Genomic DNA, 41,211 nt, shown 5'->3' with positions numbered 1-41,211 from the left:
ACCGACGTCAGTCGGTAGTGGTTCACTTTCTTCAAATATACCCCGCCGGAGGCACCGCCGCGCCGCAAGGCGCGGCGCCCGGCCCAAAGGGAGCGGCCCGGAGGGTCAGCGACGTGCGGGAGCGTCTCCTTAGAGGTGCGATCCGCCCCTTTGGCGCGCGAGTTCGATTTGTTTCTGCCGCTGGGCAAAGCGTTTCCGGTCTGCATCCGTATGTTCATGGATACAGGTGGCGCAGGAGATCCCTTCGACATAATCGGGATGCTCAAGATCGGCAGGGGCCAGGGGGCGGCGGCAGGCGCGGCATAGGCTGTGCGGGCCTTCGCGGAGCCCATGTTCCACGCTCACCCGTTCGTCAAACACGAAACATGATCCGCGCCAGAGGCTCTGCTCCTCCGGTACGTCTTCGAGATATTTCAGGATCCCGCCCTTGAGGTGGTAGACATCCTCCACCCCTTGTGCGCGCAGCCAGCTGGTGGATTTCTCACACCGGATGCCGCCGGTGCAGAACATGGCGATCTTCTTGTTATGGAACCGGTCCGCGTTCTCGGCCCACCATGCGGGGAAATCGCGAAAGCTGGTGGTTTCGGGGTTCACCGCGCCCTCGAAGGTTCCGATGGCCACCTCGTAATCGTTGCGCGTGTCGATCACCGCGACATCGGGGGAGGCGATCAGGGCGTTCCAATCCTCGGGCGCTACATAGCGCCCGACCGCCGCGCGCGGATCGACCGGGCCCGCGCCCATGGTCACGATTTCGCGCTTCAGCTTCACCTTCATATGGCGAAACGGCATCTCTTGTGCGGTGCTTTCCTTCCACTCCAGATCGGCGCATCCAGGCAGGGCGCGGATCGTGGCGAGTGCCGCATCAATGCCCGCGCGCGTGCCCGCGATCGTCCCGTTGATCCCTTCTTCCGCGACCAGGAGCGAACCTTTCACGCCCGCATCCGCGCAGGCATTTTGCAGCCGTTCCCGCAACGCGGGAAGCGCCTCAAAGGGTGTGAAATGGTAAAGAGCGGCAACGATCATGGTCATGGGCAGGAAATAGGCCCGATCGCCCCGACAGTGCAAGAGGGGCCACCGGCACTAAGCATTGCTTTTTGCCGCGTTTTCTGTATTCCTGACAGGGTTAACGCAGCTACGGGGGTACCTGCGCTAGCCAGTTTGATCTGTGGACCTTGGGGGGTGCTCAAAATGTCGATTGCAAAGATACGAAGCCGATTGCGTCAGTTCCGGCGCGAGACGGAGGCGGTTGTGGCCATCCAAGTGGTCATTTTTGCAGTGCTTTTGTTCACCGCTTCAGGAATGGTCATTGATTTTGGCCGCGCCTATTCCGCTCATTCCCAGATGCAGGGTTATGTCGATAAAGCGGCCCTCGCGGCTGCGGAAGAGCTGGACGGTGGGGCTGATTCCATGACCCGCGCCGCGGCTGCCGCGCGGTCCGTCGCCGCTACTTCCGATTATACCGAGCAGGGCAGCTTCACGTTGAGCGATGTGGTGTTCCTCAGCTCCATTCCGCGCCTGTCTGACGGAATGATTGATCTGGAGGCCGCTTTGTCGCCCGGCGCGCAGGCGCTGGATGGGGCGGCGGCAGAGTATGTGCTGATCGTCGCAGCACCCAGTTCCGTGCGCCTGACGCTTCTGAGCCTCAATGTCGGTGACAATGGCGAGGCCGATGGGCCGACGGCAATCCCGCTGCGGGCCTATGCAGTGGCAAAACTTGAAGAGTCGATCTGCGGGGGGCTCTCCACCTTGGTGATGTGCAACCCGTTTGAGGGCGAAGCGGAAACCTTCGCGGAAAAGATGGCGGAGAAGGCGGGCGCGCAATTCCTGCTGACCGTCGATCTTGATGACCTGAACGAGCCGCGGCTCACCGCGAATGACAGCCGCATCCGTCTGGGCCTGTTGAAGAACCCGCATGATTATGTCGGTGCGGACCCGAACGAAGTGTGCACCGGGGAAGGTCTGGCGCTGTTCCAGCAGGCAGGCTGGGGTGGCCCCACCAGCGGCAATGTCGGGAACGATAAAGATACCGGCAACGCAGGCGAAGATCCGAACGGAACGGGCGATTGGGGCGGAGGCAGCCGTGGGCGCAGTGATGCGGACGGCACGGTGATTGAGTACGTCACTTCCGACTGGACCTTCCCGACCACCGATGCCGAATATGAGCGCCTGCGGGACATGTGCCTTCTGGCGATGATTGACCCCGGTTTGCAGTGCATCAGCGATCAGGTGATGGTCAAAGCGGCCCTGCCGGGCACGATCACGACCGGTGTGAACACCATTTTCGATCTGTGGGACGCGCCGCTTGATCGTGTGCTGCATACCCCCGGTGACGCGAACAGCGCCTTTGCCGCCGATTATGTCGCGGTGCACGGCCTGCTGAACCGCCAGCAGTTCAAAGACTATATCGAGACCGTGCAATTGGTGGATGAGGAGATCATCCTACAGGACATTGAGTTCCTGATCGAGGACATCGCCTTTTTTCAGCAACAGGCCGATGAGGCCACGGATGACGCATCGCGCAACATCTACCTTGAGTGGGTTGCGGCCCTCCAGGAGGAGCTGGAATTCACCCGTGGGCATATCGAGTATATGCGCGGTGTGCTTGCCGCCTATCCCGACAATATCGCCAACCCGGCATCGCGCGTGAACCATTACATGATGGGCGCAGGCAGTGGCTGGGGCCCGATGTATCGCGGGTTCTGCCTTGTCGATCCGGAGAATTGCGATTTCGCACCCTATATCGATGCGCCGGGCGGCGGTGCTGATCCGACGGACGAGTCGCTCGTGCTCTATAACGATCCGATCGCATGGGCGAATGGACGGATGAACCTCACCTCGCTCGGGGCATCGGCAAGCGGGCTGTCCTCGGGCTGGCGTCTTTCGAACCCGTCGAAAAATCAAGTGACGGTGGATACCTATTTCTATGATGCGCCCGAGACGGTGTGGACATGGACCATCCCCGCGCGCAGCCGCCTGAACATTCAGGTGCCGGGGCAAGGCACGATGAAGGCAGAGTTCGTTGGCCAGAACGTGACCAAAACAAAGGCAACCTGCCCGTTCACCCAGTGTAACTACACCGGGATCGCGTCGCCTGTGTTCCAGTTGAACGCACCGACGACATTGGCGAGCTTCCTTGAGTATTTCGCCAGCTACTACACGCCCTACAAAAGCGCGAACCGGATGGACCTCACCAGCGGCACCTCCGCGATTGAGCAGGCCGTGGCAGACGCGCCGACCATGTATGAGGGCTACCGCACGGTGGAGCGGGTGTTCAGCGATCTGTGGGATCCGTCCGCGTCGAACGATCTGCGTCGCGACACGACCTATATCGGGACGGAGCCGGAGCATTACCAGTTCTCCGCAGCGCCGGACACGATCCAGACCACCGAGCGCCGCCGCCAGACCGTCACGCTGGTCAATTGCGGCAGTGCACAGGACATGGTGAGCCTGACGGGTCTGGATGACCCCGCGATGGCGCATACCTATCTGGCGGATGTGGTGGATGTGGTCGATATCTTCCTCACCGAGTCGGTGGTCGTCGATGACTGTATCGAAGGCACCCACGGCGCGGACCCGGAAGGCATCAACCCCTGCTGGAACGAAGATATCAGCCGCGCGCATATCTATGCCGAGTTTATCGGCAGCGCGGGGCAAGCCGATCTGCCAAACACCAAGACGCGAAGTTACGCGGTGCTGGTGAACTGACCGACGCGCCTTACTGAGATAAAAGCCCCCGCCCCGAGCGGGGGTTTTTTGTTTGGGCTGTGGGTATCGCGTGTTACCGTCCTGTCTGACGTGAAGGTCAAAGCGCCATTTCAAAACGACGCTTTCGCCCTCCCGGCCCATTTTCCGCGTAATGATCAGAGTAGGAGTTGGCATGGCCAATCAGAACTATTTGCCCCTTATCGAAATCGAATGGCAGGGCACCAGCGCCGCTGAATATCCCACCTTAGAAGCAGACGTCACACTTGCCGCGAATGTTGCGTTCCGCGCTGTTCGGGCCGCGGGGCAGTCCGCACTCAAGATGATACAGCATCACGGTCCGGACTGGGCCAAGAACATCCCGAAAGCAGAGGCGGATCTGTACCAGCAGTTTTTCGGCCCGGATGATCCGGACAGCTACAATATTGATGTTCAGACAGTCTTTCGTGCCATGGACGCCGCGTTTCATTCGAAATTGATCTTTGTCGCGAACAAGGAACACATGACATCCCACGGGGTCACGATCAAAGGCTTGAGTGGTGACACAACCGGGAAGATCGAGATTTGGGGCGACTTCATGGAAGCCCCTTTAGACGGTGCAGATGAATGCCGCTTTGGCATCATCATCCGGGAGCTTTCGATGAACGTAGCGCCCGAGATTGTCAAGAAACTAGGGGATGGCCGTAAACTTTCTGACGTTTTGAAAGTGTCCGCCAGCAATCCGAGGGCCGCGCGTGCGCTTGGCGTGACCTACCAATATTATTGTGAGAAGGGCGTTCATGATGACGTCTTCCCGTTCATGGTGCGCACTCAATCGAGCAGCGGATATACCTCAGGAGACCCAGACCAACTGTCAAAGACGGGTCAGGGATCCTCGAATTTCGCCTGTGCGCCGAACACGTCAAAGGTGAGTGGCGCGCCAAAACGATCAGATGCGCGACATTGGGTACATTCGAACGCCATCGACCCCAAATCGGGCTGGTTGCCTGAAAACGGGCGCTCGCGGTGGATATCTATCCCACCAAGCCCGTCCAAAGATGACGCGGCGAAGGATGCGAGCGGAGACCGGAATGATCAGCGCCTTGTCGTTTCGCATATCGGTGTCAGTAAATGGCACGATAATACCCTCCTGCCCGTGAAGATGCGGATCGCAACGACGGACGGGGCTGAACTGTGTTTCCTGACCGATGAGACGGAGCCAAATGGTCGCCCCATCTACAAGACAATCGCAACAATCGACCATGGCACGCCGGGTAAGTGGCAGGAGATTGATCTGACGGATGCCACAGGGGTGCAAGCTGGATCGAACACTTTGCACATCTTCTTTGATCACGGCACGTCTGACGCGGCACTGCGGCTTGAGGTGGAATACACGGACTGACGATACTTGCGCCACCCTGACCGGGGTGGTGCAGGCTTGACTCTGGGGAGGGTTTTCCGTAACGCCTCCCATAACTCTCCGGAAGTACCTATATACTTCCGGTCCCGCCCGATCATGGGGGGATCGCCACCGGCCAGCGCGTTGCGCCCGTCGGTGCCGATTTGCATTGTTTTAGGCTCGTCCCGGGAGGGCGCGAAATGTTTGAGAACCTGTCAGACCGCTTAGGCGGCGTCTTCGATAAGCTCACCAAACAGGGTGCGCTGAATGAGGCGGATGTCGCCACCGCGATGCGCGAAGTGCGCACGGCCCTTCTGGAAGCGGATGTTTCGCTCACCGTCGCGCGCGATTTCGTGGATGCGGTGAAGGAAAAAGCGACTGGTCAGGCCGTCACCAAATCCGTCACCCCCGGTCAACAGGTCGTCAAGATCGTCCATGACGAGTTGATCAAGGTGCTGGCGGGCGATGACGCCCATGCCGGCGCGTTGAAGATCGACAGCCCGCCCGCGCCGATCCTGATGGTCGGCCTGCAAGGCTCGGGTAAAACGACGACGACCGCGAAGCTTGCCAAACGCCTGAAGGAGCGTGAGGGCAAGCGTGTGCTCATGGCCTCCCTCGATACCCAGCGCCCGGCAGCGATGGAGCAATTGGGCATTCTGGGGATGCAGATCGGCGTTGACACGCTGCCGATCATCCCGGGCCAGACGGCGGTGCAGATCGCCAAGCGCGCGAAACAACAAGCAACGCTCGCGGGCTATGACGTCTACATGCTCGACACCGCCGGGCGTCTCTCGATTGATGAGACGCTGATGGCGGAGGTTGAGGCGGTTCGCAATGAAACGAAACCGCATGAAACCATCCTCGTGGTCGATGGCCTGACAGGTCAGGATGCGGTCAACACGGCGGAGAATTTCAACGCCCGCGTCGGCATCTCTGGCGTGGTGCTGACCCGGATGGATGGCGACGGGCGCGGGGGGGCGGCTCTGTCGATGCGGGCTGTGACCGGCAAGCCGATCAAATTCGTGGGCCTTGGCGAAAAGATGGACGCGCTAGAGGAATTCCACCCGGAGCGTGTCGCGGGCCGGATCCTCGGCATGGGGGACATCGTGTCCCTCGTCGAGAAAGCGCAGGAAGAGATCGAGGCGAAAGAAGCCGAGCGCATGATGAAGCGCTTCAAGGCGGGCCGCTTCGACATGAACGATCTGCGCAACCAACTTGAACAGATGATGAAGATGGGCGGTATGCAGGGCATCATGGGGATGCTGCCGGGCATGGGCAAAATGCAAAAGCAGATGGACGCGGCGGGCCTTGATGACAAGGTGTTGAAGCGGCAGGTGGCGCTCATCCAATCCATGACGAAAGAGGAACGGCGCAAGCCCGAGCTTCTGCAAGCGTCCCGCAAAAAGCGGATCGCGAAAGGCGCGGGCATGGACGTGTCCGACCTCAACAAACTTCTGAAAATGCACCGCCAGATGGCCGACGCGATGAAGAAGATGGGAAAGATGGGCAAAAAGGGCCTGATGCGCGGCGGTTTGGGCGCGCTGATGGGCAAGGGCGGCGGCATGACCCCACCGGGTGGGATGCCGGGCGGTGCCATGCCGGGCGCAGGGGCCGCAAACCCCAACCTGACCGATTTCGCACGGACCCAACTGCCCTCGAACCTGTCGGGTATGGGTAAGAAGAAGTGATGATCCCGACGCTCCATACCGATCGGCTGATCCTGCGCGCGCCTGAGGCGCGGGATTTTGAGGTGTTTGCGGCTTTCTATGGCTCTGACCGGTCGTCCTTTGTCGGTGGCCCGCTTACCCGGTCTGCTGCGTGGCGGATGTTGGCGATGGAAGCTGGGCACTGGCAGATCGCGGGATTTGGCCGCTGGATTTTGGAAGCGCAAGACAGCGGTGAAACCGTGGGCCTGGTCGGTATGTTCGCGCCCGAAGGCTGGCCGGAGCGGGAGATCGGCTGGGACCTCTTTGGCCATCACACCGGCAAGGGCTATGCGACCGAAGCGGCACTTGCCGCGCGCGGCTATGCCTATGACACGATGGGCTGGGACACCGCGATCAGTCTGATCGCGCCTGCGAACACCGCATCCATGGCCGTCGCCAGCCGACTTGGCGCGGTCTATGAGCGTGACTATCAGCACGAAACCCATGGCCTGCTACAGCTTTGGCGGCACCCGGCGCCAGCGCAGCTTGCAACTGATACAAACCACCGGAGGACCGCATGACCGATACCGCCGCCCGCGCGCAGGCCATCCTGCTTGAGCAGCGCGACAGCATCGACAATCTGGACGCGATCCTCGTCTATACGCTCGCCGAACGGTTCAAGCGCACGCAGGCCGTGGGCAAGCTCAAGGCCGAGCATGATCTTCCGCCCTCTGATCCGGACCGCGAAGCGCGCCAGATCGAGCGGCTCAATACCCTTTGCGCGGATGCGGGGCTGGACCCCGAATTTGCCAAGAAATTCCTGAATTTCATCATTCAGGAAGTCATACGTCACCACGAACAATTCCAGAAATAACGCAGACACCTAAGGAGAATACAAATGGCAGTCAGCATTCGTCTCGCCCGTGGCGGGTCCAAAAAGCGCCCCTTCTACCGCATCGTTGCAGCGGACACCCGCATGCCGCGCGATGGCCGCTTCATCGAGAAGCTCGGCACCTACAACCCGCTGCTGGCGAAAGATAACGAGCAGCGCGTGGTGATGAATGTCGAGCGCATTCAGCACTGGCTGTCCGAGGGCGCCCAGCCGACCGACCGCGTGTCCCGCTTCCTTGAGGCCGCTGGTGTGGTCGAAAAGAAAGAGCGCGCGAACCTGAAAAAGGCCGTGCCGGGCGACAAGGCCAAAGCACGCGCCGAAGAGAAAGCCGCGAAAGCCGCCGCTGCCGCAGAGGCCGCAGCAGCACCGGCAGAAGACGCGTCCGAGGAATAATCGGGCGACCGGTCCCGCGCAGGCGTGCGGGGCCGCAATTTTGAGCCGCGGAGAAGTGACATGGGCGAAAAACAGGTTTGTGTCGGCGCAATCGCAGGCTCATTCGGTGTGCGCGGGGAGGTGCGGCTGAAAAGCTTTTGCACCGACCCGCAGGCCATCGCCGATTATGGCCCACTGACCACGGAGGACGGCAAGACCGCTTTCGAGGTGAAGATCACCCGGCCGATCAAGGGCGGCTATGCCGCGCGGTTGACCGGGATCACCACCAAGGAAGAGGCCGATGGCTGGCGCGGAACCAGCCTGTTCGCCCCCCGCGCGCGGCTGCCGCATCTCAGCGATGAGGAATACTACCACGCCGATCTGATCGGGCTTGAAGTGTTCGATCCGGGTGGCGTCAGCCTTGGCCGGGTGCGCGCGGTGCACGATCACGGCGCGGGTGATTTTCTGGAGGTGACGGGCAAGGGCGCGGAGCTGTTGATCCCGTTTACCATGGCCGCGGTGCCGATGGTCGATATTGCCGCGGGCCGGATCGTTGCCGATCCGCCTGAGGCAAGTGATGAGTGATAAGCCGTTCAAATCCCATGGTCGCCTGTCCATCGCCGCGCGGGCCACGCCATCAAGCCTGATGGACGAAGCGCCCCACGTGAAAGGCGCTTTTTCGGCGCGAGTGGTCACGCTTTATCCTGAGATGTTCCCCGGCACGCTGGACTATTCCCTGATCGGAAAGGCCCGGCAGGAGGGGCTTTGGCATCTGGATGTCACCGATATGCGGAGCTTCGGGCAGGGCAAACATCGCACCGTCGATGACACACCCACGGGCGGCGGGGCCGGAATGGTGCTGAAACCCGATGTGGTGGCCGCCGCGATTTCGGCTGCACAGGCCGGGGCAGGGCCGGATCATCCGATCATCTACCTTTCGCCGCGCGGCGTGCCGTTTTCACAAAAACTCGCCTCCCGATTGGCACAGGCCGATGGCATGACGCTGTTATGCGGGCGGTTTGAGGGCGTGGATCAGCGGGTGATCGACCGGTTCGGCATGATCGAAGTCTCCCTTGGGGATTTTGTGATGACCGGGGGAGAGATCGCGGCACAGGCCTTGATTGATGCCACCGTGCGGCTTATACCGCGCGTGCTTGGGAATGCCGCATCTGCGGAGGACGAGTCGTTCTCCAACGGATTGCTGGAATACCCGCAATATACACGGCCCAATGACTGGGACGGGCGCGCGGTGCCGGAGGTTCTCCTCTCTGGTCATCACGGGCGGATCGCCGCATGGCGAGCGGACCAGTCAGAACGGCTCACTAAGGAACGTCGTCCCGATCTGTGGCGGGCGTATGCGGCTCAGGCCGATACGGACCCGACCGGAGACCAGCAGCTCTCGGACGCGCAAACATTCGCCGCAAAAGGCGATCAGAAGGACGACTGACATGAACATGATCGAACAGCTTGAAGCTGAACAGATTGCCGAACTAGGCAAGGACATCCCCGATTTTGCAGCAGGCGACACCGTGCGCGTTGGCTACAAAGTGACGGAAGGCACGCGGACCCGTGTGCAGAACTATGAAGGCGTGTGCATCGCGCGCAACAACGGCAAGGGCATCGCAGGCTCTTTCACCGTTCGTAAGATTTCCTTCGGTGAAGGCGTGGAGCGTGTGTTCCCGCTGCATTCCCCGAACATCGACAGCATCACCGTTGTGCGCCGTGGTAAGGTGCGCCGCGCGAAGCTCTACTACCTGCGTTCGCGTCGCGGTAAGTCCGCGCGTATCGCGGAAAAGACAAACTACCGCCCGAAGAAAGATTGATCCACTTCGGCAATTCGCGTTTTATCAGCGGGCATCCTCAATGGAGGGTGCCCGTTTTTAGTTAGCCACAAGAGGGCGCTGTGGGGGCGGCGCGCGTTGGGGGCCAAGGCACCAATGATCGCATTCCTGTCCAGAACGCTCATGATCTTTCCCGTCGTGTTTCTGCGCGCATTGCCGATTTATGCGCTGGCGGGCGTGTATTTCTGGCTCGGCTTTTCGGTCAATGACGATCTGTTCCTGCGCTGGCTCTTGGGTTTTTTGTGCCTGTTTCCCGGCCTTCCCCTCATGACGCTAATGGTCAGTCGCGGTGCGTTGATGCAATTGCGTGTGACCGAGCCGACCGCACTGGATCGGATTATCCGGGGGGCGCTGCGGCTTGGCGCGTTTCAGGGGCTGATTTGGCTCCTGCTGTCCCTTGTCCTGATGGCGCCGATGGGATTGGCCATCCATTACACAATCGGGTTTCCGAAGGTCACCGATGTTGCCTTCACGTTAGAGGCGATTACGGAGGTGCTGGTGCTGGGCCAGACGGAGCGGTTGGATCCGCGCTATGGCCTTCTCTTTGTCCTGTTTGCGGTGCCCACCTCGATTGCGGGCAGTTTCGTTGCGATCGCGATGGCCGGGACCGCCGCGACCGTGGTGCGCCGCCCGCCATTGATTGATGCCATTTGGGGCGTTGGGCGGCGTGTTGGGTCGCTGTTGCTGCTGCTGTTGCCGGGGGCAGTGATCTTCTTCGGGCTGGGGGCATTACTGGTGTTGGGCGGCATCATCCCATTGGTGGCCGACCTGACGCGCTCTCAGGTCATCGGCGTGCTGTCGCCTGCGCTGATCGCGATGGCATTGTGGCTGCCCCTCCTCGCGTCAGCGGGGGCCGTGGGCTATGATATTTGCCGCAAATACGATGATGCGGAAAAGGCCGCCCGGCTGAGCGCCGGGTTGCGCGCCATGCCTGAGCCGGAGGATATTCGCAGCCTGCGGGCCGCCCGGCAGAAATCCAATGGCAAGCAGCCATAATTGGTCAAAACGGCTTGCTCCGCCGGGCAATCCGGGCTATTTGCCCCCATCCACAACCCTGCGGGGCGACGGGGCGCGGGCCGATGAGCCTCCCTCCGCTTCAGTCTCGCGATAAAGGACCAGACACATGCGTGAGAACATTCATCCCGATTATCACTTCATCGAAGTGAAACTGACCGACGGCTCCACCTATATCACTCGTTCCACCTATGGTGCTGACGGGCAGACGCTGAGCCTCGATATCGACCCGTCCGCACACCCGGCATGGAATGGCGGCTCCGCGCGCCTGATGGATACCGGTGGCCGCGTGTCCAAGTTCAAGAAGAAGTACGAAGGCCTCGGCTTCTGATCTTTCGCCCCTCAAAAGGGCATTGTATGACAGACGGCGCGCCCCATCCGGGTGCGCCGTTTTGCTTTGCAGCCGAAGGGGGCGCGTGTGGCGCATATCATCGTTTTGGGGAATGAAAAGGGCGGGTCGGGTAAATCCACCAGCTCGATGCACATCTTTGCCGCCCTCGCGCGATCGGGTCACAAGGTCGGCGTCATCGACCTTGATCTGCGCCAGCAGAGTTTCTTTCGGTATCTGGAGAACCGGGAGCGGTTCGTGGCGCGCAAAGGGATCAGCCTGCCGATGCCAGTGCGCGCACATCTGGCCTATTCCACCCAAGACAGCGTCGCCGCCGCGAAAGCGGAAGAAGAGGAGCGCTTTACCCAGGCACTCGATACGCTGGAGCGGGAGTGTTCCTTCATCCTGATCGACTGTCCGGGGGCGCATACGCGCTATGCCCAGATGGCCCATTCGGCAGCGGACACGCTGATCACGCCGATGAATGACAGCCTGATTGATTTCGATCTGCTCGCGCGATTGGACCCGGACACGGGCAAGGTGCTTGGCCCCTCGATCTATTCGGAGATGGTTTGGAACGCGCGTCAGTTGCGGGCAAGTGCCGGGTTAAAGGCAGTGGATTGGGTGGTGCTGCGCAACCGGATTTCCACCCTCAACGCGCGCAACAAACGGCGCGTGGGCAGCGCGCTCACGGAATTGAGCAAGCGGATCGGGTTCCGCGTCATCCCCGGTTTCGGGGAGCGGGTGATCTTTCGGGAGATGTTCCTGTCGGGGCTGACGCTGCTGGACCTCAAGGATACCGGGGAGGCGAGCCTCAACCTGTCCAATATCGCGGCCCGGCAGGAAGTGCGCGATGTGATCAAGGCGCTGAACCTGCCGGACGTGACGATTAAGTTCTAGTTTTCAGGGGCGACGAGGCGGCAGATGCGATCCTGCGATTGCAGGGCCGCGCAGGCGGTGACGGCCTGCATCTCCGACAGCCCGACATAGCGGGCCTCATAAAGGGACATGCCGCGCAGCTCTGCCGGAGTGACCTCCTGCAAACCATCGCTCAGCGGTGGGAGCATCGTCATGGCGACCTCCCGCAGCACCCGTTCTGCAGTGCGCTGTTCGCGGTAGGCCCCGAGTTGCACCGCCCAGCCCCCATTGATCCGGCGCGGTGCCGGGCGGGAGGACGCGATCGGAGCGACCGAGCTGCCGGTGCTGACCGGCTCTTGCGATGCATTCGCTGTGGAGACAAAAGCTGATCCGACAAGGTTCGCGGCGGAGGCAATCTGCGTCACCGGCTCCACCCCGCCGCGTGGCATCGGGCGGAAGGACGCGGCGATGGCACCGGTTTCCTGCATCTGCGGGCGGACAAGGGCAACGCGGCTCGGCGCGCGCTCAAACCCAAGATCAAGCAATTCCACCATCCGGCGATAGCGCGCATCCGAAGACCGCCCACCAAAAATCACCGCGATCACCCGCTCATTTCCCCGCTCGGCGGAGGCGGCAAGGTTATAGCCCGCGGCATTGGTAAAGCCCGTCTTGATGCCATCCGCACCCCGGTAGGAATTCAGCAGCCGACGATTGGTGTTGCGCACCGTGCGCACGCCGGCGTAGCGGCTGGTCGCGCCGAACAGGTTATAATACTGCGGAAAATCATAGATCAGGTGCCGCGACAGGGTCGCCATGTCCCGTGCAGTGGACATATGCCCCCGCTGGGTCAGGCCATGCGCATTGCGGAACGTGGTCGAGGTCATGCCCATGGCGCGGGCTGTTTCGGTCATCCGGCGGGCAAAAGCGGCCTCTGACCCGGAAATCGCCTCTCCGATGGCGGTGGCGGCGTCATTCCCGGATTTGAGCGCAGCGGCGCGCAGCAGATAGCGCAGCGATATCCGCTGGCCCGAGCGCAGGCCAAGCCGCGAGGGTGGTTCACTGGCCGCATTGCGGGAAACGCGCACCGTGTCATCCAGCCCAATCTCCCCTTTGGTGATTGCGTCGAACGCGACATAGAGCGTCATCATCTTGGTCAGGGATGCCGGGTGAAGCACGCGATCCGCGCTGCGAGAGCGCAAGACTTCTCCATTTCGAGCGTCGATCACGATCTCTGCATAGGGGGCGGACAGGGCCGGGCTGGCCAGCCCGCCAAGGGTTAATGCGGCGGCGACCACAAATGCCAATACTCTTTTCATCGGAAGCTCCGATCTGCTGCTCAACTGCCTCTCGTCGCCATCTGTTATCGACAGCTTACGATTAATCTTCAGTTAATAGCATATCATATTGAAAAACAAGTGAGAACAGGGAATGCACTTGATTCAGCGGGTCGTCCACATGTAGTGGTTTCCACCAATCACACCACAAGGCCGCGACATTTTGTGCGCCGCACAAAAAAATCTTGACGCGCTGCACCATTTTTCCTATATCTACTCCATCGAAGCCGGATCGGGCTTCCCTATCGACCTATGGAGTTATTGATATGGCTACGAAAACTGCAAAAGACGCAGCTGCACAAATCGAAACGATGACCGCAGACGCACAGAAGACCATGAACGAAACCATGACCAAAGTGACGAAGTCCTTTGAAGAGATGACCGCATTCGGTCAGGACAACATGGACGCGATGGTCAAGTCCTCTGAAATCGCTGCGAAAGCAGCCGAAGGCTTCACCTCCGAGCTGTCCTCCTTCTCCAAGAAGTCCTTTGAGGAAAGCGTTGCCGCAGCCAAAGACATGGCAGCAGCCAAGAACGTGACCGAGCTTTTCGAAAAGCAGTCCGCTTTCTTCACCGCCTCCATGGACGGCTTCATGAAGCAGGCAGCGAAGTTCAACGAAATGTCCGTGTCCGCGTCCAAGGACGTTTTCGAGCCGATCACCGCGCGCGCAACCGCCGCGACCGATCTGGTCAAGGGCATCTCCGCTTAATCTGCGGATAAAACCCGGAATTTTGGAAAGGGGGCCTCGGCCCCCTTTTCTGCGCTGGGTGGTGCGATATATACTCTTGGACGTGGAATAACAGGCGCACCCCAATCCCCATGATGAAGACGTTTCAAGAATTCAAGATGTCCGATGAGGATGACGGAATCGGGCCGGGTGGCCCGGATGTCGATCTCGCGACCAAGGTGAAGCCCAAAACGGCCAAACCGCCGCTCTATAAAGTGTTGCTGCTCAACGACGATTACACGCCGATGGAGTTCGTTGTGCATGTGTTGCAGCGATTCTTTGGCATTGATCATTCGGGTGCCGTAGAGGTCATGCTGACCGTGCACCGCAAGGGTGTTGCGGTTGTGGGCGTGTTCAGCCATGAGATCGCGGAAACGAAAGTGACGCAGGTGATGGATTACGCGCAGCGCAACCAGCACCCGTTGCAATGCACCATGGAAAAGGAGTGAGGCGCGCCCCGCGCCCACCGTATTTATGACAGATAGCATCCGCCTTGCCCGCGCCGTCGCAGATGGTGCGCTCCCTGCCGTTGACGGTCCCATTCTGGTTCTGCGCCCAACGGAGCCTGCGATCCTGCGCAGCGTGGACGCGGATCTGGTGTGCTGGCAGCCCTTTCGCCCCGCCTATGATCAGCTTGGCCAGTTCGGCGCGACGCTGGTGGAGGAGATCACAGGCCATTATCCCGCCGCGATCATTTGCGCGACCCGCAGCCGGGCCGAAACGCTCGGCCTGATCGCGCAGGCGTGGGACGTGGTGGCGGAGGACGGCTGGATTGCCCTCACCGGACAAAAGACCGACGGAATCGACGCCACGATCAAGCGATTGCGCGGCGTTCTGGCCGTGGGCGAAGTGATCGCGAAAGGGCACGGAAAACTCGCGCTGATCCTGCGGGAGGGCGCGCGCCCGGACCCGCTTGATACATGGCGTGCTGATGCCTCGGCGCGGGAAGTGGCGCCGGGCTACCAGACGGCGGCAGGTGTGTTCAGTGCGGATGGCATTGACGCAGGCTCCCGCGTTCTGGCGGCGGGGGTGACACCGCTACTCAAGGGGCGGGTGGCTGATCTGGGGGCTGGCTGGGGCTGGCTGTCTGGCGAGGCGTTAAAGGCGCAGGAGGCGATCACCCAGATCGACCTCTATGAGGCGGATCGCATCGCGCTGGATTTGGCGCGGGGCAATGTCACCGATCCGCGCGCTGGGTTTCATTGGGCCGATGTGACCACCTTGCCAAAGCCGAGCCTGCGCTATGACGCGGTGATCGCGAACCCGCCGTTCCACACCTCGCGCGAGGGGGATCCGGGGCTGGGGCAGGCATTCGTCGCGGCCTCCGCCCGATTGTTGGCCCCCGGCGGCACGGCCTATATCGTAGCGAACCGGCATCTTCCCTATGAGCAGGCGTTCAACGCCAATTTCAGTTGGTGGGAAGAGATGGAGGGCAGCCCACAATTCAAGCTGTTCCGCGCCCGCCGCCCCAAATCCGACCGCAAGCGCGGCTAATCCCGCTATTCCCAAGCCTTCGATTTCCGGCCTATGATCCGGCTCAGGCTGGGGAGGATGCGATGCGAAACACGGGCGAAGAGACACGGCGGCGCGTGTTGGGTGACGCGCATGTGGACCGCGCGATTGCCGGATCAGACCCGTTTGACGCCCCGTTTCAGGATCTCATCACCGATGCTGCATGGGGCCATGTCTGGTCGCGGGAGACTTGGCCGCTGCGTGACCGGTCCATCGTGACGCTGGCCATTCTGTGTGCGCAGGGTCATTGGGACGAGGTCGCGATGCATCTGCGCGCAACCGCCCGCACGGGTGCCACGCGAGAGGATGTGCGCGAGGTGATCCTGCATGTCGCGATCTATGCCGGGGTGCCCGCCGCGAACAAGGCGATCAAGGTCGCGCGCGACGTGTTCGCCGAGATGGACGCGCAATGACCATCCGCCCCCGCGATCATACGCATCAGCCCCCAGCGCTGACCCCTGCCTATCGCTCCAGCCAATTGCGCGCGCCAAGTCATAAGCCGCTGCGATACGCGCCCAGCCGGACGGAAGCGACCGGGCCGACCTTCGGTCATGACCTGATCGGGCCGACAGATCATGACCTGATTATCAATTACGCACGCCCCGGCGAAACCGCGATGGGAGAGCGGATCATCGTGCACGGGGTGTTGCGCGATGAGGACGCGCGACCCGTCCCCAACGCCCTGATCGAGGTTTGGCAGGCGAATGCGGGCGGACGCTATCGCCATAAGAAGGACGGCTACCTTGCCCCGCTGGACCCGAATTTCGGTGGCTGCGGGCGGATGCTGACCGATGGGGAGGGGCGCTTTTCGTTTCGCACGATCCGGCCCGGACCCTACCCATGGCCCAATGGCGGCAATGATTGGCGGCCCGCGCATATCCATTTCTCGATCTTCGGGGCGGCCTTTGCTCAGCGGTTGATCACGCAGATGTATTTCGAGGGTGATCCGCATATCGCGCTGTGTCCCATCGTGCAGACCATCCCTGATCCGGGTGCGATTGACCGGCTCACCGCGCGGCTGGATATGGCGCATAGCGTGCCAATGGATATCCGCGCCTATCGGTTTGATCTGGTGCTGCGCGGGCGCGATCAGACTCTGTTTGAAAACCGGATGGAGGGCGCGTGATGAAGGAAACCGCGTCGCAAACCGCCGGGCCATATGTCCATATCGGCTGTGTGCCAAGCGTCGCCGGGTTGGAGATGTATCGCGGGCAGGATCTGGGGGCCAAGATGCTCTCCCCCGACGTGACCGGGGAGCGGATCACGCTGCATGGCGTGATACATGACGGGAGCGGCGCGCCCGTGACCGACGCGATGATCGAGATTTGGCAGGCCGATGCGGAAGGGCGGTTCGACAATCCGGCCTTTCTTGGCTGGGGGCGGCAGGCCACGGATGCGCAGACCGGGGCATTCAGGTTTGACACGATCCTGCCCGGTCCCGTGACGCAGGACGATGGCACCCGGCACGCCCCCCATATCCTCATGTGGATCGTGGCGCGGGGCATCAATCTGGGGCTGATGACCCGCGTGTATTTCGATGATGGGCCAGACCCGGTGCTCGATCAGGTGCCAGCCGCGCGGCGACAAACCCTCATCGCCCAGCGGGACGGGCCCAAACTGCGCTTTGACGTGCATCTTCAGGGCGCGCAAGAGACGGTGTTTTTCGATGTCTGAGAGCGTCGCGGGACAGCCCTGCATCCTATGCTGTGCCATTACCGGCTCGGTTCCGATGAAATCCGACAACCCCGCCGTGCCGATCACTATCACGGAACAGGTGGAAAGCAGCCATGCGGCAGTGGAGGCAGGCGCGTCGATCATCCATGCCCATGTGCGCAACGAGGATGGAAGCCCATCAAGCGACCCGGACAGGTTTGCAGCCCTCAAGGAAGGGTTGGAGCGGCATTGCCCCGGCGTCATCATCCAATTCTCCACCGGGGGGCGGTCAGGTGCGGGGCGCGCGCGGGGCGGGATGCTGCCCTTGCGGCCCGATATGGCGTCGCTCTCGGTCGGGTCGAACAACTTTCCCTCCCGCGTCTATGAAAATCCGCCGGATCTGGTGGACTGGCTCGCGGCGGAGATGCAGCGCTATGCCATCGTGCCAGAGATCGAAGCGTTTGATCTGTCGCATATCTTGCAGGCCATCGCGCGGCATGAGCGGGGCGGTCTTTATGGTCCGCTTTATGTCCAGTTCGTGATGGGGGTGAAGAACGCGATGCCAGCGGATCGCGCGGTGTTCGATTTCTATGTTCAGCAGATGCGCGTGCGGGCGCCGGATGCGCTCTGGTGTGCTGCCGGGATCGGGGCCGCACAGGTGGTTGTGAATGAATGGGCGATTGCGGCGGGCGGGCATACGCGGGCGGGGCTGGAGGATAATATCCGGCTTGACCGCAGCACGCTGGCCCCGTCGAACGCAGCATTGATCGCGCGCGCCGCCGCGCTTTGCGCGAAATATGACCGGCCCGTGGCCACACCCGCCGAGGCGCGGCAAATGTTGGGATTACGCCCCTAGACGCCCGCGATTTCAGCAAGGATTGCAGCGGCGGCCTTTGCGGGGTCGGCAGCTTGCCAGACGGGGCGGCCCACCACGATATGATCCGCGCCGGATGCCAGCGCACCGGCTGGTGTCGCCACCCGTTTCTGATCGCCAAGGGCCGCACCCGCCGGTCGCACGCCCGGTGTGACGATGAGCTTTCCGGCGGCTTCGGGCAGGGCGCGGATCATTGCGGCCTCTTGCGGGGAGGCGATGACACCATCCGCCCCCGCCTCAAACGCGCGGCCCGCCCGCTCTGCCACCAGATCAGGCAGATCGCCCGGCTTGATCAGGCCCGCATCAAGGTCGGCCCGGTCAAGGCTGGTGAGGATCGTCACGGCGAGGATGTTAAGGTCGGTGCCGCTTTTCCCTTGGGCTGCGGCGCGCACCACATGCGGATCGCCATGCACGGTCAGGAAATCAAGGTCGAACTGCGCCAGCCCCTTCACCGCTGCCTCAACGGTCGCGCCGATATCAAACAGCTTCATATCGAGGAAAACGCGCTTGCCCTGCTCTTTCAACTCGATGGCCAGCGCCAGCCCGCCACCCGTCAACATGCCAAGCCCGATCTTGTAAAAGCCCACATCCGGCCCGATGGCCTGAACAAGATCCTGCGCGGCCAGCGCGTTGGGCACATCAAGGGCGACGATCAGGCGATTATCGGGCATGGGGCATCCTTTCACAGCAGGTTTGCCCCCGCATGCCAGCCCGGATGCGCCCGGTCAATCCATTCCGGGACGGCATGTCGCAGTCGGCCTTGACCCAGATCATGCCTGTCTTGTGCTGCCCTTTGTAAATCAATCTCCAGTTGATTTGACGCAATGGAGATGACGATGAAAGTCGGGGTGATGTGCGGGGCGATGGTCGTGATGGCCACGATCGCGCAGGCGGATGTGTTCGAAGATTTGCTGGAGCCGGAAATTCCCAAGGAGCTGTGGATCGAAGAGCCGCTGACCGAGGAATTCGGCTCCGGCTGGCGGGGCGTGAACCTTTATATGGATGAAATGACGGCCAATTGCGTGGGGTGCCATGAAAATCCCGATCTGGCGGCGACCGGTCTGTCGGGGGATGTGGGGCCAAAGGTGCGGATGCTTGGCTCTGACTTTCAGCGGGCCGAATTGCGGGCGATTCTGGTCGATGCGCCCAAAGTGTTTGGCGAGGACACGGCCATGCCAGCCTTTTATCAGGGGGCTGATCCGCTTCTCACGGCACAGCAGATCGAGGATCTGATTGCCTATCTGATGGAATTGCGTCGCCGCTGACCCGGCGCGCGACGTGCGGAGGGGAGGGCGCTGTATCCGGGGGGGATGGGGCGCCCTTACGCTGTTTGCTGTCGCATTTTGCAAAGGGTGCTCTTGAGCGGTGATCCCCCGCTCCCCATTTAAGGGTCAAGGGGATGCTCCATCGGGGAGGTTCCCATCTCAAGGCCCCTGTCCTGACGTGCTTCGGGCGTCGCAATCGGGGGTGCTGCAAAGGAGAGCGATATGAACGCTGAGAAGTTCACCGAGCGCGCGCGTGGCTTTGTGCAGGCTGCCCAAACCATCGCATTGCGCGAAAATCACCAGAAATTCCTGCCCGAGCATCTGCTCAAGGCGCTGTTGGACGATGATCAGGGCATGGCTGCCGGCCTGATCGCCCGCGCGGGCGGCGATGCGAAGGCCGCCGCTGGTCTGACCGCCGCCGCCCTTGGCAAAGTGCCCAAAGTGCAGGGCGGTGGCGACACCCTTTACATGGATGGCGCAACGGCAAAGGTATTTGCCGAAGCCGAAGCCATGGCAAAAAAGGCCGGTGACAGTTTCGTCACCGTAGAGCGGATGCTGACCGCGCTCTGCATCGTCAAATCGGGCGCGGCGGAGGCGCTGAAATCCGCCGGCGTCACCGCGCAGGCACTCAACAACGCGATCAATGATCTGCGCAAGGGGCGCACGGCAGATTCTGCGTCCGCCGAGGAAGGCTATGACGCGCTCAAGAAATACGCCCATGACCTGACAGAAGCCGCACGGGAAGGCCGGATCGACCCGATCATCGGGCGCGAGGAGGAAATCCGCCGCGTGGTCCAGGTGCTGTCCCGCCGGACCAAAAACAATCCCGTCCTGATCGGGGAGCCGGGCGTGGGGAAAACCGCAATTGCCGAAGGGCTGGCGCTGCGGATCGTCAATCGCGACGTGCCAGATTCGCTGCTTGATAAGCAGCTTTTGGCGCTTGATATGGGCGCGCTCATCGCGGGTGCGAAATACCGCGGGGAATTTGAGGAGCGATTGAAGGCCGTGCTGTCGGAAGTGACCGCAGCCGCCGGCGGCATCGTTCTGTTCATCGACGAGATGCACACGCTTGTCGGGGCCGGAAAGGCCGATGGCGCGATGGACGCATCAAACCTTCTCAAGCCCGCGTTGGCGCGGGGCGAGTTGCATTGCGTCGGGGCCACCACGCTGGACGAGTACCGCAAGCATGTGGAAAAGGACGCGGCCCTTGCCCGCCGGTTCCAGCCCGTTGTGGTGACGGAGCCGACGGTGGAGGACACGATCTCCATCCTGCGCGGGATCAAGGACAAGTATGAGGTCCATCACGGTATCCGGATCACGGACCGGGCGATTGTCGCGGCGGCAAACCTGTCGAACCGCTACATCACCGATCGGTTCCTGCCCGATAAGGCGATCGATCTGATGGATGAGGCCGCGAGCCGCCTGCGGATGGAGGCGGATAGCAAGCCAGAGGCGCTCGATACGCTTGACCGCGACATCCTGCAAAAACAGATCGAGGCAGAGGCGCTGAAACGCGAAACCGATGATGCGTCGAAGGAGCGGCTGGCCAAACTGGAGGCGGAGCTTGCCGATCTTCAGGAGCGGTCAAACGAGATGACCACGCGCTGGCAATCGGAGCGCGATAAGCTGCAATCAGGTCGGGAGATCAAGGAGGCGCTCGACCGCGCCCGCAATGATCTGGAAAACGCGAAACGGCGCGGTGATCTGGGTAAAGCGGGGGAGCTGTCCTATGGCGTGATCCCCGATCTGGAAAAGCAACTGGCGGAGGCTGAAACCGCAGGTCGCGACCTGATGGTCGAGGAGGCCGTGACGGATGAGCATATCGCGGGCGTCGTGGGCCGCTGGACGGGTATTCCGGTCGATAAGATGCTCGAAGGCGAGCGTGATAAGCTCTTGCGCATGGAAGAGCAGATCGGCAAGCGGGTGATCGGACAGGCCGACGCGGTTGCGGCTGTGGCCAATGCCGTGCGCCGGTCGCGCGCTGGGCTGTCTGACCCCAACCGCCCCATGGGCAGCTTCCTGTTTCTGGGGCCAACGGGTGTGGGTAAGACCGAATTGACCAAGGCGCTCGCGGAATTCCTGTTTGATGACGACACCGCGATGGTGCGGGTCGATATGTCGGAATTCATGGAAAAGCACGCGGTCGCCCGCCTGATCGGCGCGCCGCCGGGCTATGTCGGCTATGATGAGGGGGGTGTGCTGACCGAAGCCGTGCGCCGCCGCCCCTATCAGGTGATCCTGTTCGATGAGGTCGAAAAGGCGCACCCGGATGTGTTCAACGTGCTGTTGCAGGTGCTCGACGATGGGCGGCTGACGGATGGGCAGGGGCGTGTCGTGGATTTCAAGAACACACTGATTATCCTGACGTCGAACCTTGGCGCGCAGGCCCTGACGGAGCTTGCCCCCGGCGCGGATGTCTCTGGTGCCAAGGCGCAGGTGATGCAGGCGGTGCAGGCGCATTTCCGGCCTGAATTCCTCAACCGTCTGGATGAGATCGTGCTGTTCGAGCGACTGAGCCGGGATCACATGGACGGGATCGTGGATGTGCAGCTTGCCATTCTTGATGCACGGCTCGCCCCGCGTAAGATCACGCTTGATCTGGATGAGGGCGCGCGGCTGTGGCTGGCGGATCGGGGCTATGACCCGGTCTATGGTGCACGGCCTTTGAAGCGGGTGATCCAGAAATCGGTGCAGGATCCGCTGGCGGAATTGCTTTTGTCAGGGGAGGTGCGCGATGGCGACACGGTGGCTATTCGCGCCGATGAGGCGGGCCTGATCGTCGGCAGCCGCGCGCCAAAACCAGCGGAACCTGTGACGGTTCACTAACCGAAAAAAGGGCGGCCCTAGGGCCGCCCTTAATCGTTTTAGAGTGGGTGGGTTAGGATTCGCCCACTTCTTCATTGGTCAACCGAGACATCAGTTCGGCGGCGTTGGTCGGCGTCAACACGCGGTCGATCACATGGATACGCCCGTTGCTGGCCACGATATCCGGCTGGATCACGGTGGCGTTGTCCACCGTCACGCCGTCATAGCCATTGATGTCGAGCATCCGGCCCATCGCCGTTTCCACGTCCAGGGTCCGATTGGTCAGCGTGCCTGCGGTAATGTCGCCCGGCACAACGTGGAAAGCGAGCACTTCGGCCAGCGCCTCCCGGTTCTCAGGTGCCATCAGCGCGGCGAGCACGGGATCGGGGAATTGATCAAAAGCCTCATCCGTCGGCGCGAATACGGTAAACGGACCCTCGCCCATCAGCACCTCCTCAAGGCCTGCTGCGGTCACGAGCATGGTGAGCGTTTCGAAATTCTCATTCCCTGCGGCCACGTCAAGAATGGACGGTGCCATCGTGGCGTCTGCGGTGGTGTCGCTTGCCGCCATTGTGGGTGTCGCGGCAGCGGTCAACAGAGCTGCGGCGGAGGTCATTGCGATAAGTGACTTGCGGAACATGATGTATCTCCTTGGGTCATTCTCGTTTCAAGATGAACACGTCATCGCGTTCGGTGGGTTATCGAAATGCCCCCCGCGATCGTTCCGAAATTTTTCGAAAATTTCCAGGTGACGTGGCGTAAGATGCTGAATACGCTCCCGTTTTTTCCAAAAAGAAGGGCCGCACATGGCGGCCCTTCCCCTGTCGGCGATGTGATCTGGCCGAATTATTGCGGCAGGATCACAGCGTCGATCACATGGATCACGCCATTGGATGCTTCCACATCCGCCTGAATGACATTTGCACCGTCGATCATCACGCCATCGGTGGCGTTGATGGACGCTGCCGCCCCATTGACGGTTTCCACGGCCAGCGTTTGGCCAGCGATATCAGCCGCCATCACTTTGCCCGGAATGACGTGATAGGTCAGGATCGCGACGAGCTGATCCTTGTTTTCCGGCAGCAGCAGGGATTCGACCGTGCCAGCGGGCAGTGCGGCGAATGCCTCATCGGTCGGTGCGAACACGGTGAACGGCCCTTCGCCCTTCAGCGTTTCAACGAGGCCAGCAGCCTGAACGGCAGCAACAAGCGTGCCAAACGAGCCAGCTTCCACGGCGGTGTCAACGATGTCTTTCGAATGACCCATCGCGAATGCAGAAGACGCGGTCAGACCCAGAACGGCAGTAGCGGTCAAGAAAGTACGACGAAACATGATAGCTCCCTTTCGGTTAAAGAAACGCGATGTGTGGTCGCGTTGTCAGGGATACGGGGCGGACCGGGGGCTGGATTTGTGCGATTTTGTGCGCTGCCCCCCTTGTTGAAATGGGGCCGCGCGCTAAGCCGCGACCATTTCAAAAGTCGAGTCACAAAGACGTCAATTGTCGTGATTGCCAGTGATCGAAAAGCGCTTGGTCCGGCTGAATGTCCGGCACATTGGACAGAAAAATGCGGGTTTTTGGAGCGGGTGATCCGGCGTTTCGGGATGCGCCGACCTGTTGGACAGGGCTTTCGGGCGCGATCCGGCCTGCCGACGGGGGAGCCATCCCCCGCCAGCGATTTGCTGCTCAGTCAGCCGGGTTCAAAAAGGCGTTGGTATACCATGTCGTGACATCGGGCATAGTGTCCAGCACGCGCCCGTCTGGCCCGCGCAAGATACCAGCATCAAACAGAAACTGTGTGATGTTGGCGATCTTCGTGTCATCAATCAGGCCAACCGGCTCACCCGGATCTTGCAAGTAGCCACCCGCGACAAGCGCCTCCATGGAGGCACGGACAAGATCAGGGTTTGTCAGCATCCCGGCGGTTTCCGCGATCAGGATCTCGGCGGCGTCTTGGGGATTATGCGCAGCAAACCGATACCCGCGTTGTGCGGCCTGAATGAACGCAGCTGCCCTGTCTGGGTTCTCCTCCAGCCATGTGCCATTGGCGCCAAGGAAGGTCGTGTGCTGATCCGGGACGCCATAATCAGCATATCGGAACGCCCGTTGTGGCCGATTGAGCAGGACCGAATTCACGCCCTCCCATGTGCTGACCTCTAGCGTGAAATCAACGCTGCCATTGGCAAGCGCCTCATAGGCGGAGGTGCCAAGGGTGACGGTATCAAATGTGCCGGTCCCGCCGTCATTGCGGATAATGGTGGAGATCAGTGCTTCTTCCCATGCGCTGCCGAAGCCGGCATAGGTCATGCCGTCCAAATCGGCCGGGCGTTGAATGTCCTCCCGCTCCCCATTGAACACCAGACGCCCCGTTTCGTGCTGCACAACCGCCATCACGGCGGTCATGTCCGCGTCCATCGCGCGTTGCGAATGAAACCCGACAGCACTGAGGATGCCGAACTCAGCGATCCCGGCGCTTACGAGCGTACCGGACGATGTGTCCGTATAGGGTAGAATATCGACATCAAGGCCAGCCTCGTCGAACCAGCCTTTGGCTTGGGCCACATAAAGGCCGACATGATTGGTATTCGGGGTCCAATCAAGCGCAACACTCAGTTTTTCCTGTGCAGCGGCAGGCAGGGCAAATGCGACAAATGCCGCCGCGATGAGTTGTTTCATGGTCAATTTCCCGTCTGTTGAAGGAGGGTTTCAAGAAGCTGCGCTTCAATGGCATGGGCCGCGGCGCAGGGTGGTCTGCCAAGGCGGGGCCGGGGCAGTGGAACAGACATTTCTGCGATCACGCGCGCCGGTCGCGGAGACAGAACGTAGATCCGATCCGACAGGGCAACGGCCTCGCGCACGTCATGGGTGACAAGCAGTGTCGTCCAGCGGGACGTTCGCCAGCGATCCTCAAACCACGCTTGCATTTGCAGGCGGGTCAGGGCGTCAAGCGCGCCAAAAGGCTCGTCCAAAAGCTGCACGGCGCGCCCTTGCACAACCGTGCGCAAAAGCGCTGCGCGCTGGCGCATGCCGCCGGATAATTGCGCCGGATAGTGGGTCGAAAACGCCTCAAGCCCGAAATCAGCCAGCAAAGGGGTGACCCGCGCGCGCGCGTCTTTGCGCGGTATCCCTTGCACCTCTAGTCCCAGCGTCAGATTGTCGATAATGCGTCGCCACGGCAGCAGGGCATCCCGTTGCGGCATGAAGGCAAAACTGGCCTCTTGCCCGTGCAACGGCTGACCCGCGCAGGTGATCGTGCCGCCTTGCAGCGGTACAGCGCCAGTCAACAGTCGGAAAATCGTTGATTTCCCCGCGCCCGATGGCCCAAGGATCGACACGAATTCTCCCTTGTCCACATGGAGGGAAATGGCATCGAGTATCCGCGTCCCACCAAGCGAAAGGTCGACATCGTGAAGGCTGAGAAAGCTCATCGCCCGTCCTCCACGTCGCGCCAGCGCAGGACATAGCGTTGTAGCAGCGCCGTCCCGGCAAACAGGGCCAGCGTAAGCAGCGAACTGATCACCACCGCCGCCAGCACCAGATCGGAGCGGAAGCTGTTCTTGGCGTTCAGGATCACAATCCCCAGCCCAGCCCGTGCGCCGACATATTCCGCAAAGATCGCAGCGACGACCGCATAGGTGATCGAAATGCGCAGCCCGGCAAAGAAATACGGCATGGCCGAGGGAAACCGCGCAACCCGAAACACCTGCATCCTGCTCGCACCCATCGCGCGCATCAGATTTTCAATCTCCGGGTCGGTCGCGTCATATCCATCGACCAGCGCGACCAACATGGGAAAGAAGGTAACAAGCGCGACCAGCAGGATTTTGGGTGTCATGTCAAACCCGAACCACAGCACCACAAGGGGCGCTATGGCGACCAGCGGCAAGGTCTGGCTGACCACGAAAATCGGAAACAGCGTCCGGCGCAGCCGCGGCATGAAATCGAGCGCGACAGACAGCGAAAAGGCAACCGTCAGCGAAAGGGCAAACCCGGCAAAGGTCGCGCGCAACGTGGGCACAGTATTATCCCACAAGAGCGCGCGGTTCTCCACGATCTGCCCCAGCACGCGCGAGGGTGCTGGCAAGACCAGTGGTGAAATGCCCGAGGCCCGGACATAAATTTCCCAAAGGACAAAGGCACTCGCCACACTCAGAACGGCAGGAACGCCGTGGGCAAGTCCTCGGCCGGGGGGGCGAGGAACGGGGCGCTGCATTGGATCAGCGCAGCGACGGGCTGTTGGCCGAAACCGTCAGATCAATGGTGACATGGCCATTGGGTGCCCCGAACTGGCAAAACGCTTGTTGGAGCGTCGCAAAAACCGGTCCGGCATCACCGGTAAGCCGGGTGCAGAAATTCTTGGACCGGTCAAAGGTGCCGCTCTGCTTGAGAAAATCGATGCAGCCCATGATCTCTAGCATGTGATCGCCCGCGCCCATGAGATAGAGCGAGAATTGGGCGTCCGCCCGCTCGCCCGTTTCCACCGGATCGGCAATCGCCATCAGGGCCTTTTGTTGGCGCGCGGCGATCGGCTCATCGGGATTGGCGAGCGAACTGGTCTGGCAGATGGGGTCATCAGGCTCGCCGGGGCAGCCACGCGACAAGGTACAGCGCAGGACCACATGCTCTCCGGTTCCAGCGGCTTGCACGAACAAGTCACGCAAGGCGGGGAACAGCACTTCTGGCGGGCCGACCATCAGGGTTGAGATATCGTCGGTTTCGATCCGCAGTTGGTCCCGCCACGGGTCGAGGGCCTTGAGCGACGACAGGATCACGGAAACGAACCCGTCGGTCATCGGATAAAGGGATACTTGTGCGCCTGCAAACACGATATAGCCTCCTTGCTACGCTGGCATTACCCAGATCAGCTTTGAGGGTCCGGAGGCTTCGCGCCTCGCATCTCAGCCGCAGCAATATGCGGCTCCCCTGTGGTGATGCTTTCGTGGCATGGTTGCCATGCGGATGCAAGGCCGTTGTGAGCGCGCCCCGTCGCGCAGGAAAAATGAGGGCTGTTACCGCTCCCGCAGGGTTTCCTGAACGGAGGCCCGAATGGGGGACAGGAAATAGTCGAGGATCGAGCGTTCGCCCGTGCGGATATCGGCGGTGACCTGCATTCCGGTACTGATTGGATAGCGGTTGCCCTCCACCTCCAACGCGTCTGCAGCTAAGGTCACGGTGATCGTGTAGGCGGGCTCCCGCTCCCCTTCGGCGATTGTGCTGTCCGCGCTGATGGTCGTCACCGTCCCGTCCAGATGCCCGAACCGGGTATAGGGGTAGGCGTCCACCTTCACGGCGACCTCCATCCCCAGCGCCACGAAGCCGATATCGCGGCTGGGCAGGCGTGCCTCCACCACCAGATCATCTTCGGGCAGGATCGTCATGATCACGAGACCGGGTTGCACGATTGTGCCGCCCTCATCCACATCGACGCGGGCCATCACCCCGTCGCGCGGCGCGCGCACCGTCAGCCGCTCATCCACGGTATCAAGCCGCGCCCGTTCGATCAGCGCGATGGAGCCGGTTTGTTCTGCTTCCAACAGCGCCTCAACCGCTGCATAGCGCGCGGCCTGAATGCGCGCGGCGCGGTTGGCGCGCAGGGTGGCAAGCTGCGCGCCGATCATCGTGATCTCTCCCTCCTCGCGCAGCAGGGTTTCCTCCTGCTGGGCAAGGGCAAGCTGCACCTCCAGCCATTCCGCTTGCCGCACCAGCCCGCGCGTCGCAAGCGAGGCGATATTCGCCTCATGTTCGCGGTAGAGCGGCAAGGCATCCTGCCGCTCCGCCACGTTTGCACGGGCGACGGCGAGACGGGTTTCGAGCTCTGATATCTCCGCCAATTGGCGGTCCTGTTCGGCAAGGAATGTGGCAAGCCGGGCCTGCGCCTGAGTTTCGGCCAGCGCCTCAAGCTCGGGCGGCAGGGGCAAATCCGCAAGGCGGTTCTCAACCGGTGCTTCCAGCATTTCCAGAAGCCGCGCATTGACGCGCGCGGTCATGGTCTGGCGCAGGAGCCGCTCTTCGATCTGGCCACGCGGGGCGGTGGCCTCCCTGTCGTCGAGGGTGAGGAGGATGTCGCCTTCCTGCACGCGGTCGCCTTCCTCAACCCAGACCTGCGCGATTGTGCCCGATTTGCTGGCCTGCACGATCACGGCACCCCCTTCGGGCTGGATCGTGCCGGGGGCCATGGCGACAATATCGACCCGCCCGAATGTGGCCCATGCGACCGCCAGCGCAAAGAGCGTGCAGATGATATAGACAAGGAGCCGCCCCGTGGGGGAGGCCGGGCGTTCCATCACTTCCAGCAGGGCGGGCATGAATTCGTAACTGTCGCGCGCGGATTGGCGCGCGATGATCGGCGCGTCATCGGCTTGCATCACCGCAATGGCCTGCGGGTTTGGCGCTGGCGTCTCCGGCGGTTTGGGCGAAGCGGGGGGGCGGCGTGGGGTGACTGGCCGGGCATCCTTGGACGGGATCGTGATGGAAAACTTGCTCATCCTGCCTGCTCCGCCACCAGTTGCGCATAGCGTCCGCCAAACGCGATCAGCTCGTCATGGCTGCCCTGTTCCACGATCCGTCCCCGGTCAAAGAACAGGATCCGGTCCGCGTGGCGCACGGTGCTAAGCCGATGCGCGACCACTAGCATCGTCCGGCCTGAGCCGATTTCCTGCATGTTTTCACGGATTTCCCGCTCCGAATGGTAATCCAGCGCCGATGTCGCCTCGTCAAAGATGAGGATCGGCGGATCCAGTGCCAGCGCGCGCGCAATCGCGATCCGCTGCCGCTGCCCGCCTGACAGGTTCATGCCGCGCTCCTCGATCTGGGTGTCATAGCCACGCGGAAGCTGCACGATGAACTCATGCGCCGCCGCCAGTCGGGACACTTCAAGCACTTTCGACATTGGCAGTGTCGGATCGCCAAGCGCGATATTGGCCTTTACCGACCGGTTGAACAGCACGTTGTCCTGCAACACCACCCCGATCTGCGCGCGCAACCACGACGGATCAACAAGGCTCAAATCCGTGCCATCGACCAGCACCCGCCCCCGTTCCGGCGTATAGAGCCGCTGCACGATCTTGGTCAGGGTGCTTTTGCCCGAGCCGGACGCCCCGACAAGGCCCACGACCTCGCCCGCGTTGATCTCAAAGGAAATGTCGCTCAGCACCTCCGGCTCATTCGGGTCATAGCGGAAGGTGACGTTCTGAAATTCGATCCGCCCCTGCGCCGGGGGCAGGGTGAGGGAGGTGCCCTCAGAACCAAGCTCGGGCGGGCAATTGAGGATATCCCCCAGCCGGTCAACGGAAATCCGGGCCTCCTGAAAATCACGCCAAAGCTGGGCCATGCGCAGCACCGGGCCGTTGACGTGACTTGCGAACATGTTGAAAGCGATCAACTGACCGATGGTCATCTCCCCCGCGATCACGAGGCGCGCGCCCAGAAACAGGATCAGCACCGTCACGATCTTTGAGATGAACTCGATCAGTTGCCGGCCCAACGTGGACAGGGTGATGGTACGGAAGGACGCGCGCACATAGGCGGCGAGCCGATCTTCCCAATCGCGGCGGGCAAGCGGCTGGATCGACATGGATTTCATCGTCTCCATCGCCGTGACGGTCTCTACCAGAAAAGACTGGGACGCCGCGCCGTGCTGAAACCGCTCCTCCACCCGGCGGCGCAGCTCGGGCGTGATCGCCAGCGAAATCGCCACATAAAGCGGCACTGCCCCCGCCACGACCGCAAACAGCAGCGGGCTATAGGCATACATGATGAAGAAAAAGATCAGCCCGAACACCAGATCAAGCACCACCGTCAGGGCAGAGCTGGTCAGGAATTCGCGCACCGTTTCCAATTCGCGCACGCGGGCGACGGTCTGGCCCACGGGGCGGCTCTCGAAATAGCGCAGAGGCAACTCCAACAGGTGCGAAAACATCTTCGCGCCCAGTTCCACATCAATCCGGCTGGTCGTGTGGGACATCAGATAGGTCCGCAGCCCCCCCAGCACCACGTCAAACACCGAAATCGCGGCCAGCCCGATGGCCAGCACCGTCAGCGTCGTCAGCCCCTGATGCACCAGCACCTTATCCACCACCACCTGAAAGAAGAGCGGCATCAAAAGCGCGAAAATCTGGATAAAGAGGGAGGCGACGATCACCTCCGCCAACACGGTGCGGTATTTCAGGATCGACGGGATGAACCACGAGACGTCGAATTTCAGCCGCTTGGTTTTCACGTCGCGCGGGGTGAGGAGCAGTAACTCTCCGGTCCACATCTGCTCGAACTCCGCCAAGGGCACGCGCCGCGCCGTGCCGCGCGTCGGCTCATGAAGCGCGGCTTCGGTCGCGGTGACGGCCCCCATGATGAAGTAAAGCCCTTCCTTGGTCCGGGCGATGGCGGGCAGGGTCAGTTTGCCGATCTTGCGCAGGCTCGATTTGACGACCCGCGCCCGCAGGCCAAGATGCCGCGCGGTGCGCACCAGCGTGGCAAAGCTCGGCTCATCCCCCGCCATGCGCCGGGTAAGGTCGGCCCCGTCCGCCGGGCGCTGGTAATAGTGACTGATCAGCAAAAGACAGGCTGCCCCACTGTGCAACCCGGCATCCGTCGCGGTGCCGTCTGGCCCCGCACCGTCAAAGACACTGTCATCCATATCCGCCGCAAGCATCGGTCCAAATCCCTCATTTTTGCGTGATGCACCGGACTATGAGGGCCGCAAATCCGCTCCGACAAACGAAAACTGACGAATAAAAAATAAACTTTTTTTGTGAGGGCGATGAATAAATTTTTTCCTGACGTGTTTGCTTAGTGGAACAATCCGCAACATGAGGAAAACACTGAAATGACACACGAAATCTTCGCTGAGACGCTCTCTGCCGTGAATGTTCGCAATGGCGTGGTGCGCCTGATTCTCGTCGATCAGGCGGCAAATGACCTCGCAATTACGGAGCGGGAAGAGGGTCAGGAACCGGTGGTTGAGACGAAGGCCGTGGTGACCATGCCGATCGGTGGCTTCCTTTATATGGCGTCGATCATTCAGAACCTTCTGGCGGACGAAAAGTTCGGCAACACGGTCCGTGCGATGGTTGAGGCCGGGCTTGTGAATGCCGAGATTAACGAGCAAGCCGACCTCCAGTCTGAGGCCTGAGCGCCGTGCCCGGTGCGCCATCACATCCGACTGCGGCAGACAAGATCCATGTCGCCGGGGGTGTCCTTTATCTTTGCTCTCATGCCGAGATACAGCGCGACTATACGGTCGGCCAGTTGATCGAGCAGGTGCTGCCTGCGATCGAAACGGGTCAGTTCCGCTATTACGAGCGCGAGGATGGAGAACCCATCGCCTTTGTCGCGTGGGCCAACACCACGGAAGAAGGCCTGCGAAAGCTTAAGCGTGGCGCCTCGCTGGTCGGCCCTGAGGACTGGACCGGGGGCGACAGGCTCGTCTTTGTCGAATTGATTGCGCCCTTTGGGCATGTGCGCGACGTGCGCGATGACCTTGCCGAAAACGTCTTTCCCGATGGCACATCGGGGATTTCGCTACGACCCGTCTATGACCGTACCGGCACCCTCGCCGCGGTGCGGACGCTCACTTTCCGCTTCACCAAGAAAACCAAAAACACCAAGGGCGAAATGGCCCATTCCCAGGGAGATATCTGATGTCCAGAGTCAAAAAAGCCTTCAAGAGCGCGTTCAAATCCATCGGCTATCTTGTGACTGGCAAATATAACGGTTCCAACGGGAATGACACGATTGTCGCCATCGGCTTTGGGGGCACGATTGATGCGAAGGCGGGGAATGACACGATCACGGTGGGCGGTTTCAAGACGACCGTGAACACTGGCAGCGGCAATGACAAGGTCTATGGCGGATCGGCGCATCTGAAGGTGAACGACACCACCGGCAATCTGTCGGTCAACGGTGCTGCGGGATATGCGGAGATCAACAAATCCCATTCGGGCGATATTGATTTCAACGGTGCCTCTGGAAAGACAAAGATCACCCATCACAGCAATGGCCGCGTGCGGCTGCGCACGGCGGCCTTCAGCAATGTGGTGCGCCATTACGGCAGCACCGGCGATATTGATTTCGCGGGCGTGGGGGCGCGCAACGATTTCTTCAACCGCACCTCCTCGGGCAAAATCCATTTCCGGGGGGCCGGGGCCAGCAACAAGATGCGGCTTGAATCGACAGGGCATGGCACAATTGATTTCGGGGGCGCTGGGGCCCACAACGATATTCACGCCTATGGCGAAGCCGCAGACATCAAATTCGTCGGCGCAGGTTTTGCCAACAAGGTGAAGAACACCGCGAAACGCGGCAATCTGACGTTTACGGGGGCCGGGGCCTCCAACGTGGTGGAGCGCAGCGGCGAAAGCGGGCGGCTGCATTTTACCGGGGCCGGGGCGAGCAACCGGGTCAGCGCCCATTTCACCCATGACAATCGGATCAACGAACTGAAATTCACCGGCGCGGGTTTGGGCAATTCCGTCACCTTGACGGGCAAACGGGGCAAGTTGGAATTCGTCGGCGCGGGCGCGTCGAACACGGTGCGGCACAAGGCGGATTACGGCGATCTGTCCTTCACCGGCGCAGGCGCGTCAAACCGGGTGGAGCGGATCGGGCGGCATGGCACGCTGAGCTTTGTGGGCGCGGGGCTCGGCAATGTGGTCACGGCTTCCTTCTCGGATGATCGCAGTTTTAACCGGTTGACCTTCCGCGGCGTTGGGGTGGGGAATGTCGTGACGCTCAGCGGGGCGCGCGGGCATCTTGATTTCGGTGGTGGCGGCGGGGCGAACATCGTCACCCACACTGCCCGGCACGGAAATCTCGATTTTGTCGGCATCGGTGCGGCCAATATCCTCAAGCGCACGGGCACGACCGGCGATGTCGATTTCACCGGCGCAGGCTATGGCAATGTCATCACGCATCATGTGGGTGAGGGCAATTTGCGCTTTGTCGGTGCGGGTGCGGCCAATGTCATCGACTATAAGGTGAAGAAAGGCGCGCTGTCCTTTGACGGGGCGGGCGCTGCCAACGTGATCAAGGTGAACTTCGCGGAGTATCACGCCGCCAACAAGGTCACGTTCAACGGTGCGGGGCTGGGCAATGTCATCACCCTCACCGGAGAGGGCAAGCGCGCTGAGACATACATGGCCAGCGAACGCTATCTGACGATGGATGGCTTTACCACGATCCGGTTCTTTGGCCGTTCTTTCCGGGTTCCCAAAATGGTCACGCGCACCCGACAGGTCGAAAGGACCCGCTGGGTCAGTGCTACCGTCGGCGGCGGCGATATTGTGTTCCGCGGCGCGGGGGCCGCGAATGTCATCACCCATAGCGGCAAACATGGCGATGTGGATTTCAAGGGCGTCGGTATCGGCAATGTCATCACCCTATCCGGCAGCACCGGCGATGTGCGGTTCGAGGGGGGTGGGGGTGCGAATGTCATCACCAGTACCGTCGATCAGGGCGATATTGATTTCACCGGGGTGGGGGCTGCGAATGTGGTCACCCGCCTTGGCGTTTCCGGCAATGTGACGATGAACGCGCTCGGTTACGGGAATGTGCTGACCGTGGGGCTGTCCGGGGCTGAGGGCAACAGCATCCGCTTTAATGGCGGGGGTGGGGCCAATATCATCACGCTGTTCGGCACATCCGGCGCCACCAGAAAGGTTTGGGTCGAGGAATACTACGCCGAGACCGTCACCGTTCAGAAAGAGATCAACGGCGAACTGCATGACGTGCAGGAAACCCGTCAGAAATCCCGCATGGTCGAGCGGGAAGTCAGCGCCGGGCCAAACACCGGTGCTGCGGATATCCATTTCAACGGCGCGGGTCTTTACAACGTCATCACCCATGCCGCCGCACGTGGCGACGTGCGGTTCAATGGGGCGGGGGGTGCCAATGTGATCACCCTGACCGGGGAGGAAGGTGACATCATCTTCAACGGGGCAGGCGCGGCGAATATCCTCACCCACACCGCCGATCACGGGAACATTGATTTCAAGGGCGCGGGGCTTGGCAACATCCTCACTCGTGTCGGCAAAACCGGCAATATCTGGTTCAAGGGAGCCGGCGGGGCCAATATCCTGACCAGCACCGTGGATCACGGCCATATTGAGCTGATCGGGATCGGCAGCGCCAATATCCTGACGCGCACGGGCAGGACCGGCACCGCCCGATTGATCGGCGCGGGGGCCGCGAACATTCTCACCGTCAACACGACCGAGCATGGCAAGGCCACGCTCTATGGCGCGGGGCTTGGCAATGTGATCACCGCGACCGGGGGGGCGACGGATATCGAAATGCGGGGTGCAGGCGGGGCGAATATCGTTACCAACGCATCGCGCACCGGTAAGACAGACGTGATCGCAGCCGGCTACGGCAACATCGTCACCCATACCAGCGATGGCGATATGCGCGCATGGGTGGCCGGACGGGGCAATATCATCACCAACACCGGCAATGGCCACAGCGACGTGATCGCGGTGGGTCAGGCCAATATCGTGACGCTGATGGATGGCGGCTCCGATGTGAAAGTGCTTGGTCAATACAATATCGTCACGGCGGGCAAGGGATATGACCGTGTGCTGGCGCTTGGCCAATACAACCTCATCCTGACCCGTGGCACGGAAACGAGGGAACGCGACGAAATCGTCGCCCTTGGCCGGATGAGCATCGTGGATGCGGGCGAAGGCATGAAATTCCTCACCGGCTTTGCCAGCAATCCGCTGGACGCGCTCAAGAACATCTCCGGCCTGTCGGATGAGGCGGTTTCGGACACGCCCGCGCAGGACGAGCCAAACACGCCGGTCGAGGCCGCCCCGGTGGCCGCCGACACGCCAAACCTCCTTTCTGTGGCGATGGCGCGACAGGCCGATTATGGCATCGGCGCTGACGACGGGTTGGAGGACGTGAGCGAAGAAGATATCGCGGCGGCGCGCTCCTCTGCGATGGCCGGGGCATCGTCCGATGGCTCAGACGTGCTGGCATCGGCCAAATCATCGGTGAGCGCGGGCATGGCCGCCGCCGAGGAGGCCGAACAGGCGGCGGCAGCCGCAGAAGCCGAAGCCAATGGCGAAGAGGCCGCGTCGTCCGACGCCGAAGCGCAACTGAGTGCACAAGTCACCGCAAGCGCCAGTGCCGATCCGGCGGACGCTGATACGTCTAACACCAATCTTGCCTCCGGCGCGCTGCCCGACGGCATTCAGGAGGAACCCTCCACCAGCTTTGTCTGGTCCGTGCTGGGCGCGGGCTTTCAGTGGAAGCGGGGCGACGGCGTGGTGCAAGTGGTCGTCGGGGTGCTGAACGTCACGTTCGGCAGCGACGGGTCGGACATCCTGATCGCGGGTGGCAAGTATAATGTCGTCTTTGGTGGCAAGGGGGATGACGTGATCATCGCGGGCAACCCCTTCTCCCTTGCGCGCACGGCCAAAACGTTCATCAACGAAGTGAAGTCGGATAACCTCGCGACAAGCTGGGATCGGATCAAGGGGGCCTTGGCCCTGACGCCGGAGAACAAGAAAGCGGCCAAACAGGGTGCCAAGAGCTTCTCTGGTGCCGCAGCGATCGGGGGTGAGGGGAATGACACCATCATCCTTGCCAGCGATGCGAATTTCGCGCTCACCGGTACGGGCAATGATACGGTGATCGGGCTTGGTAAGGCGAATGTCGTGGTCAAGGAAGGCTGGGGGAACCTCAATGTCGGGCTTGCGGGTCTTGGCAACGTGGTCGTTCATACCGGGCACGGAACAAGCGACACGCGCCGCTCCCGCCTGACGGGTCTGATGCTTGGCCGGTTCAACATCGCCTATGCGCATAAGGGTGTCGATGTGCATGGCCTCGTGATGATGGGAGAGGGCAACCTTGTCGTGTCCACCGGCGGCGGCAATGTCTATGCCGGGATGCTGGGTCGGGGCAACGTCATCGTGGCGACCGGCAACGGCAATGACATCGTGGTGCAGGCTGGCGTCTGGAAAGGCAGCCTCACGAATGACGCGAGCCTGAGCAACATGGCCTTCACGCTGTTTACCCGCGTTGGCGATGGCAACAGCGCCTTCGGCCAATATGGCGATCTGAACGTCGCGGTGAAGGTCGGGGACGGCCATGTCACCGGCGTGGCCGCAGGCGGGCAGTCGGTGCTCGTGAATGTGGGCGACGGCACGATGAGCTATATCGGGCTTGCGCTGGAGAAAAACCGTGGCTCATGGGCGGTGAAGGTCGGAGACGGGGACGTCAATGGCCTGCTGATCAGTAACCCGTTTGAGAAGGGCGGGCGCGACGTGATGGCCAATGCGCTGGGCAAAGGCCTGAGCGAGGCGGATATCGCCAGCGGCAAGAACAAGAATATCCTTGATAGTCTTGGGTCCATCCTAGGCACCAATGCGCTGGTGCAGGTTGGCGATGGCTCTTTCACCGGGCTTGCGGCGGGTTCGCAAAACGTGATGGTGCGCGTCGGCTCCAGCGACACGAGCGCGCCCGATGCGATCAGCAACAGCGACCGCGTGAGCAATGATCTGGCAGAGCTAGATGCGGCGGGCCGGATCGGCAATACCGTTCCGAACCTTGAGGTCAATCCGCAGTTCCTGACCAATTACGACACCAAGATGTTCGCCGCGGCCTTTAAGGGTGGCAACATCATGGTTGATGCCAACCCTGATGCGTTCAAGGCAACGGGAGAGGGTGTGAATTTCGCCAAGGACAGGGAGCGCGCGACCAGTCTGCTCGCGCATCTGCGCAGCCAGCCGGGGGGCGATCCGAACAAGGCGAAGCTGAGCTTGCGCGAGTTCATGACCATGCAGGCCGATGGCAGCCATCTGGCCACGACGAACACGATCATGGGAGCAATCAACATCCCGCTGCCCAAGGCGCCTGGCGGTGCTGCCGCCCCGGCGGGGCAGGGCCCGGTGGACCCGGACAAGCCCCGGGGCGTCTATGCCGAGCATGACGCAACGGGCGTGACGCTTGCCAATCAACTCAAGGCCGATGAGGTGTTCCACGGGCGCCGCAACGGCCAATCCACCGCCGAACGACGCGGCGGCACCGGGGGCAAGAACGCTTTGGTGAAGCTGGGCAATGGCGATTTCATCGGCGTGGCGGTGGGGCTTGATACCCTGGGCCACGCGATCCAGAAGAACATCGAAACCGTCACGGTCGCGCGCAAGGTGGCAAAGCATGAAGCGGGAGAGGTGGATAAGTTCATCACCGCCCAATATGGCAACGGTCGCCTCTTCCAATCCAACCTCGACGAATTGACCAAGCGCAAGATCGCGGAGGATTACGAGCATGAGATGACGATCGCCCGTGAGGCGGATTACGCCAAGGCAATGGAAAGCGGGACGAGCGCTGTCGCGGAACTCCACGCAAATAAAGATCATCAGCGTAACATCATCAAAAATGGCGCGTCACACACGCTCTATGATCAGGTCCGCACCGAGGTGAAAGCGGATATGGAGCGGGACGCCCGCAAGGCGATCAAGGCTGCCAAGAAAGGCGTGCCATCGCAGAGCCAGTCCGCCCTTGATGCGCTCAAAAGCGCGGGCGGCAACATCATCACCCATGTCGGCCACGGCAACGCGACCATGGTTGCGGCGGGTGAGTTTAACCTCATTGTGAAAGTCGGGCTTGGCAGCGATCAGATGATCGCATTGGGTGACAAGAACATCATCATCCAGATGGCCGATCCGGTGACCACGCAAAGCCTCGTTGAGACAGGCAATGACGTTCAGGTCGCCATCGGGACGGGCAATCTGATCGCGAATATGTCTGGCACATCCGATGACGTGATGGTCGCACTCAACCCCAATGGGGTGCTCGCGATCATGAAGATGATGGGCGCATTGGAGCCAAGCAGGACCACCTTTGATCGGACGACATATGAAGCGCCCAAGCCAAAGACCTTCGCGGAGAAGCATTTCCCGATCCTGTTGCAATCGAAAAAGAACCTCAGCGATCTGAAAAGCTTCATCACCAACGGGGGCAAAGGCGACAAAATCAAGGAGAAGGTCAGCAATTCCTGGGGCAAGTTCACCAAGGAAGCGCGCGAAAGCTTCACGCTCGACGCGGTCAAGAGCGTCGCCAAACAATTGCCCTTCGTCAGTCAGGCGATGGCGATCGGGGATGGGGTGCAGTATATGCTGAACAACATCTCCACCGCGAATTTCATCGTTGGCGGGCGCGGGTCTGACGTGATCGTCGCCTTTGGCAGCTTCAATGTGGTGTTTGGCGATAATGTTGCCGATGTGCTGGAATTTGACGTCCGTTCGCTGGTGGGGGCAAAGATGCAATCCTTCTCCGGCCTGCCATTCGGGCTCAGCAATCTGGTGCCCTTCATGAAGGCGGATCTGGAGGTCAAGACGCTCAATGGCGATATTGGCGATCTGCTTGGCGGTCTGACGCCCGGTGTCGATGGATTGCCGAATATTGATCCCGAAGGGGCGGGCCGCACAGCGGCTGAGACATGGGGCAACTTCGCCTCCTCCTCCCTGTTCACCAACGTCTATATGCCGCCCATCGGTAGCATGATCACAGGCACGATTGCAGAGATCACCAGCGGCTTTGCCGCCATCGCTACACGGCCCGATTTCGTGGAGTTCGGGGATATCAAATCCCCCTTCGCCAATGAGGATGCCGAGCTATATGGCGGCGGTCTGACCAAGGTGGCCTCGCAATTCGAATTCATCTCCCTCATTGATTTCGATGACCTGCTGGAGAAGAAGAATTTCCGCGAGTTCCTCAGCGACTTCAAAGACAACTTCCCCGGCCTCAACTACCTCAATGGGGATGGTGACCTGATGGTTATGCTGGGCGAAAACAATGTGGGCTTTGGCGGCTTTGGCAATGACATTGCCGTTGCGGTGGCCAATATGAACCTCCTGACCATGGGAGACGGCAATGACCTTGCGGTCGTGCTTGGCTCTGACAACCGGGTCACGGGGGATGATGGCGCGGATATTCTGGTGGCCATTGGGGAGCAGAACCTGATCACCGGCGATAATGGCAATGACATCATCATCGCCGCAGGGTCCTATAACCGGGTGCGCGGGGAGGAGGGTGAAGATATCGTCGTGGCCTTGGGCACCAAGAACCTGCTGTTCGGCGGCAATGGCGTCGATCTGATGATCGGACTGGGGGACCGCAACCTGTTCTATTCCGGCGATGGCGAGGATTTCATCATCGCGGGCGGCGTGCAGAACGTGTTCAACACCGGCGGCGGGACCGACATCATCGTCAATGTCGGCATCGCGTCGATCACGCAGGCAGGGTCGGGTGCCGATTACATCCAGCTTGGCGGCTCCGGCAATGCGGCCTTTGGTGAGGTCGGCAATGACACGTTCATCACCGATATCGACACCTCGCATACCATGGCCTCTGGCGGCTCCGGCGATGACCGGATGGAAACCGGGGGCGCGAGCAACCTGTTCCTTGGCGATGAGGGCAATGACACCTTCGTCATCACGGACAAGTTGCGGGGCGGGAACACCGCGTCCGACGCGCGCTTCGGCCAGTTCGAGCCGAACGATCCGATCAAGCCTGCCTTGCTGGAAACCGACGTGATCCAGATCGCCGATGCGGTGACGGAGGGTGATCCGGCGGATGTGACGGCGCTCCTTAATGATGTGTGGTTCGTGCGCGATGGCAACGATCTGCGGATCGAGACCCGCGCGACGGTGGACCGGTCCGGCCTTCGGCTTGCGGGGGACATCACGTTTGACGGGTATTTCGCACCCGATCAGCGCGGCGCGCTCTCCGGTCCGCCGGTCGAGGTGATGGGGGCCAACGGTGTGATCGGTGTGCTGAGCGCGCAAGATCTGGATGTGGTGACGGGCCTTGGCCTGACCCGCACGGGGGATATCCATACCGGCTTTCTTGACGGATCAAGCCTGAACCCGGCCCAGGCCGATGCGCTTGCGGGGATCGACCTGTCGCACAGCGTTCTGACCCTGACGGAGCAGACGAGCGCCACGCGCTTCTCCGATGGGCTTGCCGATACCGTGGTCATCGGCGGTCAGGGGGATAATATCCTCTCCCTCTCCGGTCTGAACGCGACGGAGGACACGATCCGCATTGATGGCGCGGCCGTGCAGGGCGCGCAGGCTGACCCGACGACGATCGGCGATCTGCTGCGCGATATCGGGTTCGTCCGCTCCGGCGATGATCTGACGATCCGGTCGCAAGCGGCCACGGGATCCGGGCCGCAAGCTGGAAAGGTCGCGGGGGACGTCACCCTGAGCGACTATTTCAAGCTGGACGGGCAATCCTTCCTCGGTGCCGATCTGGAACTGGCCAATGATGCCGGGCAGGTCACGGACCGCTTCACGGCGGCTAAGCTGCACAGCCTCATCAACGAGATTGCAGCCCTGCCAGCGCCCGACATGGCGAATACCGATACGCTCACGCAAGATCGGTTTACCTCGCCCCTTGGTGCCAGCTTCGCGGCCCGCCCGATTGCTGAATTCACCTGATCGGGACGGCGACGATGACCTGCCCCCGCGTGCCTATGGTGCGCGGGGGTTTTTGGGTAAAGAAGCTTCCATCTTTGCCCGTTGATGCGCGCGTCCCTCATCCCGGTGGTGGGACGCTGGACGCATGAGACCCCCATTTCTTTGTTCTGGCGCGCTGCTGGCCAGGAAGGCGGATGACTGCTTGGGCCTTGCCCTCGGCGACTGCATGAATGTGGCCCTGATTCCGGGTGGCGGGAGTGGTTCATCTCGGTTTGGAACCAAGAATTTGCGAGGTAAATCGAAAAAAACATAATGAAAACAATGTTCTGATGGTTTTTTGCGGATTTTTTGCTCAGAACCCCAAAAAACCGCTTGCACGACTCCGCGCATATCCATAGATAACCCCTCACCGGCGGCGCTGAGGCGACACGGTCACCCAGAGACGGAAGCAAAGCCAAAGCGATGGCAACATCGCAGCGGTCGTTTTTGTCTCTAGCTCTTTGACATATATATCTTTGATGAAGGGATATGTGGGCGGTTTTGGTTAGGTCTTTAGGGATCGATTGAAGAAGTTTGCATATCCGGCACT

The 41,211-nt window shown here is 61.3% G+C and carries 35 protein-coding genes and 1 riboswitch; of the genes, 24 read left to right on the top strand and 11 right to left on the bottom strand.

Going from position 1 to position 41,211, the window contains the following annotated elements; genetic code table 11:
• Window positions 1-129 precede the first annotated feature (129 nt).
• Complete coding sequence (trhO, locus tag FHS89_RS15810) at window positions 130-1,029, bottom strand: oxygen-dependent tRNA uridine(34) hydroxylase TrhO (RefSeq protein WP_246413985.1); 900 nt, start codon at window positions 1,027-1,029, stop codon at window positions 130-132.
• 159 nt (window positions 1,030-1,188) lie between these two features.
• Here trhO and FHS89_RS15805 point away from each other — a divergent pair, with 159 nt between their 5' ends.
• The 12 genes from FHS89_RS15805 (at window position 1,189) to FHS89_RS15750 (ending at window position 12,073) form a co-directional block, all read left to right on the top strand.
• Entirely contained in the window at window positions 1,189-3,705 is a 2,517-nt protein-coding gene (locus FHS89_RS15805) for a TadE/TadG family type IV pilus assembly protein (protein ID WP_184013100.1), read from the top strand.
• Between the two features lie 172 nt (window positions 3,706-3,877).
• Window positions 3,878-5,083: a hypothetical protein gene (locus FHS89_RS15800; RefSeq protein WP_184013099.1), complete on the top strand. Its 1,206-nt coding sequence runs from the start codon at window positions 3,878-3,880 to the stop codon at window positions 5,081-5,083.
• A gap of 197 nt (window positions 5,084-5,280) precedes the next feature.
• Window positions 5,281-6,768, top strand: coding sequence for a signal recognition particle protein (gene ffh, locus FHS89_RS15795; RefSeq protein ID WP_184013098.1), 1,488 nt, complete (start codon window positions 5,281-5,283; stop codon window positions 6,766-6,768).
• Entirely contained in the window at window positions 6,768-7,307 is a 540-nt protein-coding gene (locus FHS89_RS15790; RefSeq protein ID WP_184013097.1) for a GNAT family N-acetyltransferase, read from the top strand. Before ffh ends, FHS89_RS15790 begins: the two co-directional genes overlap by 1 nt.
• Window positions 7,304-7,600 (top strand): chorismate mutase, encoded by a 297-nt coding sequence (locus FHS89_RS15785; RefSeq protein WP_184013096.1) that lies wholly within the window; start codon window positions 7,304-7,306, stop codon window positions 7,598-7,600. Before FHS89_RS15790 ends, FHS89_RS15785 begins: the two co-directional genes overlap by 4 nt.
• 24 nt (window positions 7,601-7,624) lie before the next feature.
• Window positions 7,625-8,011, top strand: a complete 387-nt coding sequence (gene rpsP, locus FHS89_RS15780) for a 30S ribosomal protein S16 (RefSeq protein WP_184013095.1) — start codon at window positions 7,625-7,627, stop codon at window positions 8,009-8,011.
• A gap of 60 nt (window positions 8,012-8,071) precedes the next feature.
• Entirely contained in the window at window positions 8,072-8,575 is a 504-nt protein-coding gene (gene rimM, locus FHS89_RS15775; RefSeq protein WP_184013094.1) for a ribosome maturation factor RimM, read from the top strand.
• Window positions 8,568-9,437 (top strand): tRNA (guanosine(37)-N1)-methyltransferase TrmD, encoded by an 870-nt coding sequence (gene trmD, locus FHS89_RS15770; protein ID WP_184013093.1) that lies wholly within the window; start codon window positions 8,568-8,570, stop codon window positions 9,435-9,437. Before rimM ends, trmD begins: the two co-directional genes overlap by 8 nt.
• A gap of 1 nt (window position 9,438) precedes the next feature.
• The gene (rplS, locus tag FHS89_RS15765) at window positions 9,439-9,813 is read left to right on the top strand and encodes a 50S ribosomal protein L19 (RefSeq protein WP_184013092.1); all 375 of its coding nucleotides are present in this window, start codon (window positions 9,439-9,441) and stop codon (window positions 9,811-9,813) included.
• A 141-nt stretch (window positions 9,814-9,954) separates the two neighbouring features.
• Complete coding sequence (locus FHS89_RS15760) at window positions 9,955-10,827, top strand: hypothetical protein (RefSeq protein WP_184013091.1); 873 nt, start codon at window positions 9,955-9,957, stop codon at window positions 10,825-10,827.
• A gap of 127 nt (window positions 10,828-10,954) precedes the next feature.
• A complete protein-coding gene (gene rpmE, locus FHS89_RS15755) occupies window positions 10,955-11,176 on the top strand; it encodes a 50S ribosomal protein L31 (RefSeq protein WP_184013090.1) in 222 nt (73 codons plus the stop codon).
• Between the two features lie 87 nt (window positions 11,177-11,263).
• Window positions 11,264-12,073: a division plane positioning ATPase MipZ gene (locus FHS89_RS15750; protein WP_184013089.1), complete on the top strand. Its 810-nt coding sequence runs from the start codon at window positions 11,264-11,266 to the stop codon at window positions 12,071-12,073.
• On the opposite strand, the gene FHS89_RS15745 is transcribed toward FHS89_RS15750, so the two are convergent.
• On the bottom strand, window positions 12,070-13,347 hold the full coding sequence (locus FHS89_RS15745; protein WP_184013088.1) for a D-alanyl-D-alanine carboxypeptidase family protein: 1,278 nt from the start codon (window positions 13,345-13,347) through the stop codon (window positions 12,070-12,072). The two genes, FHS89_RS15750 and FHS89_RS15745, sit on opposite strands and share 4 nt — an antisense overlap.
• A 329-nt stretch (window positions 13,348-13,676) precedes the next feature.
• On the opposite strand from FHS89_RS15745, the gene FHS89_RS15740 reads away from it, so the two are divergent.
• The 7 genes from FHS89_RS15740 (at window position 13,677) to FHS89_RS15710 (ending at window position 18,114) form a co-directional block, all read left to right on the top strand.
• The gene (locus tag FHS89_RS15740) at window positions 13,677-14,075 is read left to right on the top strand and encodes a phasin family protein (RefSeq protein ID WP_184013087.1); all 399 of its coding nucleotides are present in this window, start codon (window positions 13,677-13,679) and stop codon (window positions 14,073-14,075) included.
• Window positions 14,076-14,212: 137 nt separating this feature from the next.
• Window positions 14,213-14,542, top strand: coding sequence for an ATP-dependent Clp protease adapter ClpS (clpS, locus tag FHS89_RS15735; protein WP_184013101.1), 330 nt, complete (start codon window positions 14,213-14,215; stop codon window positions 14,540-14,542).
• A gap of 25 nt (window positions 14,543-14,567) precedes the next feature.
• The gene (locus FHS89_RS15730) at window positions 14,568-15,587 is read left to right on the top strand and encodes a class I SAM-dependent methyltransferase (protein ID WP_184013086.1); all 1,020 of its coding nucleotides are present in this window, start codon (window positions 14,568-14,570) and stop codon (window positions 15,585-15,587) included.
• Window positions 15,588-15,649: 62 nt separating this feature from the next.
• Complete coding sequence (pcaC, locus tag FHS89_RS15725) at window positions 15,650-16,018, top strand: 4-carboxymuconolactone decarboxylase (RefSeq protein ID WP_184013085.1); 369 nt, start codon at window positions 15,650-15,652, stop codon at window positions 16,016-16,018.
• The gene (pcaH, locus tag FHS89_RS15720) at window positions 16,015-16,731 is read left to right on the top strand and encodes a protocatechuate 3,4-dioxygenase subunit beta (RefSeq protein WP_184013084.1); all 717 of its coding nucleotides are present in this window, start codon (window positions 16,015-16,017) and stop codon (window positions 16,729-16,731) included. Before pcaC ends, pcaH begins: the two co-directional genes overlap by 4 nt.
• Complete coding sequence (gene pcaG / locus FHS89_RS15715) at window positions 16,731-17,279, top strand: protocatechuate 3,4-dioxygenase subunit alpha (RefSeq protein WP_184013083.1); 549 nt, start codon at window positions 16,731-16,733, stop codon at window positions 17,277-17,279. Before pcaH ends, pcaG begins: the two co-directional genes overlap by 1 nt.
• Complete coding sequence (locus FHS89_RS15710) at window positions 17,272-18,114, top strand: 3-oxoadipate:acetyl-CoA acetyltransferase (protein WP_184013082.1); 843 nt, start codon at window positions 17,272-17,274, stop codon at window positions 18,112-18,114. Before pcaG ends, FHS89_RS15710 begins: the two co-directional genes overlap by 8 nt.
• Here the strand turns inward: FHS89_RS15710 and pyrF are convergent.
• A complete protein-coding gene (pyrF, locus tag FHS89_RS15705) occupies window positions 18,111-18,803 on the bottom strand; it encodes an orotidine-5'-phosphate decarboxylase (protein ID WP_184013081.1) in 693 nt (230 codons plus the stop codon). The two genes, FHS89_RS15710 and pyrF, sit on opposite strands and share 4 nt — an antisense overlap.
• Window positions 18,804-18,962: 159 nt before the next feature.
• Between pyrF and soxX the strand changes: the two genes are divergently transcribed.
• Together soxX and clpB are read left to right on the top strand one after the other, a co-directional pair.
• Window positions 18,963-19,397, top strand: a complete 435-nt coding sequence (gene soxX, locus FHS89_RS15700) for a sulfur oxidation c-type cytochrome SoxX (protein WP_184013080.1) — start codon at window positions 18,963-18,965, stop codon at window positions 19,395-19,397.
• A gap of 222 nt (window positions 19,398-19,619) precedes the next feature.
• Window positions 19,620-22,223 (top strand): ATP-dependent chaperone ClpB, encoded by a 2,604-nt coding sequence (gene clpB / locus FHS89_RS15695; protein WP_184013079.1) that lies wholly within the window; start codon window positions 19,620-19,622, stop codon window positions 22,221-22,223.
• 52 nt (window positions 22,224-22,275) lie between these two features.
• Here the strand turns inward: clpB and FHS89_RS15690 are convergent, their stop codons facing one another.
• From FHS89_RS15690 to FHS89_RS15655, 8 genes are all read right to left on the bottom strand, one after another.
• Entirely contained in the window at window positions 22,276-22,842 is a 567-nt protein-coding gene (locus FHS89_RS15690) for a fasciclin domain-containing protein (RefSeq protein WP_184013078.1), read from the bottom strand.
• Between the two features lie 206 nt (window positions 22,843-23,048).
• The gene (locus FHS89_RS15685; protein WP_184013077.1) at window positions 23,049-23,534 is read right to left on the bottom strand and encodes a fasciclin domain-containing protein; all 486 of its coding nucleotides are present in this window, start codon (window positions 23,532-23,534) and stop codon (window positions 23,049-23,051) included.
• Window positions 23,535-23,886: 352 nt separating this feature from the next.
• Window positions 23,887-24,876: an ABC transporter substrate-binding protein gene (locus FHS89_RS15680; RefSeq protein WP_184013076.1), complete on the bottom strand. Its 990-nt coding sequence runs from the start codon at window positions 24,874-24,876 to the stop codon at window positions 23,887-23,889.
• A 2-nt stretch (window positions 24,877-24,878) separates the two neighbouring features.
• Window positions 24,879-25,628 carry an ABC transporter ATP-binding protein gene (locus tag FHS89_RS15675; RefSeq protein ID WP_184013075.1) on the bottom strand — a complete coding sequence of 250 codons (750 nt, stop codon included), beginning with the start codon at window positions 25,626-25,628 and terminating at the stop codon, window positions 24,879-24,881.
• Window positions 25,625-26,266 (bottom strand): ABC transporter permease, encoded by a 642-nt coding sequence (locus tag FHS89_RS15670; RefSeq protein ID WP_343051530.1) that lies wholly within the window; start codon window positions 26,264-26,266, stop codon window positions 25,625-25,627. The genes FHS89_RS15675 and FHS89_RS15670 overlap by 4 nt, the downstream gene beginning before the upstream one ends.
• Window positions 26,267-26,417: 151 nt before the next feature.
• Window positions 26,418-27,026 (bottom strand): YkoF family thiamine/hydroxymethylpyrimidine-binding protein, encoded by a 609-nt coding sequence (locus FHS89_RS16465; RefSeq protein ID WP_184013073.1) that lies wholly within the window; start codon window positions 27,024-27,026, stop codon window positions 26,418-26,420.
• A riboswitch (TPP riboswitch) is annotated at window positions 27,021-27,135 on the bottom strand. Its footprint overlaps the gene before it by 6 nt.
• Before the next feature lie 74 nt (window positions 27,136-27,209).
• Window positions 27,210-28,685 (bottom strand): HlyD family type I secretion periplasmic adaptor subunit, encoded by a 1,476-nt coding sequence (locus tag FHS89_RS15660; protein WP_184013072.1) that lies wholly within the window; start codon window positions 28,683-28,685, stop codon window positions 27,210-27,212.
• Complete coding sequence (locus FHS89_RS15655) at window positions 28,682-30,847, bottom strand: type I secretion system permease/ATPase (RefSeq protein ID WP_184013071.1); 2,166 nt, start codon at window positions 30,845-30,847, stop codon at window positions 28,682-28,684. Before FHS89_RS15655 ends, FHS89_RS15660 begins: the two co-directional genes overlap by 4 nt.
• Window positions 30,848-31,021: 174 nt before the next feature.
• Here FHS89_RS15655 and FHS89_RS15650 point away from each other — a divergent pair, with 174 nt between their 5' ends.
• From FHS89_RS15650 to FHS89_RS15640, 3 genes are read left to right on the top strand one after another with little or no spacing between them, the layout of a single operon-like run.
• On the top strand, window positions 31,022-31,327 hold the full coding sequence (locus FHS89_RS15650; protein ID WP_184013070.1) for a hypothetical protein: 306 nt from the start codon (window positions 31,022-31,024) through the stop codon (window positions 31,325-31,327).
• A 5-nt stretch (window positions 31,328-31,332) separates the two neighbouring features.
• Window positions 31,333-31,836: a toxin-activating lysine-acyltransferase gene (locus tag FHS89_RS15645; protein ID WP_184013069.1), complete on the top strand. Its 504-nt coding sequence runs from the start codon at window positions 31,333-31,335 to the stop codon at window positions 31,834-31,836.
• Entirely contained in the window at window positions 31,836-40,643 is an 8,808-nt protein-coding gene (locus tag FHS89_RS15640) for a hypothetical protein (protein ID WP_184013068.1), read from the top strand. Before FHS89_RS15645 ends, FHS89_RS15640 begins: the two co-directional genes overlap by 1 nt.
• Window positions 40,644-41,211: the final 568 nt, after the last annotated feature.

This window comes from Rubricella aquisinus, from assembly GCF_014199445.1.
Classification (GTDB): domain Bacteria; phylum Pseudomonadota; class Alphaproteobacteria; order Rhodobacterales; family Rhodobacteraceae; genus Rubricella; species Rubricella aquisinus.
This window is presented reverse-complemented; position numbering and strand designations above follow the sequence as displayed.

Bases quoted from the DNA above. Each gene is read 5' to 3' on its own strand.
- rpmE (WP_184013090.1), top strand. From the start codon at position 10,955: ATGCGTGAGAACATTCATCCCGATTATCACTTCATCGAAGTGAAACTG.
- FHS89_RS15800 (WP_184013099.1), top strand. From the start codon at position 3,878: ATGGCCAATCAGAACTATTTGCCCCTTATCGAAATCGAATGGCAGGGC.
- soxX (WP_184013080.1), top strand. From the start codon at position 18,963: ATGACGATGAAAGTCGGGGTGATGTGCGGGGCGATGGTCGTGATGGCC.
- pcaG (WP_184013083.1), top strand. From the start codon at position 16,731: ATGAAGGAAACCGCGTCGCAAACCGCCGGGCCATATGTCCATATCGGC.
- ffh (WP_184013098.1), top strand. From the start codon at position 5,281: ATGTTTGAGAACCTGTCAGACCGCTTAGGCGGCGTCTTCGATAAGCTC.
- FHS89_RS15760 (WP_184013091.1), top strand. From the start codon at position 9,955: ATGATCTTTCCCGTCGTGTTTCTGCGCGCATTGCCGATTTATGCGCTG.
- rimM (WP_184013094.1), top strand. From the start codon at position 8,072: ATGGGCGAAAAACAGGTTTGTGTCGGCGCAATCGCAGGCTCATTCGGT.
- pcaC (WP_184013085.1), top strand. From the start codon at position 15,650: ATGCGAAACACGGGCGAAGAGACACGGCGGCGCGTGTTGGGTGACGCG.
- trhO (WP_246413985.1), bottom strand. From the start codon at position 1,029: ATGACCATGATCGTTGCCGCTCTTTACCATTTCACACCCTTTGAGGCG.
- FHS89_RS15710 (WP_184013082.1), top strand. From the start codon at position 17,272: ATGTCTGAGAGCGTCGCGGGACAGCCCTGCATCCTATGCTGTGCCATT.
- FHS89_RS15660 (WP_184013072.1), bottom strand. From the start codon at position 28,685: ATGAGCAAGTTTTCCATCACGATCCCGTCCAAGGATGCCCGGCCAGTC.
- FHS89_RS15680 (WP_184013076.1), bottom strand. From the start codon at position 24,876: ATGAAACAACTCATCGCGGCGGCATTTGTCGCATTTGCCCTGCCTGCC.
- FHS89_RS15655 (WP_184013071.1), bottom strand. From the start codon at position 30,847: ATGCTTGCGGCGGATATGGATGACAGTGTCTTTGACGGTGCGGGGCCA.
- clpB (WP_184013079.1), top strand. From the start codon at position 19,620: ATGAACGCTGAGAAGTTCACCGAGCGCGCGCGTGGCTTTGTGCAGGCT.
- pyrF (WP_184013081.1), bottom strand. From the start codon at position 18,803: ATGCCCGATAATCGCCTGATCGTCGCCCTTGATGTGCCCAACGCGCTG.
- FHS89_RS15740 (WP_184013087.1), top strand. From the start codon at position 13,677: ATGACCGCAGACGCACAGAAGACCATGAACGAAACCATGACCAAAGTG.
- FHS89_RS15785 (WP_184013096.1), top strand. From the start codon at position 7,304: ATGACCGATACCGCCGCCCGCGCGCAGGCCATCCTGCTTGAGCAGCGC.
- pcaH (WP_184013084.1), top strand. From the start codon at position 16,015: ATGACCATCCGCCCCCGCGATCATACGCATCAGCCCCCAGCGCTGACC.
- FHS89_RS15650 (WP_184013070.1), top strand. From the start codon at position 31,022: ATGACACACGAAATCTTCGCTGAGACGCTCTCTGCCGTGAATGTTCGC.
- FHS89_RS15640 (WP_184013068.1), top strand. From the start codon at position 31,836: ATGTCCAGAGTCAAAAAAGCCTTCAAGAGCGCGTTCAAATCCATCGGC.
- trmD (WP_184013093.1), top strand. From the start codon at position 8,568: ATGAGTGATAAGCCGTTCAAATCCCATGGTCGCCTGTCCATCGCCGCG.
- FHS89_RS15745 (WP_184013088.1), bottom strand. From the start codon at position 13,347: ATGAAAAGAGTATTGGCATTTGTGGTCGCCGCCGCATTAACCCTTGGC.
- rpsP (WP_184013095.1), top strand. From the start codon at position 7,625: ATGGCAGTCAGCATTCGTCTCGCCCGTGGCGGGTCCAAAAAGCGCCCC.
- clpS (WP_184013101.1), top strand. From the start codon at position 14,213: ATGTCCGATGAGGATGACGGAATCGGGCCGGGTGGCCCGGATGTCGAT.
- FHS89_RS15805 (WP_184013100.1), top strand. From the start codon at position 1,189: ATGTCGATTGCAAAGATACGAAGCCGATTGCGTCAGTTCCGGCGCGAG.
- FHS89_RS15730 (WP_184013086.1), top strand. From the start codon at position 14,568: ATGACAGATAGCATCCGCCTTGCCCGCGCCGTCGCAGATGGTGCGCTC.
- rplS (WP_184013092.1), top strand. From the start codon at position 9,439: ATGAACATGATCGAACAGCTTGAAGCTGAACAGATTGCCGAACTAGGC.
- FHS89_RS15685 (WP_184013077.1), bottom strand. From the start codon at position 23,534: ATGTTTCGTCGTACTTTCTTGACCGCTACTGCCGTTCTGGGTCTGACC.
- FHS89_RS15690 (WP_184013078.1), bottom strand. From the start codon at position 22,842: ATGTTCCGCAAGTCACTTATCGCAATGACCTCCGCCGCAGCTCTGTTG.
- FHS89_RS15675 (WP_184013075.1), bottom strand. From the start codon at position 25,628: ATGAGCTTTCTCAGCCTTCACGATGTCGACCTTTCGCTTGGTGGGACG.
- FHS89_RS15790 (WP_184013097.1), top strand. From the start codon at position 6,768: ATGATCCCGACGCTCCATACCGATCGGCTGATCCTGCGCGCGCCTGAG.